Origin of the sequence: Mycoplasma miroungigenitalium, assembly GCF_013008635.1 — a bacterium.
In the GTDB taxonomy this organism is placed as follows: Bacteria; Bacillota_I; Bacilli_A; order Mycoplasmatales; family Metamycoplasmataceae; genus Mycoplasmopsis; species Mycoplasmopsis miroungigenitalium.
In genome coordinates this window covers 403700-461370 of record NZ_CP053096.1, presented here as the reverse complement: position 1 = coordinate 461370, position 57671 = coordinate 403700, and the positions used below count along the sequence as shown (strand labels likewise).

Sequence of the window (57671 nt, the reverse complement as noted above, 5' to 3'; positions counted from 1 at the left end):
AAAAAAAGATAGTACCTCACTACCTTTTTATATTAAATTACATTGAAAGAGGATCTCAGGGTTCAATTTCTATTGGTTTTTTTGATTGTGCATTTAACACATCTTGCGAAACATATTTGGGATTAACTATGATACTGTAAACGTATTCATCAAATCATGATTCAGACATTGAAAAGTATCCTTTAGCCCCCTTGTCATCTCCTCATGAGTTTTCCACTTCTCATTTAATTGGGTTATTGTTTTCGTCTAAATCGACTCCGACAAAAGTCATTGCGTGATTTGGAACAGATAATTTCATACTTAATTTATCAGCTTTAGTTAATTTATCGTTTAAACCAAATGCTTCGTCAATTTGATAAAGTTTTGTATCCATAATACCAACTTTAGAATCAATTTGTGGTCCCATATCACAAGCAAATCAAACTGGTTCGCCAGCTTTAATACTTTTTATTAGAGCAGATTTTATTTCGTTCATATCCACATTGATAAATGATAAGGTTTTAGATTCAATTGGTCCTTTGAAGTATTTAGCAGCCAACATTGTATTTTTAGGATATATATCACGTGGGTCGGCATATAGATTTACCAATTTTTTATAATCTTCCGAAGCATATTTCTTTAGTCATTTTAACGGTGTAATTTTTGATATTTTTTTGAATTTTTTATCTTTATCACGGTACTCAAAGTCAAATTCAACCGGAGGTAAACCAAGTGCTTTGGCACATATTTCAAACACTTTGTCTAGCGCTTGATCTTTGACTGAGTTCGCTTCGTTTTCTGTAGCACCATTTTTCAATAAAGATCTCAATTCAAGTGTAGCGTTATATAAACAAATTTGTAAAACGTTGTTTAATTGCGAAGTATTAGACGAACTGAATGTTTCTGGCATTACACTTTTTGGAACAACTCCATATTTAGTAATTAGTGCTTCTACTCATTCTCAATATCCACCATCTTGGTGACCAAATCCTAAAAACATTTCAAACAATCTATCTTGAAAATCTAATTCAGGATGCTGGATTATTAGCGAAAGATAAGTATTGGCTTTTTCCATTTTTTCTCAGAACATCGTGTAAGCTTGAGAATATTCAAAACTTTCTACATTTAATTTTTTCATCGTTATCGGTTTCAAGACGTTCAACGCAGCAAAAATTCAACATCTTCCTGAAGATTTTTGATTAGTAATTCCACCTTTTTTAGTTTGATCACTAAATTCATTATTGTGGAAAGCTCTCACTTCGTTATTGTATGTAGCGTTTAATACGCCGTTTTTAGTTACGGCATTTTCAATTAATTTATTAGTATTATTTTTTTTATAGTTTTTGTAAAATTTCTTTACATTTTTCATTTCTAATTCCATATTTTCTCCTTATTTATATTCTTTTTCGAATTCTTTTATAGTTTTAGCAAGACCGCCATTTTTGAAGTCAAAACCAATGAAGTTTGCAACATTTTTTAGTTGTGTTTCAGCATTATCCATTGCAATTAAAATTCCTGTCTGTGGCAAGGCTAATAAATCGTTTCTCGAATCACCTATGTGGACACATTTTTTGATATTTATGCCAAGCAGGTTGGCTACATACTCATTTCCTGTTCCTTTAGTCGCAGTATTATGAGTAATTTCAAGTGAATAACCACCCGAAACTGTGTGGGTGCTTAAATGTGGTCACTTAACCTTGATGAAGTCAGCTAGTTTTGTAATTTCTTCAATTTCAGGTCCAAACACTAATATTTGACGAACTTGTTGATTGATATCAAGCAAATTATATTTCACTTTATTAAATCGGACTACTCAATTCCTTTTATCTCAATTAAAGTTTTCTTTGTAATATATATTATCAACGCCGTTTAAAATGAAATTGAATCCGTTATCCATAAAATATTGAATTAATGACGTTTTGGTCGAATTATCAAAGTAAACACTGTGAATTTCCTTGCCGTTTTTATCAATAATAACTGCTCCAGTGGAACAAACAGCATATGAAACACCAAGCAATTTCATTATATCTTCAACCGCACCCTTAGGGGATCTTCCGGTTGAGATTACAACAGGTTTAGTCTTTTGCAGTTCATTTAAAAACTGTAAATTTTCATTAGAAATGTAACCTTGCTCAGGTGTCGAATCGAGCATAGTTCCGTCTAAATCAATAAAATATCCTTCAATAACATTTATATTCATATTAAAAATATAACTTATTTACATATCAATAAAAATAAATTTAACAAAAAGCACACCTTTTGGTGCGCTAAGTGTTATTTTGCTATAGATGTTTTAAATGCTTCTAGCATTTGTTCGGCAGATTTGCTGTCTTCTTTATCTTTATTTGTTTGTTTTAATAATTCTTTGTCGATAATACTCATAATACTACTTGTTTTATCATTTAATGCATTATCCACAGCGACAATATCGTTTTCTTTTTCGAACAGCAACATTGATTCTAGAGAAACTTTTGCTGATTTTAAGTAGTTAATAGCCAATGAATCAGATACTCATTTAGCTTTTTGAGTTTCATCAAAAGTACTCAATTTAGATTCGTTTTCTTTAACGTTTTTAGTCAATTTACTAATTTCTCGCTCGATTCAATGAATACCTTTTTCGGTAATTACTGATTTTAAAGGAATTATATAGCCTGAAGTTTTAGCGAATGTTTTTCAGTTGTCTTCCATTTTTCCTTTTTCTAATAAGTCATTTTCGCCTTTATATAATCAATTCACAAATTTTGCTGTTGCATCATTTAATTCTTTATCGTTTGACTTAATTGGAATTAAACTTGAGCCACCTTCACTAAACACCTTTTTACCTGTTGATAATACTTGACCTTTTAGAAGAACATCATCATCAGTAGAAAATGTTTTGTACTGTTCTTCGGTGGCAGCTTTGGCTAATTCAACAAAGTATTTATGAGCTCAGACAGTTTGTTTTGACATATTAGCGCCGACGCTTGCAGCGAAACTAATTGCCGTCTTATACTGTAAAATGTCTCAGTTTCCTCATTCAGCTAGTTGGTTTTTCATATATTTTATACTGTAAAATGAATGTTTTGATCCACCTACGCTAAATTCCTGTCTTGCAACAGTGTCTTTATAAGAGTTCCATAAATTGGTAAATTTAGATTTTATTTCTTCATCGGCAACAATGTTGTATTTTACCTTGGTTGGTTCATTTTTATCATTAGTTTTTTCTAGTGAAAAAATACTTTTATTTTTGTTATTTTCAGTTAATTCCTTAATAAAGACTTGATCTTGATAATCAATTGATAAAATTTCACCATCAATTGTTCCCTTATTAATTTTTGATGAATCCAATTCAACACCATCGTGGAATTTTTTACTAAATTCTCTGATTGATTCAATTGATTTAAATGTACTATCATCAACTTTTCAACCCTTAAATGCGTTTTGTTTAACTTTCAATGCTTTAAAAATGCTGTTTGCAGGAACATCATTACCTTTTTTAGAAGCTTCAGTTGCTTTTGCATAAATATCAGATGCTTCATCCACATGTCCCCCACCTTGTTTAATTAACTCAAAAATTAAATTCATTAAGTCTAAATTAAATAGCAGTGCATCAGTGTCAGCATTGTCAAAAGGTATGTTATAAATTTTGTCTGTATCATCTTGACCCGCTAGTTTTGCATGCAAGTTTGCAATTTTTGTCGAGAATAATGCTTTATTAATACCGTATGAATTTAGGTCAAGTAAATCTTTTCCTTGGTTAAGAATATATGCACTTGCTTGTGCACCTAAAATAAGGTTTGGCAATTTACTGATTTCACCGGTTTCAATATTTTGCTTAACATCTTTTATTAAATCAAATTCTTTATATATATTAGTAGTTTCTGCGTATAATGGTTCAACTTTTATGAATCCTTTTTCATTTTTATGAGAGTCGTTGTAATAATCAATCAATGGATTTAGGGCTAATGGAAGCGGTCATGTCTTCGAATGTGCCATTGAAAAAATTACTTTTTTATCGGTTTTTTGTTCATTACCAGAACAAGATGCTGCTAATACTGGCATACTTGAAATCACTGGCAATACAGAAAGTAATATCTTATTTCTTGTTTTCATTTTTTTCTCCTAAACGTAATAATTACTTTTTTATTATAACCTCATTAAATTAATTAAAATACACGTTTTATACCTAAATTAGTAAAAACTGGAATTAGTTCCTCAAAAAAGGAACTTTAATTAATATTAATATATATATTATGAAACTAAATTTGTGGAAAAATTTCAGTTCAAAACACGACTCATGGCCGTGTTTAGTTAAATGAATTAATTTTTTTAGCAAAAATGCCGTAAATTGCAACCGGAATTATGATTGATAGAAAGGCTCCAGCTGCCTGTAGATTTGGAAAATTAAATGTTCCTTGGTGACCCACATTCAGATATCATATGGTTATATTTGTCACGTTTGTTCCCCTTAAGAGAAAGACTGGTCATAAATAATCATTTCAGGCGCTTATAAAAGTAAACACAATTAATAATACATACGCAAGTCTAAGTTTAGGAAAATATACATACAAAACTTTTTGATGCCATTTTAAATTATCGTTAATCATCAGCTTATGTTTAATATTTTTAACATCTTTCGCAATATTAAATATGTATGTAAAGGTGAAGAAAGAAAATATTGCATTGGTTATTACTGCGAAGAATGTATGTTTTAAATCCCACTTAATTAATAATTTAGTCAAACTTAAATAAATTGTGAACTCGGGAATTAAACTCATCATTATAAAAAAGTATAAAAAAGTTTTTTGGAATACTTTGTTCATTTTTAACAAACCCGCAATTGCAAATGAATAAGTAAAAATTCTTACAATTATCAATATAAAGCTAAACAATAAAGTGTATAAAAAGGCTCAAACAAAATTATTTTTTAAAACTAAACCAAAATTTGACCAAGTAAATTCAGAAATTAATAAACTATTATTATCAGCTATAACGCCTGAATTGGATTTTAAGGATAACAATAGTAAATAGTAAAGAGGAAATAAAATCAAAACACATAAAAAACCTATAACAATGTATTTAATTATCTCGTTCGTTATTTTTTTAAACATAGCTACCCCTTTTTAAATGAATTGTTTTCAATTTAAAAATAATCTTTTTTATGTTTGACGGTCGAATGACTAACATTAATAACAGTAAGAAAAGTAAATATATAAACCCAAAGAAAGCAGCAGCATATGCTTTTTGTGGATTATAAATTTTTCCGCTAGCTCCCATAAAATCTAAAACAAAAGATGTGATAGTGTGGGCTTTATTTGTTGAAAAATCAAACGTTGTTTGGTCTAAAATTGCTTGTGGATATAACAAACTAGCAAAAATGAAATTAGTGAAAATAATTGCGAAAAACACTTTTGAAACTTCTTTGATATAGATGTGTTTGATTTTTTCAAACAACCGGATATTATCATTTTTCATTAATTTAAAATATTTTGAGTTTGCCTTGTTTATTGCGGAAGCAAACAAAATTAAATTGAATGGTAATGATCTTCAGATCTGAAACAATGAATAATAAACTCAAATTGGTAATTTATGGGTACCAGTAGTAAAACTCGCACCATCAAATCCAAATAAACGAAAGAACACATTTTTGGGCCCAAAAAGGAAAATAAATGATACACCTACCGCGAAACTTGAAATGAAAAATTGTGAATATATTAAAGCCAAAAAAACGTTTCGAGCTGTTTTAAAAATGAATGTTTCAATAATGATTGCAAAAACAAACGCCAATAAAATTGAAATACCCGTTCCTAAAATCATTATCATTGTCGAGTTTAATATTGCAGAGGTAAAATCGGGATCAATAAATACTTTTTCATAATTTTTAAAATTAATGGCAGTAATTGTCTGATTTGATTCATATGGATGATATTGCAACGATTTACTAAATGTATCAACAATAGGCAAAATAGTAAACATCAAGATACAAATCAGTAAAGGAAGCATAAAAAGAATAATTTGAATAACTTTGAAAATACTTTCTTTCTTAAATTTAGTTTTTGCCATAGACTCTATCTCCGTTTTTGTTAAAAACTAACACATCAGAATTCATATATTTAATATTTACCCTTTGATTAATTCTAATATCTTCATTTTTTAAAACAATTTGTCACACCAAATTAGGATTGATTTCAACATAATAAAGAATAGAATCTCCGAAATGTTTTTTACCTGTTATTTTATATTTACCATTTCTAACTGCGTTTAATTCAATTTTGTTTTGTCTTATATAGTATGAGTAATCGCCTTTAGTTTCAATAAAATTAATTTCTGGAGAACCAATAAATTTCGCAACAAAAAGATTTTGCGGGTTTTCGTACATTTTATCACCGGTGCTATATTGTTGAACAACTCCTTTATCTAGTAAAATAATCTTATCGCTTATTTTCAAAGCGTCATGTTGATCGTGAGTAACAATAACAATACTTAAATTGAATTCTTTTTTTATTTTCAATAATCAATCAATGGTTGATTCTTTTATTTTGGCATCTAAGGCGCTAAACGGTTCATCCATTAGCACCAATTTTGTTTTTTTAATTATTCCTTTAGCAAAAGCAACCCGTTGCTTTTGGCCTCCAGAAAGCTCATTAACATTTTTGTCAAGTAGTTCATCAATTTCTAACTTTTTAGCAACAATATTTAATTCTTTTTTGAAAAGATTTTTTATTTTTATATCACGCAAAATTATAAATTTGTTTTTGACTTTTTTATCTCAAAATAGTTTTCAAACAAATTTGAATCATCTTCATTTTTTTACATATTCTTTTTGCAGTGGGGTCACCGTTGAATTAACATAGTTCAAATACAAGGCAAATAACTTGTCATTTTGATTTACGCTAAAGTATTCATCAAAATACTCAATACGAACACTATCAACTCATTTTTGATAGTTTTTTGCACTTAAAAATATGTTGTTAAAAACAGATACATTTTCATAAATAGAATTTTCTTGCATGATATATGCTATTTCGTGAGTCTTAGGATTATCTTGAATTATTATTTCACCTTCCGTTGGTTTTAAATAACCTAAGAGCAAATTCAAAAGAGTTGTTTTCCCTGAACCAGATGGACCTAATAATGAAACGATTTGGTTTCCTTTAATTCGTAATTCATTAATATCCAAATCATAAAAATCTTGATTTTTTTTGTACTTAAATTTAAGATTTTTTATATTAATTAAATGATATTTATCGCTTAATGATTTATTCATAATACATGAATTATAATTGTTATATTAATAGATTATTATTTTTTTATACATTTTCTAAATTAAAAAATAATAACACTTTTTAACTATTTCACACGTTTCTCAATAATATTAGTAAAAAAACACGATTAAAACCAATTCTTCTAAGAAAAATTTCAATTATTTAGTTTTGCAATAAAATTAAAACTATGAATAACAAGATTAATAAATATGAAGCAATTGTTGTTGGCGGTGGGCACGCAGGACTTGAGGCTGCGTTTGCTTTAGCACACAAAAAACATAAAACCCTTTTAATTTCTTTCAATAAAAATAGACTTGGTATGATGCCTTGTAACCCTTCAATTGGTGGGCCGGCAAAAGGAATAATTACTCGCGAAATTGATGCCTTGGGAGGTATGCAAGGATTTTGAGCTGACCAAGCTACAATTCAGTTAAAAATGCTTAATCAGTCAAAAGGGCCAGCAGTTTGAGCACTTAGGGCTCAAATTGACAAAGAAAAATATTCTCAAATCATTAAAAAAGAAGTTGAAAAAGAACCATACCTAGATTTGTTGGAAGCTGGTGTTGAAGAAATATTGACAGATAAAAACCGTTTTGTCGGTGTTAAATTAGATACCGGACAAAGCATATATTCCGAGGTTTGTGTTATAACAACTGGTACTTATATGGATTCTAGAATTTTGCGTGGTGACGAAACAACACAAAGCGGACCTGATAACGAAAGAACAACTAAAACATTATCAAAATCTTTAAAAGACCATGGCTTTACCATTCAAAGATTAAAGACTGGAACACCACCTAGAATTTGATCGGACTCAATAGATTACAGTGAAGTCGAGCAAGAAATACTAGATGACATAAATCTTAGTTTCTCTTCTCGTTCACATGTTAATGTGCCTACACAAATTGCTTGCCATTTAACATATACTAACGCAGAAACACACAGAATTATCAATGAAAATCTACACAGAAGTGCAATGTATTCAGGATTAATTGAAGGAATAGGACCTAGATATTGTCCTTCAATCGAGGATAAGATTGTTAAATTTGCATCAAAAGAAAGACACCAAATATTTTTCGAACCAGAAACAGCTGATGGAACAATAACATATGTTAATGGACTTTCAACATCGTTACCAATTGATGTGCAGGATAAAATTATTCGAACAATTCCAGGTTTAAAAAATGCAAGAGTCCAAAAATGAGCATATGCTATTGAATATGATGCTATCGACCCATTACAACTTAAACCTTCATTAGAAACAAAGATTGTTAAAAACTTATTTACTGCCGGTCAAATTAACGGTACTAGCGGATATGAAGAAGCAGCTGGTCAAGGGTTAGTAGCAGGAATTAACGCCGGTTTAAAACTAGAACATAAAGACCCTATAATTATTTTAAGAAATCACGCTTATTTAGGCGTATTAATTGATGACTTAGTAACCAAAGGTACAAAAGAACCATATAGAATGTTGACATCTCGTGCAGAATATAGACTTTTACTAAGAAATGATAATGCCGACATTCGTTTAGCTGAATACGGTTTATATGCTCAGACTCTTTCCATACAACAATACCAACAAGTAATTGACAAGTACAAAATGATTGATGATGAAATACAAAGACTTCATACAACTTATTTATCAGGAAAATCAGATGTTGCTCAAAAATATCAAATTTTTGATGGGGTTACATTGCTAAAAGTATTATCTAGACCAGATGTTGACCCAAGCGATATAATTCCAGATTTCGAATATCAAAAAGAATTAACAATTATGGTTAGATTGCACGGTTATATTGAAAAACAAAAAACTGATGCTTCGAAAATGGTGCGACTTGAAAACCTAAAAATTCCATCAGATATTGATTACGAGCAAGTCAAAAACATCGCAACCGAAGCTAAACAAAAGTTTATCAAAATTCGCCCTCAGACAATTGGGCAAGCTTCACGAATCAGTGGAATTAATCCAGCCGATATACAAATGTTAATGTTTCACATCGAAAGCAAAAATAATGAAAAAAATTAAAATCATATCCGTCGGTACACTGAATCCTGATTTTAAAAAGTTATTTTTGCATTACCAAAAAAAAATTTCTCACTATTATCAAATAAATACTGTAGAGGTTAAAGAATTCAGTGAAGAAAAAAATATTGAGGTTAAAAAATCAAAAGAAACTAAGTTAATTATAGATTTAATTCCAAAAGATTCGTTTGTTATGATGTGTTCTCTACAAGGGAAGCAGTTTAACTCGGTTGAGTTAAGCGAGATTATTGACTCACATGATGAAATAACATTCATAATTGGTGGATCGGATGGAATGGATGAAAATTTAATAAATACGAACATAAAATTTTCATTTTCTAAACTAACTTTTCCACATCAACTATTCAGAATTATGTTGGGTGAACAAATTTATCGAGCAGCAACAATCTTAAACAACAAAAAATATCATAAATAACGCAACATTTTGCGTTTTTATTTTTAACCTTTTTTATAGGATTTTTAGAAAAAAATAACAATGAATTATGAAAAATATATGAAATAAAATTAATGAAATTCACCAATATTCAGTATTTTCTAAGCAGTTTTTGTTTGTGAAATTGATTCCTCTCAAGTTTTAATAAAGTATAATTTGTATGTGAATTAATCACGGGAGATAGAACAAAATGAATAAAAAAATGAAATTTTTGTTTGTTGGTGCTACAACACTAACAACAGTACCAACATTGGCTGCAGCTTGCAACAACAAGGATAATAAAGACAATAAAGAAATTGAAAAATTAAACAATCAAATTAAAGATTTAGAAAAACAGCTAAAAGAATCTAAACAAAAAGATATTGATTTAAAACAAGAAATTGAAAAATTAAACAAAGAACAACAGTTAGAACTAATTTCTAGATTAGATTTAACCAAAGACGAAAAAGCGACTCTAATCAATAAATTGAATAGTGGAGCTGGAATTGCAGGAGCAATTGTCTGATACATGAGATCAGCAGAAGCAAGAGTTCAAGCAGTACAAGCATATAAATTAGCAACTATTGCTTTTGATAATCTAAAAAAACACGCTGAAACAGACAAAATAGATTACAAAGCCGTCGATAAAACTACTGGATTAGTAAAAAACCCTGAAACTGGAAAATCAGTACCGGTAGTATTTATGGACGTTGATGAAACTGTATTTGTTAATGAATACGTTGAATCATGAATGGTTGTCGATGAACACATGGATTGAGGCGTTGTTGATAAAGAAAACAATATTACTGCCGAAGATTTCAAAGACTCTGTTGATGCCAAAGGTAAAAGACGTGCTGTTCCTGGCGCTATTGAATTTATTAACCACGTTTTTGAAAACGGGGGAATCGTAATGTTTAACTCAGGAATTAGACAATTACAACCTGCTATTGATGGAATTAGCAAAAACTTAATTGCTGCCGGAGTTAAAAAAGAATACGTACACGACTGAATGTTCTGATGTTCAGGTGTTAAACCATTCCAAGAATCTGACAAAACTAAATATGATCCAACTCCTTGAAAAACTGCTGTTGAACTATTTAAAAACGAAAAAACAAATCAATGAGCTACAAGCAAAAACGAAAGAATGAACGCTGTTAGCGACAACACAACTGGTTGAGATTTTTCTAAATCACAACAAGGTGCTGGTGATAAAGTTGTGACAAAAGTAATTATGAGAATCGGTGACGACTTTAATGACTTTTATGATGATGCTTATAAACACTTTAAAGACATGGACAAAACCAGAGAATATTACGAAGCAAATCTAAAAGAATTATTTGAAAATATTAATGGAGCTAAAGGTGTTAAAGTAACTAAAACAAAAACTGGTGAAGGTAAGAATGCAAAAGTAAAAGTTACTACAGAAAAAGTTGACTGACACCAATTTAATGTTCAAGTTCCTGGAAACGCAATGTATGGTGGTTGAACCAGAGGACTTAACTATGGTACTTATGACAAGATTTGAGAACTACTTAATGACATTAAAAACAACTCAAAAGATAATTTTTCAGAAACAAAATAAATAAAATGGGGAAACCCATTTTTTTGTATAAACACATTTTTCAATAGAATTCGTCATTTTTTAAGAATAATACTCATTATTTTATATTTCAGGAGATTACTATATCTAATTATTAACCAATAATAAATGTATAATTTAACCATCCAAAATTGGATATGTTAAGGACACTTAAGGAGAAAAAATGAATAAAAAATTAAAATTGTTACTTGTGGGTACTTCAGCTGTATCTTCTTTACCAATTGTTGCTGCTTCATGTAACAACAATGAAACAACTAAAAAAATAAATTTAAATGAAGAAATAAGTAAACTACCAGTTGAAAAACAAATTGAATTAGTTTCGCAACTTAAACTAGACAAAAACGCTAAAGCAAAAATTATCAATAAATTGAATTCTGGTGTTGGTATTACTGGTGCTATTGTTTGATATATGAGATCTGCAGAGGCTAAATTGCAATCATTACAAGCCTACACCCTGGCTACTCTTGCATTTGACAATCTAAAGAAACGTGCAGAAGAAGATAAAATGGACTACAAAGCGCTAAATGTTCAAACCGGTGTTGTTTCTAACCCTAAAGCCGGCTATGGCGTGCCAGTTGTATTTATGGATGTTGACGAAACAGTTTTTGTAAATGAAAAAACAGAATCATGAATGGTTGCCGAAAATAACGGAAGATTTAGTGAAGATAAAAAAGATTCAGTTGATGCCAAAGGTAACAGAAGAGCTGTTGCTGGTGCAATTGACTTTATTAAACACGTGTATGCTAACGGTGGCATCGTTATGTTTAACTCAGGAATTAGACAATTAAAAGACTCAGTCGAAGGCATCAAAAAGAACTTAATCAAAGAAGGGGTTGATAAAAAATTTCTACATGATTGAATGTTTTGATGTTCAGGAGTAAACCCATACAAAAATGATGGAACATTCGCAACAGCACCATGAGCTAAAGCTATTGAAGATTTTGAAAATAAAAAAGGTAATTCAAAAGTTTCAACAAAAAACCAAAGAATGAATGCTGTTAGTGATAATACAGCTGGTTGAGATTTTTCTAAATCGCAAACAGGTGCTGGTGATAAAGTAGTAACAAAAGTTATCATGAAAATTGGTGATGATGCAAGTGATTTCTACGATGACGCTTACAAACAACAAGCAAAAATGGATGTAACAAATAAATTCTTTTTCGATGAATCGAATAAAGAGATTAAAGCAATTTTTACTGATGTAAATGGAGCTAAAGGTGTTAAAGTAACTGTTGATAAAAATACAAAAAAAGTTAAAAAAGAAGAACTTGCTTGACACCAATTTAACCTACAAGTTCCCGGAAACTCTATGTACGGAAGCTGAACTAAAGGCCTAAGTTATGGATCGTTTGGTAGTCTTTGAGAAGAATTAAATAACATTTATGCTGAAAGTACAGATGATTCTACAAAATAATTAATTTATAAACGGGTTTATCTCGTTTATATTTTATAAAAACAAAAAAACTAGCGCTAATTTAAGAAATTACGCATAAAATATTATTTTTATATTAAAATTAAGATATTAATTTATAAGTTATATTAAGGAGATTAAATATGGTAAAAAAAGACATCGTTATTGATGAAAACAAAGTTGAAATCAAAAAAACAGTTGTTCTTAAAGGTCAAGAATGAACAGATTTACAACAAAAATCAAAAGCTGAATTACTAAAAAACCTAAAAGTTGACGGTTTTAGAAAAGGTAAAGTTCCAGCAAACATTGCAGAAAAATACGTTTCAAAAGCACAAATTTTACAAAATGCTATGAGCACATATTTGTCACAAAAACTTGATTCGATTCTTGAAGAAGTGAAAAAAGAATCAGATAGAGTTATTGCTGTTAGACCTCGTGTAGATCTAGAAAAACTAGATGAAAATGAAGCTGTTGTTGAATTAGCTTACCCATTAGATACTGATTTAAGTAATTTAAAATTAGACTCAGTTAAAGTTAAATTTGACTTACCTAAAGTTACAGATGCCGACATTAATGAATACATTAATGCAAAATTAAAAGAAACTGCGCTTCAATTACCACTTACTTCAAAACAAAAAACTCAAAATGGAGATACCGTTACATTAAACTACAAAGGTTTTGTTGATGGCGAAGAATTTGATGGTGGACAAGCTGAAAACTTTGATTTAAAATTAGGTTCTAAAACATTTATCGATACATTTGAAGAACAATTATTAGACAAGAAAATTGGCTATAAAGGTGATGTTATTGTTACATTCCCTAAAGAATATCCTGTAACTAAACTTGCTGGAAAAGAAGCAACATTTAATGTTGAAATTGTTACAGCTAAAAGACCAGAAGAAACAAAATTAACTGATGAAAACATTTATGTTTTAAGAGCAGGAGCAGCTAAAACTCTTGATGAAGCTAAAAATGTACTTAAATGAGTATTGCTTAACAATAAAATTGAACTTTCTTTAAACACATTTATTGAAAAATATGTTCAAGATGTTGTTGATAAAAACGAAATTAAAATTAACGATATGTTCGTTTGATACCAAGTTGAACAAAAACGTAACCAAATTATTTCTCAATTAAAACAACAAAACATTAAATTTGAAGAATACTTGAAAGTTTTAGACAAAACAGAACAAGAATTTAATGAGTTAGTATTTAAAGAAGAAAAAGCCGGTATTGCTTTCTCACTTGTTTCTCAAAAATTATTAAAAGAAGCAGGTATCAGCAATGAAGTTACAGAAGAAGACTTAACTATCTGAGGAAACAGAACTTCAATGCCTACAGGTTTACCAACAAGCTTTCTAACAGGCTTCTTTATGAGCGACAACCAAAATAAAGAACAAATTAACCAACGTATCTTAGAAAGAAAACACGTGACAGCACTGTTGGCTGCTAAAGATCCAAAAGCTGGTGAAAAATTAGCTAAACTAGAAAAAGAATTAGACGAAAACGCAGCTAAAATTGCTGATGAATGAAACAAAAGAGCTGAAGAATTAAAAGCAGCTAAAATGAGCGAAACTGTAGCAAATGCAGAACAAAAACAAGAAGACCTTGAAAAAAGAATCAGCAAAAAAACTAAAAAATCTAGTAAATAATAAAACTGCTGCCTAATCAAGGCAGTATTTTTATCGAAACAAGGAAGGAATTTATCATGTTAAATATTGTTCTATACCAACCCGAAATTTGCCCTAATACTGGTAACATAATAAGAACCTGCTTTGCATTGGGCGCAAAACTACACATTATTAAACCATTAGGTTTTGACTTATTACCATCAAAGCTTTCCCGCCCAGCAGCTGGAAGACTTTTAAGCGATATTCAACACGAAGTTCATAATTCATACGACGATTTTTTTAAAAAATATGGCAACAAAAAGATTTTCTACATTACTAGATATGGTACTCATTCTTATACTGAACCCAATTACAAAACTGTAGCGAACACTGATGGCGAAATATGAGTAATGTTTGGTAAAGAATCAACGGGAATTGATAAAAAAATTTTGCACGATAATTTAGATAGATGTTTAAGAATTCCAATGGTTACTGCTATGAGAAGTTTAAATTTAGCAAACTGCGTTTGTATAATTGGCTATGAAATTATGAGACATCTAAATTTTGACGGATTGAACTTTTTTGAAACTCAAAAAGGCAAGGATTTTTTGGAGAATATAAATGAAACTAATCAGTAGTGTTGCTAATCAATTAATTAAAGATATTAAAAAAATATTAAAAGGTGACAAGAATTTATTTATCATTGAAGGAAAAAATTTCATTCAAGAAGCCTTAAAAAATGAAGGAACCGTTATTCAGATATTAGAGTTAGAAAATCAAAACAATTTTGATAACTCAACAAAAATAACAATAAACGTTCTTAACTCTATTACACAAACTAAACATCCCGAGGGGTGTGTGGCTATTTGCAAAAAACCGGACCTTAAAAAAATTGGGAGCAATATAGTTTTTTGTGATAATGTGCAAGATCCTGGAAATGTTGGAACCATAATCAGAACAGCAATAGCGTTTGGTTATGATACAATTTTCACAAATATCAATCCATATAATCCTAAAATTTTAAGATCTACTCAGGGTGCTATTTTCAAGATAAATATCATACAATACAGCGAAGCTGAAAACGAATTAATAAATTTATCTAAAACTCATAAAATCTTTATGTCTTCATTAAATGATGATTCTGTTGATTTTAATACAGTTAAATACCCTTCTCAAAACAAAGTGGTTGTCTTAGGAAATGAAGGACATGGAATAACAAATAATTTGTACAAATACGCAAACAAAAAAATATATATTCCTATTAAGTTTGAAAGTTTAAACGTTGCTGTTGCAGCGGGTATAATATTAAATAGGACAAATGGAGGTTTAAATGAATAAAGATAAAATATTAGATAAATTTTCTAAGGCAAAGCGTGAATTAAATGGATATTCTGTTGACCAAATCAATTCAATAATCAGTGATTTCGTTTATTTAATTGACCAATTAGAAACTGAAATTAAAACCTTAAATGATGCATTATCGAAACAAACCAATAAAATTCAGGAATTAGAAACAAAATTAGAAAAAACTGAGTTCGAAACAAAATTAATGAAGTTGGAAAAATAATGAGAATTTCAGACGAACACAAAAATTTAATTAATTGATACCCCGGTCACATGGCCAAAGCCATGAAAGAAATAAAAATTAATTCGACTTTGGCTGATGTATTTATCATAGTTTTAGACGCGCGCTGTCCTATCAGTAGTTATAATGAAGATTTTGACAAAATTGCCTCACATAAACCTCGCTTGTTTGTTATCACCAAAAGCGACTTAATGGATCAAAATAAAAAACAAAAAATTGAAGCTAGATTTTGAGGTTCTCAAATTCTCTGGTTAGATTTGAGAAAACAAAAAAGTCGTGGAATAATCCTTAAAAATATTCAAAAAATCATGTCAGAAAAAATTAAAAGAGACAAGGAAAAAGGTTTACTTGTCTCGAAAATAAAGGCATTTGTTTTGGGCGTTCCCAACGCTGGCAAAAGCACATTAATAAATCTGATTAGTCAAAAAAAATCTCTTAAAGTTGCTAACTATCCTGGAGTTACGAGAGATAAACAATGGGTTGCAGTTGATAATTTCTTTTTTATGGATACTCCCGGTATATTATTACCAAAACAAGATGATCAAAAGTCGGCCACTAAATTAGCAATGATTGGTTCTATAGAAACAAAAATATTTCCAATTATGTTTTTAGCTTACTCGTTTTTATCGATAATTGCAGAGTATTACCCTGATAAATTTTTGACTGAATTCAATATAAATCTAACTGAATTTGAAAATCTAGGAGAAGTGGAAAAACACAACATATTTTCACAAATTGCAAATAATCGTAGTTACAAAATTAATGGAAAGATTGACCTTAATAGAGCTTATAAATATTTCATTAATTGAGTTCGCGAACTTAAAAACGTGACATACGATTAATAAGGAGAACATATGAGTAAATATAAACACAAAGACAAAGTAGAAGCATGAACAAAAGTTCTAATGGGAAATGCTGAACACATGAAATCGAGAGTTAAACTATCAATACAATCTGGGGCGCTAATGACAATTATTATCGGGTTTGTTCTAGGATTATTTATATATGCATCTGTAGCCAAACCAGCTACGACAGCCTCAAATAATAATCCGGCGCATCAAATTTTTGCTCTGGTTTTATTAGTAATTGCATTTTTAGGTTCGATTTGATGATTAGTTGCAAATATTATGCAATTGGTAGCACTTAATATGATTATTAAAGGCTATAGTGCTGAAGAAGTTAGACCAATTATTTCTAAATGAATAATAATTGGTCTTGTTAGATATCCTAACCGATACCTACTTGAATCAGTCGATACTGAAGAAGAACTGTCAATATTGCGTGACAAAATAGAAAATAATAGTACACAAGATGAAGCTCAAATAACAGAGACAAATAAAGATCTTGTCAAGAGTAATAACAATAATGATGATGAAAATGATTCATTTAAATTTGTAAACGAAGAAAACAAAGAATAAATTAGATAATTGAAAAAACAAAAAGCTCCATGTTAAAATGGAACTTTTTTTATTATTCGTTATATAAACCAATTTCGTCGGGGTGAACTGGATTTTTATTTATTTCCACTTCCTTTATAACACCCTTAACAATATGAATAACTTTATGTGCCATTGCTGACATGGTTGGGTTGTGGCTAACCATAACTACCGTAGTACCGTTGTCTTTATTCATTTTATATAATGAATTCAAAACAATTCTTGTGGTTTGTTCATCTAAGGCTCCGGTTGGCTCATCAGCAAAAATTATTTCAGCATTTTTTGCCAAAGCTCTCATAATAGAAACTCTTTGTTGTTGACCGCCTGACATTTGGGGAGGGAATTTAGTCATTTCTTCCTCCATTCCGTATGTTTTGAATAATTCACTTAAATCCAGTTTACGAGATTCATCCTTTTGTAAATATGCCCCAGTCATAACATTATCAAATGCATTTAAATTTTCCAACAGATTATAGTTTTGGAAAATAAAACTAACATGTTTACGTCTAAATTTTGTAATTAATCTATCTGATATATATGGTAGGTTTTGATTACAAATTATCACATCACCTCGCGTAGGTCTATCTAGGCCAGAAATTAGATTTAATAGCGTGGATTTTCCACCACCACTAACGCCTAATATTAAAACAATTTCACCTTTTTTAATTTCAATATTTACATGCTTTAAAACTTTAGTAATTACATTTCCGTTAACATAATATTTTGAAACGTCTTTTACTTCAATAATGTTGTCACCAGAATTAGTCGCGCTTTCGCCGCCGTCTTTTCGTCTTTTTCTTTTGCTAATACGAGAAATAAATCTCGCCATTTTTTTAGGGACAATTATATTTCTCTTATCTCCGACTGAATCAAGAGCTTCAAAAACATTATCTTTAGTAATTTTGGAGTCAAGTACAAACTCATTAGTTTGTGACTGAATATCTAATAATTTTTCTTCTTCGCGAATCCTATTTATACTACGATTTTTTTTATTTTTTTCTTTAGCCATTATTTTCCTTTCAATAAATCGACAGGTTTCATTTTATTAACAGTTATTCATGTAATCAGAGAAGTTACAATGAATATTATAAATATTAGTGCCGTTGTGATTAAAACATGTATTGGGTTTAGTGTTAGTGTTAATGCTATAGATGAAACCGATAGCAAGAACAAGTTAAATGTATACATAACAAACATTACTATTGGTATTGATAACAATATAGCAAAAAGAATAAACGGAACATATACTGAAAAATACATCTTAATTTTTTCTTTTTGATCATAACCCAATATTGATCAAATAGCGATATTTTTTTGGTTTTCGCTAATCATTATTGTTGACATTATTATTAGGATTACTAACGAAATAATGAAACTCAATGAAATTATAACAACAGTTAAAGTTTGTATAGTGTTTCCAATTTGACTGGTAAAACCGGCTTCAATATCTTTGGAATCGATAGCGCTAGATAGCGCAACATATATTTTATTATTATAAGTTTGAGCAAAATTATTGATAGCTTCTTTTGGTTGTTCACGAATATTATTATAGATACTTTGGTCAAATTTATCCTTTGCAGGGTCTAAGAATTTCATAATTTGATCAGGTGTTAGAGTTTTAGCTAAAACTCCGTTTTCTGGATGAAATATTTGATCAAACATTGCTTTCATTGTTTCAGGCGCCATTGTAGACACATCGAAACTATCAATACCCGATCAGTAACCACTGACTGAATAAAGACCAGTCGAATTAGTTACTTGAAGCGGGGTATCATTATTCGTTAACACTCCATTGAATTTAACAAAATTATCTGGTAGTTTTAGATCATCGAAGCCTATTAATTTGTTTGCAACATCATATCTAGTTATGAATTCAGAATTAATATATGTTGGGTTAATTGCAACAACTTTAAATGTTGCGCTTTGATTTGAAATAGTTTTATTTTCTATTTTAGAAAGAATTTTTTCTTTAAATCTTGAAACACTATTTTGGATATCGAGTTTTATTTGGCTGCCAACACGTAAATTATTTTGTCTTGCTACTACCTCATTAATTATTAAAGGATAAACATTTTCTTCATTGAATTTATAGAGAATTTCGTAAAGATTAACACCTTTATCATTAACCAATTTTACGTATTTAGAATTATTTTGGTAGCCATAAATTTTTATGTCTCTCCCATCGTAATTTGATTTAATGTAAGTATAAACTTCATCGTGATCTGGATTGAAATATACACCACCAAAACTAATAAAATAATCATTTACTGTCGGTCCATAAATAGGGCCGGCATCATTTAATCAATAATCATATTTACTGTAATTTTCTTCAAAATTTTTAGGAGGTTGAATTATCAAATCAGGATTTTGGGATTCAAGTTTAATACGTTGTTCAATGACTTTATATCCATTTACTAAAAAGTTTCTATAAGAACTTCTCAATCCGGGTTCAGTTGTTATAGTTTTCATTTGATATTCTTTGCCATCTCACTCAGCATATGTGAAATTACCTTGCTTATCATATGGCGAGTGATAATACTTGAAGAAGCTTACTTTTTCATCATTTTTATTTACCAATGAAACATTTTGAGTTTTTTTGTCAATTACTCATTTTAAGCCACTTTGGGCTTGAGTTTTTTCAAGAGTAATACCAACCCTATCTCTCAATTTATCAATTTTAGCCTTTTGTGAGTCAGGCATAGAATTGTATGCAACTAATCAAGGATCTGCTGAAACACCTGCATCAACTTTTATTGCAGCTGAAAACTGAGTTAATATATGTGAATCATATTGAGAATCATTTATAGATGGTATACCGTTTTTACCGTTTTTATTGATTACCGAAGAATAACCCGGTCTAAAGTAGTCATGTATTTCTCTTTGGGATTCAATACTTTCACCTATAGGTGTATAAATATTTTTATATAAATCATTTGCATTATAAAGTTTATATGGTCCGCCCTCTATTGTAGGAGTTTCCATATCAATTTTAAATTTATAGTTTCTGTTTTGATAAGTATTATCAATAGTTTTGGTAAAAACATTATTTGATGCAATTCCAAATAGTGTTGCAGAACTTGTCAACATTACACTAACTGAAAAGGCAATTAATTTTCAAAAATTACCTAAAGCTAAAACAAATGAGAATCTACCTTTTACATTGGCTTTTTTAGTTGCTTTATAGTACTGTTGAATAACTTTTGTTTTTGGTAAATTAATAACGCCTGTAATTAATTCATTTGGTTTAAAACGCAACGAGATTAATGAAACAATATAAATTAATAAACTCATTCCAATAAATGGAACAAAGACTGTAATTATCATTGTTATTCAGTCAAATTTTACCGTTTCTTTAGGTAAGGTCCAGTAACTTGAAAAGACATTAAGCAATAATAACTGAAGCCTATTACCAACAACATATCCTAGCACTCCACCAATAATTGAAGTTACCAATGCAAAGACAGTTAGCGATAGACCAATCTGTGTGGCGGTGTAACCTTGAGCAACCAAAATACCCAACACTTTATTTTTGTTTGAAATATATCTTTTGATAATAAAGATAATTGATACACCAACCACGACCATTAATGCCGACATGATTGCTAATGTTGAAATTGAAATTAATTTAATTACTGACTCAACAGTATTTAATCTTAATGCACGTTCAGGGTTAATTGGATCAATTTCATTTGTGTAGAATACTCTTTGCAATTTATTTGAGTCACTAATTGACTTGTTAACAACTTCGGTGATATCAGATTTAAGTTCTTCGTTCGACACCTGTCCATTGTTTTTAACTAACAATGCCTGCTTAATAACATTTCCAGCATAAGCTAATTTAATTCTTGAAAATCCTCATTTGTTAACATAAACTAACGCTTGGTTTTTAGTATTAACTTGTAAGTTATTTTCATCAACGATTGGGTACATATAGTCCACAGTTGTTTCTTGACCTACAATGACGAATTTAATACCGTTCACATCTAAAATATATTTTTTGTCTAAATTGTTTATAAATTTATTTATTTCTAACGGATCTGAAGGTATATCACCATCAAAAATCTCTTTATTATTTTTAGATAGATAAGCAAAGTTTGCTTTAGCAACAAAACTGGATGAAGAGTTGAATACTATTTCTTTAATAGCTTTAGGTTCTACAATATCAGAGATGATTTCTGGAATCATTTGGACAATGTTTAAGCCAAATAACGAAGGGGTTGATTGCGACTTAACTTTTAAATCATTAATTCTCGGTCCATCCATTACTAGATTTTTATTTTTATCCAAATTAATCGGTACAAGCGATGTGTCATTATCAACAAATGTTGCATCAAATAGATTTGATAAATCATTATACGCATCACTATTGTTTTCCACCAATAACTCTAAATTATTAATTTTATTAAGAACCAAATATTGCAAGTTTCCATTAATTAAGCCCGGCTGTATTTTTTGTGCTGCTAGATAAGTAATGGAGATTTCAGGGAAAACTGCTCTTAAAACAGGATTAACTAGAGCTTTAGATATACCAAACACTTGAACTGGTACGTTTGGACCTATGGCTGTCGCTAATGCTATTATTGTATCCTTGTAATCAAAAAATTCATGTTTTGATAAATAATTTTCAACAAATTTAGAAATCGTGTAGTGATAAATACCATTTTTTTGTTCATTATCATTGGAACTGAATTTTTTGCTTGCACCTATGAATCCTAACTCTCTTATTAACAATTGTTTATTATTCGCAATCCATTTTTTATATTGAGGATTATGATTAACCAAGTCACGAACATTCTCATTAATAAATTCGCCACTTGAATTTTGATTGAATAAATCAATAGATTCTGGGTTTTGTAAATATTCGGTTATATATCAATTAAGATTTTCTTCAAAAGGAATATTGTCATCAGTTGATTTAGCTTGTGAAAATTTCAACAGTTCAGGATTAATACTGAAATTTAAGAAGTCTTTAACAAATTTGTTTGCTTCTTCAAAATTAGCATCGTTATTTTTAAACATTTGTAAATAAGGTGTAAAAACATCAAAAGTTTGTGCTCCTAATGCATATTCGTTGTCAATTTGTGTGGTTGCGCTAGAATCGATAGCCGATTTAACTAATTGTCAGGTTGTGTTCCCATCTTGGAATTTTAAAAGGTCAAACAATAAATCGGCTCCTGTCTTGGAATTTACTGGAGTAAAAATATTTGTGCCACCTTTAGTTTGATTGATAAATAAAATTAGTTTATTCACTTTATCTAAAGCGTCTTTATTTGTATAGTTTTTGTCAAAAACATTAAATTTATTTACAAATTGAATTTCTTTGATGTTGAAATCACTTAAATTAACTTTTTCATCAGGATGTGCTTCGCTTAAAACTTCTTTAAGTGAATAAAGTTGAACTTCAAAAGTATAATTTCTGAATATTACATTTTCTTTACCTTGCAATAATGAAGTAAAAATACCTAAGAAATCAAAGAAACTAATTTTATCATCGTCAGCATCTGGCAAGAATATTGTTTTATCTAAAATTTTGATTGTTTTAGTTTTCGCAGATAGATTGAACATTTTTATTAAGTTGTCTTTAAATGTTCTATTCGAGCCCTGCAATGAAAACATAGATTTAAGGAAAGACATTATTCCATCTTTTGGGGAAATTGCGTCAAGAACAACATTATATTGTTTGGTTTCGTTTTTGCCTGTTTCTAAATTAAAAACATCTTCGGTATATTTAACGAATTTTGTTTTGATTGATTTTAATAACTCTTGATTCAAAATGTTGAAATCAACGCCTTTAATAATATTAATTAAACCTACCTTAACATTATCAAACGCCTCATTACCTTGACGAGAGTCCATTTTATTGATTATAGGTTTTAGAGGAACTACTAAATCAGGTGCTAAGTTTGATAATAAAACGAATAACAAGGAGTTCGGATTATCAAGATTAAGGGCTTTAGTTAAATCTAAATTATCAATTAAGTCTGTTAAGCCTTCTTTTAAATATTTTTGATTAATTGATGAGAAGACTCATTTTATTATTGTTCCAGATGATAACTTAGTTGTGTAATAGATATTATCAGAGCCTTTAATAACTTGATTATTTTTTGTTTTGAATCATTCACGAGATAACTCACTCATTTTTTTCAAATCAATAGAATTTACAATTTTAATAAATGATTCAGCAACTTTAATTGGGTCTTTAGAAGAATTAACTAAAGCTTCGGCAGTTATATACTGACTCAAATCGAAATTGGTTAATGTCTTAATATTTGCAAATAAATTATTTACTTGGCTAATTAAATATTTTCTTTGTTCAAAAATATTTCCACGACTTTGAATATCTTTAACCACTTGCTGTAATACACCAAATAATAAAGATTTTAATAAATCACCGTCTTCATGATGACTTAATTCATAAATAAAATCGAACCCTAATTCGGCCATAATTCCTTGATTCATTTTGCCGTTGGCAAAAATCGCTGCAAAATTATGCTGATTTAATACTTTTTTAAGAATTTTAGCTATTTCAATTATTTGTTCACTCATTAAAAATTGTTTTTTGACTAAGTCAGAATTTAATAGATATTTTTCAATGGTTTGAGCAAGAATATCAATTTTTCCATTTGATAAAACATCATACATTAATTGTGATTTAGGCGCTAAATAATAAATAGGAATATAATAAACGTTTTCAAATTCCTTGTCGTTTTTAACTCATCCATCGCCTTCGGCGCGTATGAAATTAGTAGCTATTGTTAGTTTATGCTTATCAAGGAATTTGCTTAATAAACCAACATCCATGCCATCGGTTGGCATATTGTTTGTATATTTCACCTCAAAATATCCACTATTGTTAGTTCTTTCAACTAATTTATATTTGTTAGCAATTGACAAGATACCGTAATTGGTACTTTGTTTAGAATAATCTTTATTGTCGTTTTTATAATCCGCTAACATAACAATTTTTGCATTATCGTAGATTCTATCAACACCAGTATTGATATTGTAATCTTTAACCAACGCAAATTGATAAATAGGTTCGATATAATTCGGATCCGGATATAGATTTTTAAATATTGATTGAATCAACATTGAAGAAACATATGGATTTAGCTGCGTTGAGTTGTATATGGTTGATGAATTAATACCTAAATTACTTAAGGCTGTTTTGTTTGCTGATTCATCAAACAAACCACCAACATTTAATTTAATTCCTGTAATTTCATAATTTTGATCACCTGTGTTAATAAAGTGAAAAACGTTTTGTTCGCCTGTTTCATCATTTATACCATTAACAGTAATAGTTTGTCTCAAACCAATGTTTTTAGCACCTACTTTTTCTTTGATACTGTCCACAATTAATTTTTTAGTTGCTTCATAAGCTTTTGAATTAATGATTGTATATTTTTCATTTATTTGATTTTCGTTATTTAAAATATCTAATTTATGTTTATCATCAAGTTCATTAAACTCTCTTTGTGCTTCACCGAATAAATTTCTTTTTTCAATATCGTTAATCGTTTTCGAATTAGCTATCGGTATTGCATATGGTTGATTCAGAGGAGAAATTCTTGAATCATTTGTTCAAAGTTTTACAGTGTTTAAATCTGTATAATTAAAACTAGAACTAAGCGGTAACTCAAAGTTTCTAATTAAAGTTTTATCTTCGTCCAATACTCATTTATGTGTATTATCGTCCAATTTATAGCCAGTAATTTTACTTCGTTTTTGTTTCTTTCAATATGAGAATGTTTCTAACGAATCTCATTCACTATTTCTTTTGTCTTTTCTCGGATTTCCTAGCGAATCAATATAGGTTTTGAATGCTCCTTGTCACTTAGATTTTCCATTTTCGTGTTCGACATACGACGTGTAATAGTGATTTCTTAAAAACACTGTACTAGTTTCATTTTTGTTTATTCAGCCACCAGAAATTTTTAATTCAATATTTGCAGGTCAGGGTTGCAATTGTAGCTGATTTGTTGTCAATTCATTATCTATGAAAGCACTTAATTGAATTTGTGTTTTTAATGATAACGATTCATCAAGTTTATTGGTTGCACCATTTATTAAAATTTGCGAATAGTCAAAATTAGATAATTTCTGCTCAAAAATTATGGAACTAACTTCGCCATCAACTATTGAAGGGGTAAAGTTAAGAGCTTTTGCAATTTGATTTGGTTTAATTCTGAAACCAACATTATCATCAATCCAGTCAATTCCCTTACCATAATCTATGGTCGCCTCTTTTGTAACACTATTAACATAAATATTAGAAATTTGAGTAGCATATAATTTATTATCTATATTCTTTAGTGATAATAATTCTCCGAGTTTTAACTCTTTATCAAATTTTATAGTATCTGAAAGTTTAACAATGTGACTAATTGTTAATTGAGAGTATTTATCGCCATCTTTTTTATAAATTCGTATATTTCTTGATGGGTCTTTAATTGTAAATTTTGCATTATTGGGATCATCTAAATTGAATTCAACGGTGTGGGGTATATTTGAGTTTTTTTCAGCTTTATAAATAGAATAAAGTTTAGATAAATCCTCTTTTGCGAAAAAGTAATTGTAAAGAGAATTTGTATTATCTATACCTAAAACAGAAAAAGGCAAATAATCTTTTTCGGAATTTAAATTTAATTCGTAGCTGATATCATTTAAATATTCATCAGCAATTTTTTCATATTGTAAATAAGGACCATGATCCACATAGTATACAATCGGTTGATATTGTTTTAACCCTTTTGTGGCCAGTGTTTCGCCACTTTCACCGTTAACAAAATATCCTTGATTAAATGCACTCCCTTGGGTAGGAAGGTTTAAATCCACAGATACATCATGCAATTTTGAAACATTTTTATAGTTGTCAAAACCACCAACTATAACATTCCGCACACTTGAAAGCAATGTAAATATAGCAGAAGTTAAAAACACCAAAATACTTAAACCGATAACAACAACTTTGTTCTTGCTTAGCGATTTAAACACTTCTTTAAACAGTCTTCACATAATTCTCCTTTATGTATATGTATATTTTATATTAATATTAAATAATTATATGTGTGGAAAAAAACACTCACTATTTTACCATAGTGGCTTAATTTGAATATTATTGGACAAAAAAACATTGCTTGCGCAATGTTTAAATTTTTATTTTTATTTTTCTTCGATAACGAAAATTTCGTCACCAACAGTGATTTCGCTTCCTGGTTCGATTAGAACTTTAGCGATTACACCTGTAACTGGAGCAGGGATTTCTGAAGTCATTTTATCGGTTTCAACTGAAAATAAGTTGTCTCCTTCTTTAACTGAATCTCCTACTTTAACGAAAACTTCAGCTACTTTTCCTTCGTGTAGACCTTCTCCGATGTCTGTAAATTTCATTGTAAACATAATTATAATTCTCCTAATAATTCTGGTGTTTGTAATAATTGCATGATTCTGTTGTTTAGACGGCCCATGTCTCCGCCATCTACTCAACGGTGATCAGCTGCGATAGTTAAGTATAGTTCTTTAATCAGTGAAAATGCACCGCTCTTATCTGCCTTAACTCCGTCAACAATTGAACCAACGGCTAATATAGCAGTTTGTCCTAGGTTAGGAATTGGTGAACCAAATAGAACACCCATAGAACCTACGTTAGTAACTGTAAAGTTCCCTCCCGACATGTCTTTCATTGTTAGTTTTTTGTCTTGTGCTAATTGCGCTAGACGAACAATTTCCTTTTGGATTTCAACAATGCTTAATTTTTCAACATTTCTAATTACAGGCACGACTAAACCATATGGTGTGTCGACTGCAATGTTAATGTTGATTGTTTCTGGATAAGAAACTTCGCCTTTTTCTCCATCTCATTTTGCTGCAAATGCAGGGAATTCGGTCAATGCGATTGCTGTAGCTTTAATAATTCATGAAAGGAAGGTTAATTTAACTCCTTCTTTTTCTTGAACACTTACTACTACTTGTTTACGAAAATTTCATAATGCGCTAGCATCCGTTTTTTGTGTTAGAGCACAATAAGCAATATTATCCACAACTTGCTTTAAGTTCTTAGCAATTGCTTTACGGATTGGGGTGATAGCTTCTGTTTTAGCTACCAATTCTTTTGCTTGAATCATATCTGACATAATGACTATTTAGCTTGTGCTTTTCTTTCTAGAATCGCTTTTTCACGAGGTGTTAATTCACCTTCTTTTTTGCTTTCGCATTTAGGGCCTTCGCATGATTTCTTAGTTTTTTTGAAAGATGAGAAATCTAGCAATTCGTCTGAAACTTTGATAATTCCAACTACTGCTGGGGCGCTTTCTTGTTCTTTGTCTTTATCTGACATTTTAAGCCTCCTTAAGGTTGTAAATTTATAAATTCGAATTTATTCATTTAGCAAAGTTAATAATTCACTAACCTATGCATCGAGATTTAAATTATTAAATTGCTGTTTTAATTATAATATAAAAAAAATTATAGAAAAAAATAATATGATATTAACAAATTTTACTAATATGACTGTATTTGAATTGTTTTTGTAAAATTTAATGCTGCTAATTACACAATAAAAAGAACAATAAAATCCGAATTTTTTGCTCTGTTTTCATAAAAAAATATCTTGTTTTGTGAAAACATTATCATTTTAAATCACTTCCATAATATTTTCCATATTTCCGAGACGAACTTTTTTCTTTTTTAATTTACGAATAATGCTTTAAATAAATCTTTTTCGGAACACTTTAAAATTTAAAAAAAATTTTTATTAAAAAAGTTGTAAAAAAACAGGCTTAAAAATTTGTCTTTTTTAACCATAAAGACTAAAATATAGTAGAGATTAATAAATTTCAATAAAGGAGAAATCAAAAATGGCAAATTTTAGTGAACACATTCAAACGCTTTTAACAAGAAAAGCACAAGAAAAAGTGTTATCTGTATTATTTATTGATGGAGACGATAAAAGATCAAGAGAAGCAGCACTTTTCTTACAAAATAACGGGTTAGCAAAACCTATTATGCTTTTAGAAGACGAAACACAAATCGTAAATGATGGTTTAAAAAATATAGTTTTATCAAACGAAAAAGAATCAATAGAAAAATACGCTCAAAAAATGGCAGAATTTAGAAAAGGTAAGGAAGATCTAGATACTTGTCGTAAACTGGTTGCATATCGTCCATACTATGGAGCAATGATGATTAGAAATAAAGACATCGATAGCGCTGTAGGAGGTTTAATTTACTCAACACAAGATATCTTAAGAGCTGCATTTAAATGTGTGGGGCCAAAACCAGGCATCAAAACAATGTCGTCAGTAATCGTAATGCATAAAGGAGAAGAAAAAATTATATTCACAGACCCTTCCACAGTGCAAAAACCTGATGTTAATCAATTGGTAGATTTAGCCACAAATGCTATTGATTTTGCAAAATCAATGGATATGAATCCACTAGCAGGATTCTTAACATACTCAACAAACGGTTCTGGTAAAGGCGAAAATCCAGACTTGGTAAGAGAAGCGGTTGCAATAGCAGTTAAAAAAGGCTTAAATGTAATTCCTGGGGAAATGCAATTTGACTCAGCATATGACTTAAATGTTAGAGGTAAGAAATTTCCAACTGCCCCTCAAGAGCCTGCTGGAGTATTCGTATTCCCAAACCTAGAAAGTTGCAATATTGGATGCAAAATTGCTCAACGTATGGGTGGATACGGTGCTGTTGGCGCAATCATGGTTGGAGTTAATGGGGCAATAAATGACTTTAGCCGTGGAGCTACTGTTCAAGATGTTATAGATGTAACATCAATAACAATTTTGAAAGGATATGAATTTTTATAATATGAAAAAAATATTAACAGTTAACGCGGGTAGCTCAAGTCTAAAATGAGCACTATACTCATATACAAAAATGGAATTACTTGCAAAAGGTATTTGTGAAAGAATTAATTTAGATGGAAACATCATCATTAAAATGGGCGGCAAAACCTGAGAACATAAGGTAGATATGCCTAACCACACAGTCGCAGTAAAAGAATTATTAAAATTGTGAGAAATTCATAGCGTTGTACGCGATTTTGATGAAATTGAAGCTGTGGGATTTAGAACTCCTTACGCCGGACATGATTATTTATCACCAGTTATTTACGATGATAAAGTTAAAGAAGGAATAGAAGAAGCGGCAAAATTTATTCCACTGCATGCTCCTGCTACACTAGCGGCAGTTGAAGCATTCAATGTTGCATTACCAAATGTTAAAAAAGTAATTTGTCAAGATACTGCTTTCCACGCATCTATGCCTGTAGTAAATAGAACATTCGCAATAAACGCACAATGAGCAAAGAAATTCCACATTTACAAATTTGGATATCATGGTTTAAGTCATGACTACATAACCAACAAAATGCAAAAAGTGCTAAACAAAAAGAAAGTTAATATCGTAATCGCTCACCTTGGTTCAGGGAGCTCAATATGTGCAGTTAGAGATTCTCTATCTTATGATATTTCAGTTGGTTTCAGTTCATATGATGGTTTAATGATGGGTACTCGTGCCGGAGGAATCGACCCTGGTATTACCGACTACTTAGTAAGAGTTGAAGGTCAAGACGTTCAAGAAGTTCAGGATATGATGGTTAAAAAATCTGGTTTATTAGGAATTTCAGGTATTTCAAATGATATTCGTGATTTACACAAAGTTTACGATAAAGAACCTTCTGCAAAATTGGCAATTGATATGTTTGTCGCGAGAGTTGTAGACTATATAGCTAACTACTTAAACAAAGTTGGTAAAAGAATTGACGCTTTGGTCTTTACTGCCGGTATTGGTGAAAATGACGCAATAATTAGAGATATGGTCGTTAAAGGAATTAATGCTTACAACGTTAAACTTTCAGCACCAAAAAACATTCAAAAATACGAAGATTTCCTTGAAATTTCGACTCCTGGTTCAGAATTTCCTATTTATAAAGTCAGAACAGACGAAGAAGTTGTTATCGCAAGATATGTAAAAAACTTGATGAAAAAAAATAAATAATAAAAATGTGTTTAATGCACGTTTTTTTATTGCTAAAATGTGTTTTTTATAATTTTGGAGTTTGTTTTCTTTATATATAATACAATTATGACTGAAACAAACAAAACCAATAAAACATGATTTAACATTATAAAAGTAATTGCTACTTCTTCAAAGAATTTATCGAACATAGATAACAAATTTCACTGAATTACCAAATTACTGAGAAACGTCTATATGTCCATAATTTTTGTTGTCTATCTAGCTTCAATATTAACACTGACAATTAGATACAGCTCAATTAACGAAAACAATTGAATTAAAGCTTTATTAGGAATAAATCATATACTGGTTATTGTCATAGCTTTCATAGATTTTATTATGTGGGGAATAATCTCGTTTGAAGCCAAAAGACCATGATTAAATTTATTAAAATATCCATTCACTTTTATTGGAATTTTACTTATATTAATTTTAATACCGTCTGTTAATGAACTGATTATTACCTTTTCCGGAAGAGGTACAAAATTATATTTCTTACGTTATTTTGTCTTTGTAAGAATTATAAGAGTCTTCATGTTACTCTCATTATTTAGTCCTTTTGCCGCACTTTTTAGAGTTTTCAAAAAAGAAAAATATGTATTAATTTATACATTCATATTTATGTTATTTGTAATTATTATATTTTCATTGATTTTTTATAGTGAAGAATACAACACAACTACTAAAATTTTTATGCAAAAAGAAGGACAAACAGTTCCTGATGGTAATCAATTTGTAAAAGCAATATATTTTACAACAGTTACTATGACCACAATTGGATATGGCGACTTAACCCCAGCGACAGAAATTGGGCGCGTTATGGTAATTGTTCTTTCAATTATTGGAATCGCAATTTTTGCGATACCAAGTGGTGTGATCGCTGGTGGTTTCATATCCGAATTAAAATCACAAATTTCCGAAAGAACGAAAGAAGACAGCAATGAATAACAAAAAACCAACACCTGTGTTGGTTTTTTCATATGGTGCCGATTACGAGAATCGAACTCGTGGCTACTGATTACGAGTCAGCTGCTTTACCACTAAGCGAAATCGGCATAAAACAATTCTATATTGTTTTTAAAAGAATTGTTTGTTTTTTACCTTTTTTAAAAATAGCATATTTCGAATCATAAAATTTTGGACTAAATAAACTGTTTTCTTCAACTTTTTCACCATCCAATTTCAGTGCAGTTGCTTGAATAAATTCTCTTGCTTCTCTCTTAGATGAAATGAATCCCTTGTTAATTAAACAGTCAATAACATTCTCACCAACAGATATTTCGCAAATTGGCAAAGATGGTTCCATATTTTTTAAATCCTCGGGAGATAATTGGAATAAATCAAAGTTTTTATCAAACAAAAATTTTGTAATATTAACAGCATTTACAGCTTCCTCGTGACCAAATATATCTTCAACTACTGAAAATGCTAATTTTTCCTGCGCAACACGTTTAGCAGTGTTTCGGTTATGTTCGTACATTATTTTTTTAATTTCGTCAAGAGAAATGAATGTTAATCAGTTTAGCAATTTTTCAACTATTGCATCACTTTGGTTGTATAGGTATTGATACATGTTGAAAGGTGAAGACATTTCTTTATCTAATCAAAGTGATCCTCCACCTGTACTCTTGCCAATTTTTTTACCATTTTCATCAGTTAATAAATCAATTGTAATTGCAACAGCTTCGCTTTTTTCACCTAAATCTTTAGTTATCATATCCAAACCGGTAGTTATGTTGCCTCATTGATCGCTACCACCTATTTGAACTCGAACATTTTTCGATTTATATAAATGTAAAAAGTCATAACCTTGCAACATCTGATAAGCAAATTCGGTAAAAGATAAGCCTCTTTCAATACGTGATGACACAGAATCTTTGGCCAACATATATGCCACATTGATTAACTTTCCAGCATCCCTTAGAAATGTAAGAATATTCATATCCTTGTATATTGAATAGTTATCAAAAACTTCTAAACCAACTGACTCTAGTTGCAATTTAATTTTTGTTTTATTAATAACAACTTGTTCATTGTCTAGTAAAACTCTTTCAGAATCTTTAAATGAAGGATCGCCAATCATTCCGGTTGCCCCTCCGATTAAAGCGATAACATTAAAACCGGCATTCTTAAATCTTCTTAATGTTGACATAATTATGTAATTGCCAAGGTGTAAACTTTTTGCTGAAGGGTCAAAACCTCCATATACACTAACTTTTTTCGGGTCTAAATTATTAAATTTATCTTCATTGCTAATTTGTTTTAATATTCCCCGAGCTTTTAATTCTTCTATAATAGTCATAGTTTCTCCATTAATTATTTATAAATTAATTCAGGATAAATATCCTGTATTTTTTTTCCTAAATACTCATTTTTGTGTGATTTAGCAAAACTTAAAACGTCATTCTCAAATAAATCTTTATATTTATCTAAGCCAAGTGAAGAAGCACTACATAACATTCCTTCGCTAGTAACCCCCATTACTTCCCCAATTTTAATTTCTTGTCCTTGCGGTGTTATTGAACCACTCATATATCACGCCAAATATTTACCTTCGGTAGTATAAAGAGTATTAGTAATAATAGATTTCATGAAACTTCCAAAATTAACAGTAAGAACAAATAATTTTTCACTTTTTGGGTGTTGTTTGCGTTCGATTATTTGTCCTACCAAAACATTGGAATTATCATTAAAATTAAGCTTTTCTTCAGTAAGTTGACTGATTTCATTGATTAATGAGCTACAATAACTTTCGCTAGCAAATCCAAAAATTACGCTTGAATTGCTTACTGAATTTTCTTTGCAAAATACAGATCTCACTTTCAAAGACTGATTATTTTCTACTAAAACCGAATAAAACAATCCGTCTTTTTCAAAAGTTTTGGCAGCCGAAGCAATAACTGTTGAGTCAAAAACTACTTCAGTTGTATTTTTAAATTCTTTGTTGTAATTAAATATTATTGCCATAGTAGTTTTTATTATACTTTTAAAATTACAATTTAATAATAAATATTAATTTCACAAATTAAATCAAACATTTTAACATTAATGTTTTTTTTATTGCTTTTGCATTATAATAAACTCATGAAATATGCAATTGTAGTAGATTCTTCTTCTGCTTTAACCAAAAATCAAACTGATAAATTAGGATGATATTATTTACCATTACACATATCAATTAACGGTAAGGAATACAGAGATGGTATCGATATCAATGGTTCAAACTTATTTGAGTTTTACGGGACAAAAGAAGAAGCAAAAACATCAGCAATAAATTTAGGTGTCGCTGAGGAATTATTAACTAAATTGTCAAATGAATTTGACAAGGTTTTAGTGTATCCAATTTCAAAAAACTTATCAGGAACTTGCAATTCATTAACAACTTTAAGTCGTGATTTTGAAAACGTTAGAGTCGTGCAATCAATTCAAGTTTTACAAATGATAACAATAGATTTGGCTTGATTTGAATATCAAATGAGCAAGGATTCGTCGAAATTCGATGAGTACGTAGATATGATGGAAAATGGATGATACACAAAAGCAATCACATTAATACCAAAATACAACCAATATCTTGTTAAGGGCGGGCGTTTACACCCTACTGCCGCTTCGGTCGCAAGGTTATTTAAAATTGTCCCAATGATTTGTTGGGAAGAAGGCTTTCTAAAAAAAGAGGCTGTGGGAAGAAGTTTTTTCAAAACATGCTTAAAAGCAGTGGAAAGAAAACAAACAATGTTACCTATCGAAGCAGGTAAAGAATTATTCACCATGGCCTTACATTCGATGGCAAAGGACCCTGAATTAACTGACTTTGTTAACAATATCACAGAAACGCTTGGAGTTAAACCTGTTGTTGATTTAATTGGTCCGGTTGTTTCAATCCATACAGGCCCCGAAGCATTAGCTGTTTTAGCCTTTGTTTTAGAACCAGAAATCATTAAAATAATTAAAGAAAAATTCGAAATAATTAAAGAAGTGGCGTAATTGCCATTTTTTGTTTCAAAAAAAAGATATAAAAAATGGCAGGAGTGACAGGACTCGAACCCATAACACACGGGGTTGAAGCCCGTTGTTCTACCATTGAACTACACTCCTAGCTCAAATTGCTAAATTATTATACCAAACATTTTTAGAGTTTAACTCATTTTTTGTTTTCAGTTATAATTTTTGCATGCTTAAGAAATCTAAATCAAATTTAGAACCTAAATCAAATGGCAAAATACACACAAGATCCGGTCTAATTTACCATATTGTATGTTTGGCGGTTTACCTAGCATTTTTTCTTATTGCTGGTGTATCTGTCTTTTTAGGTTATATCCCTTTTGGACCAACTCAATTAACTTATTTACCTTTGATTGTTGCGATTGCCACAGTCCACCTAGGTTTTAATGGTTCATTAATCTCTGGATTAGGTTTTGGTTTTTCTTCTTTTATTGCTGCATTTATTTTGGGTGTAATTAAATACCAAAATTTTGATTTGTCAGTAATCCCAAGAGTAATGATGAGTTTAGTTGTATATTTGATTTACATACTTATAAATATGAAAAATAAACCAAAAATGTGAAAATTTTTAATACTGATTTTAGCAGCAACTTTTTTAAATACCACTTTTGTGCTGGGGTCGCAATATTTTCATAATAAATTTATTGGAGAACTTAAAGGGATTTTACCTCCGCTTGAATGAATGGTTGCTCACACGGTGAATTTAATTGCTGAGCCAATATTTAATTTATTAATTGGATTAGCTGCATATTTACCTTTACTTGAGATACGAAAAAAATACTTAGAAAGATTGAATTTATCGTGATAATTCAATCTTTTTATTGCATTTTTACTGAAAAAATGTTAATTTTGTTTAAATTAAACAAATCTAAATAATTCTTTATAATAATAAAAAAGGAGAATAATGCAACAAAAGAAGATTATTATTGATTTACACATGCATTCTCCTGACTCAAATATTTCAGGCAGCAATGTATCAATTTTTGATGAGCAAATTATGATAGAAAAATTAGTTAAAAATTATGTGTCGGCCGCTTGCTTTTCGGACCATGACAAATTATTTTTAGAAAGTTATCAAAGAAGACTTAGTTTAATAAAAGAAATGAAAGCGAATATATTGCTGTTACCTGGTTGTGAAATTAACCTAATTTCATGCAAAGACAATAAAATTGCTCAAGCCGTAATTGTTTTCGATCCTAATGAAGATTTAGAAAAAATCGAAAAAATTATAAACTCTAACTTTTCACACATGAATAGAAAAAATCACAGTTACAAAAGTTTATGCGAACTTCTTGAAGGATTCAAATTTATGATATTCCCACACGTTGGAAAGGGGAAGGACTTTTTAGTGTTAGAAGATTTGATTGGTTATCAAGTTGACGGTTTAGATTCAACTACTTTTAATTCCTCTAATCTAAAAAAAGTTTCAAACTTTCTCGATGATATTCCGATTGTAATGTTTAGTGATGTTCACGATTGAAAAAAATATCCATATGATAATACTAAATATCAAACATATATAACTGTTAATGGCGAAGTTTCTTTCGATACTATTAAAGAAGCTTTAAATAAGAAATTAGTAGATATAAAGGAGTAATAATGATTAAAAAAATAGTTTTTAAAAATACGAAAGACGAAAAAACCAAAAAAGAAGTGAATTTTGGAAAAATAAATGTTATCTTAGGAGAAAAAGGATCAGGAAAGAGTACATTTTTACGTCTTATTGCTGAAGCAATAGCAAAAACAAATATTTTTAAAAGAGGAAGTAAGATAGAAGACTTTGTCGAAAGCAAATATTGTCTAGCAATCGATAAAGTTGTCGACGAAACAGGAGAATATTATTCAAACAATTTTCTTAATCTTAACAAGTCACAAAATAAATATACTGAAGGTTTAAACGAATTACAAGAAAAATTTAGCTGTTATATAACACAAAACGATTCACGGAAATCGTCTATTGATTATTCTTCTAAATTTAAAAAACTTGTTAAAGAGAATCTGCCTATATATGTATCAGAAATACTTAAAGATCCTATAAATACCGAATTTCTGCAACCTTATGATGATTTAGCGAAGGCTTTTTGCGAATACAATGATTTAAGCAAAAAAACAATAAATTATCACATACCATTTATATTGGAACAAACCAAAAACGTTAATCCATCACTATCGAGCTTGCAGACAAACACATTTGACTGAAATGCAGAAAAAATGCATTTAAATAGTCTTGGGAATAATTTATCGAATGGTGAAAGCGGAATAAAAAGACAAATAAATATAATAAGTTCATTAAATTTAGACATAATTAAAAATATAAATAGTTTAGAGCATTATAAAGATTATTATAAAAAAGAGTATGCTGAATTCAATTCAAAATTAGTGATTTTAGACAAAACATTGAATGATTTTTTATTGGCAACCGAAAAATTAAATATTAAAAATACAATGTTGAAAAATGCTTTAGAAAGTTTTGTGTCAAGTTATGAATATGCTTTGAAGACAGCAAAAGAAAAATTAAATAAAAGTGAAAACAATTTAAGTCAATATAATGAATTGTGCGAATATTTCGTTAAATCTGCGGAAAAGCTGTTTAACTGCAATAAGGCTTATAAAAACGTAATTGATAATGAAAATAAAGATACGTATGAAGTAAATTGGAATTTTAAATGGAAAATTCCTAATGAAGACGCAATATTTTTAAAAGTTGAGCCATTTGATTTAGACGAAAGCAACATTCAACATATTATTAAAGAAACTATCGGTCTAAATGACAATAAAAGAAAAAATATTATTGATCTAATAACATCCTCAAACGTATATACATTAATGTCGCAGCGTAAAAAAGAAGAAGTTATAAATTCATTGTTAAATGAACATATCAAACTATGTGTTGGAGATAAAAACTATGACCAGATGTCAAACGGCGAAAAATCGCTTTTCGGTATTGTGCACACTATTTCAAATATTGATTCTGGAGATAATAGCGAATATTTATTACTTGACCAAATTGAAGATGACTTGGATAATTACACAGTTGTAACGAAAATAATAGAATTGCTAAAAGAATTCAAAAACACCAATAAGCAATTGTTTATAGTCACTCATAATGCTAATATCGGTACTTTATTAGAAAGTGATTCAATTACAATAGATTTGGAAAAAGAACTGGATCAAAAAATGGTCGAAAACAAAATAATTAATAAAAAAGAAACTGCCGAATCATATTACTTAGAAGGTGGGTTTGAGGCTCTTAACAAACGAAGCGAAATATTAAATTACAAACTTAAAAAAGGAGAAAACAATGATTAATATCGATTTTAAAACAGATGAAGTAAAAGGGGATGTATTAATAATAAAAGATACAAAGAGTAAGAGTAAATGGGAAATTTATTTAAATAATCCAAAAGACACATGAAATAAAGAAGCAATTGATAAATTTCTCGTCGAATTTGTAGCAAATCATTCATCCGATAATAAAAATGTTGAATTGGTGGTTGCTGAAGAAACACTCGAAGCCTCAAAAGATAATACATCAGTTTCATTAATTATTGAATTATTTAAAAAATTTATTGAAAGATTTAAATCTTTATAAAAGATAACAAAAAAATTCCGAACCAGCGGAATTTTTTAAATGATTTTATTTTATATAAAATTATATTATAATACTTTTGCGCCGTCTTAGCTCAGCCGGTAGAGCACATCCATGGTAAGGATGGGGTCGCAGGTTCAAGTCCTGTAGTCGGCACCATATACCCGCAAAGGGTTTTTTATTTTAAAATTACGCGTTTTTTTCCTTCAAAACTATAATCTGATAGATAAAGCTTTCCATCAACTAAATCGAATGTTGGTGCGTTTTTAAGTTTATCTTTTTGGGCAAAATGCACTTTTACTCTCTTGTTATTAATGAAGCAATAAGCAGACGGATTCGGGTTGAAAGCTTTAATAATCCGCAATGCCCGATCACAAGTCATTGTTTTTTTTATTTCTCCCGCTTCTTTTTCTAATTTTGGGCTAAAAGTAACACAATTTTCATCCTGTACAGTTCTATGGTATTTATCATTATCAATATCGTTAATTCAAGATACGATATTTTCAGTAGCAATTTTTTGCAATTTTTCAAAAACATCTTTTGATGTGTCGTTTTCATCGATCTTTACTGATTTTTGAACAAAAACATCTCCAGCATCCATTTGTTTAACCATTTCCATTATGCTAATGCCTGTTTCGGAATCACCGTTTAATACCGAATATTGTATCGGGGCAGCCCCCCTATAATTAGGCAATAAAGAACCGTGAATATTTAGATTAAGTTTATTTGCAATATCTAATATTTTAGACGGTATAAATTGGCCAAAAGCAGCAGTAATCAAATAGTCATAATTCAATGATTTTAACTCATCATAAATATCACCAATTTTTTCAGGTTGAAAGCATTTAATGTTGTATTTTAAAGCCAATTCCTTTGTTGGGGTTGGGGTTATTTTTCTCCCTCTTACCGAAGGTCTGTCAGGTTGAGAAACAATTGCAACAACATCAAAATTTTTGATTAACTCCTCAAAAATAGGAACGGCGAATTCAGGAGTTCCTGCCAATAATATTTTTTTCATAATAACATTATAATAGTTGAAATCAATTTCGGTTACTATTTTATAGAGTTGAAGGCAATTTTTTTATATATAATTAAACAAAGTGGAGGAATATGAATCCTGTTTTTGAAAAATGACGAGCAAAAGAAACAAAAGACAAATTGTTTGCAAAGAAAATACTGTCTTTTGGTTTAATAAATAAAGAGGCGGAAATCAATTATGCTTTTAGCAAAAGCTTGTTTTTTACTGGTAACAAGATTATTGCAGAAATCGGGGTTGGCACCAATCTAATTAATGAATACACCGTTACCGCGATTGCTGAATCGCTCGGCAATATGCTTGATGACAGAAAATTACACTCAAAGAAAATCTTTTTCGGAAATGACCAATCATTTCACGGTAAACTATACTCAAGCATCATGAGCAGAGTACTAGACAAAAAAGGTTATTCTACAAATATATTAAAGAACGCTGAAAAAGTACCTGGCGTAGTACATAAGGCAATTACTGAGAAATATGAGATTCCTGTCCGTCTTTATATCGGAAAGTACAAAAATGTTAAAAATAGTATTCAAATAGCGTTTTACTGAGGCGATGGTAGTGATTTTAATGCAACTGATATAACTGAAATCTCAATGAAACTAAACGAAGTCAATTATTTGATGGTTTCAATACCCGAAAACGAAATTAATGTTAACTATATTGAAACACCAGAAGATAGTATTAATAGTGCATTTGAATTTATAGCATCTCAAAAAACATTATCAAAAATTAATGACAATAAATTTGCGTTTGATATTTCTTCATATGAACATTATTCATACATTAAAGAAATACATAACAAACTCAACATCAAAGTTAAATACCGTAATAATAAAACAAATAAAAACTGGTACAAATCAAATCTTAATCAATTAAACAGTCTTAATATGAAGTATTGATTTAATAAGAATGATGCCAACTTTGCAATTAATAGGTCAGGCAGCGGTGTCTGTGTATCAATAAAACACAAACACCTTTATAAATACCTCAAACCCGATCAAATATCAGCTATATACCTTCATTTTTTAATCAATGATGATCCTGATTTCGATAAATCTAGATTAAAAAACGCAATTGTGGCGCGGAGTTTAAATTCTTCATCTTTACTTGATACCATTGCAAAAAAATATAATATTCAAACATTGGTTTTTCACAATCGTTCGTCATTATACAAATCACTAGATGGCAAAAATGATTTGTTAATTGCTCATACTAATAATTTTGAATATATGTTAAATTCTTCGAATTACATATTCGATGGATATATATTCTCGTTGGAATTAATGAGAATGATTTCAATTTATAAAGAAAATGGACTCACACTTTTTGATGTCTTAAATAAAATTTATCTTGAATACGGATATTGTCACACTCAAACAAAATCATATGAAATGTCCAAAAAAAGTATCGGTGGGTTCATTAATAGGTTAAAAAACGCATCATATGTCGGAGAACAAAAACTGGTTAATCACAAACTAATTAAGGACCACGCTATTGAATCTAATCTCTATTTAAAGCTTTGTTTTGAACAAGGCGACAATTCAGTAATTACATACAATTCATTAGACGAAAAAATGACAATTCTTACTGACGTTAAACTAAGAAAAGTAGATGATGATCCTAAGCTAGGTGTTATTGTTCGGGAAAACAATATGTTAGATAGTATATTAGAATATAAAGAAATATCGGCGACAGCTAAATTAAATATACTTTCTGTATTTAAATATGCATGTTTTGTATTAATACTATTTGGTATCTTCGCGTTTTTATTCCACTCCGTTTATAACTTTAAGAGTTCAAACTCAGTAGGTTCAGTCAATATTGGTGAAATATTTTCTGCCATGTGATCTCAAATTAATACATCAGTATATTCAAGGATATCATTCATCGCTATAATAGGAGGTTTTTTAATATATTCACTTACGAATGCAATGATTTTTAAAAAACTTTTAAAATGGCAAAACATAAAAGTTAAATTTACCGATTTATTAACAGGTTCGCTTATATCTTTAGTTTCTCAAAACGTAACTCCAAAATCTATCGGAGGAGATATTGCGACATATTGATTTTTAAGAAGAAGAAACGTACCACGTCCCCAGCTTATTTCTTCAATCGTAATAAATACATTTATTTGACAAATGAGTAATATATTTTTAATAGTTGTGTTTTTACCAATCGGAATTTATTTTTATGGTAATTTCTTCTCAAATGTTAAAACTGATAAAACCACATTAATTATGTTAATTTCATTAATATTAGGAATAACTATAGACTCAGTTTTAGCCATTGGTTTTTTAGTGCTGGCACTAAATAAAAAAATACAAAATTGAATCTTGAATAAATTAATTAATTTTCTTGAATGACTACCGTTTGTTCCGATTTATGATGCCGATAATAAACGAGCAAAACTTCAATATGAATTTTACAAGGTACGCCATGGATTAAAAACAGTTATTAAGAAATGATATAGATTCATTGAATTATTATTTTGAAAAATATTGCCTTGAGCGTATGTTCCTTTAGCTTGATTCGCTTTATCAACAGATATGCTACAATCACCAATTATAGGCGGGTCATATTTCAATATGATGGTAGGTAGTGTATTGATTAGAAATATTAACTCAATATCACCAACGCCGGGTGGTACTGGCACAAGTGATATTATCAGTAAAACTATTTATGAATTCATTATCAAACCATCCAATGATTTAGATATTGCTGCTCGCTCATCATTGCTAACCTCTATTAAAGGGGTTGGAGAGGTAATTGTCCCAACATTTCTATCAGCCGTTATTTTACTATTGGTTTTTATAGGCGAAAGAAGAGTTGACATCCATAAAGCCAAGAACAAGAATTTTAAATTGATTAATAATCAAAATTTAAAACATTCTAGTGAAACAAAAACAAAATTTTATAAAATTAGTTTTACTTTATTGTCTATTATATTATTGATAATAGTACTTAGTTTTGTTTTTGTGAATTGATAAGAGCAGCTTAATGAGTTGCTTTTATTTATAAAAAATATTGAATAAACATTCAATATAATTACCTATAAAACCAACAATAATAATCTCGAAAATAGAACATTAGTTAAAAATATCAACTAAAATTGTGTTTTTTACTAAAAATATAGAAAAATAGGGTTATTTGCTGCTAATTCTGAACCTTTTATTTTATTTCCTTTATAATAAAAACGCATTTAAAATAAATTAGATGTTTAATAAATTGAAAGGAGAATTGAATGAATAATTCACAAAATGACAAAACCACTGCAACCAGTTCTCCGAGGAAAAATAAAACACTTTATGGTATTTTTCTTTGAGCTGTAATTTCGTTTGCATATTTATTGTTTGTTATCAATTGAGGCTTTTCAATAGGTTTAAATGGTAGCGGAATTAAAGATGGCATGACTCATGCCGGTGTCTTGGGACACTTCAAAATTATCAATGATACATCATTTGCATTAAACAATAACGCCGCCAACTGGGGAATAACTTTTGGGAGAGGGATAGGTTCTGTAGTGGTTGCTTTATTATTGGTGCGTTACGCACACAAAAAAACAACAATCATTGCCTTAGTACTTACACTATTTGGTATACCAGCTCAATTCATGCCAGCTGCACCATATGGATATGTGCTATATCTTTTACTAAGAACTCTAATGGCTATTGGTGGAACTATGATGATAATTCTAACTCAACCCATTGTTGCTAACTTCTTCACTAAAAAACAAAAATCAATTGCCTCACAATTTGGTATTTGATTTTACCCATTGGGTACTATAATATCAATTGTTCCATTTGTATTTATTTCAAAATTGGACACAATTCAAAATAACTGACAAGTTATATTCACAGTGCTAGCAGCACTTAATGTCATTCCTTTATTAATATTCATTTTTATGGGTTCAAAATTTGATATTTCTAATAAAACACAACAATCAAATAATAAAGAAGAAAATGCTGGAAAAATTCTTTTAGGTTATTTAAAACAAAAACAAACATACGTATGAGTAATGCTTTTTGGTGGTTGATTGGCGGCAGTAGTTTTCCCAACCAGTTTATCAATTAATTTCTTTGCTGACTTAGCCGGAGTTAAAAGAGCATTATTTACTAAAGAAATTCGAATCTGATACATTCTATTTTTAGCGGCGGTGTTTATAGGGCCAATATCGGTTGGTTTATGATCTAGATACAATTTAAAACGTAGATGATTTGTTGCTACGATGATTGGCAGCGGAATACTATTCTATGTGCTTTCAACAATAATATTTATTTTTGGTATTGCTAAGCAACCTAACGGTAGTGCCGTTCGTATCACAAGTTTCATTTTCTTTTATGCTTTTGGATTCTTAGCTGGTCTTTGCTTATGAGGTATCCAAGGTGTTATCCTCAATCTACCTCATGAATATAAAGATACAAACCCAAAAACAGTTGGATGAATGTTTAGTTTAATATGAGGATTCGGATATGTGTTCTTTACACTGTGTTTAATCATAATATCATGCGTACCTCTTATAGGTGGCGCAACAAATACAGGCAACAACTTTACATATGCGTTAATTGGAACCTGTCTAATAGTTGTAATGTCATTAATATCAGTAATAGGGGCTCTATTAATAAAAGAACCTTCGCCCGATGCTAAGACATTTCCAAGTTGATTTAAAAAATAATAAAAATTCAAGGGTCGCCTTGAATTTTTAAATTATTAATTAAATTTGCCTACAATACTCAAAAATGAGTAATTCCGGTAATTATATTTCCATTTTAAAAGTCGTTTTACAGATATCTGCAATAGTTATGTCGCTACGTTTCTCAAATAGCTCTTTTGCGAATTCTTTTACTTTTTGCGAAGCACCAAAAGGAAATTCTACACCATATTTTTGATTCATTTCTTCCATCTTATATAGAAAAGATTCTCTTGCTAATATTGAGGCACAAGCAACTTCTAGTGAAATATCTTCAGCTTTATTCGCTAATATAATATCTTTTTCGATATTTGTAAACTTGACAAAGAAGTTATTATTCATAAATTTGTCATAATATTTTTGAATACTATTGGTTGTTGAATATTTATCAATAAAAATAAAATCGTATTCAATATTTTTAATCAAAATTTTATCAATAGAACTTAAATGAGTAAACATTTTTAATTCATTGCCATTGTGCATTTTGCTCATATTGTTAAAACCTTTAGGTGACAAAACATAAACGCCGTAAACGCATAATTTTCTTATTAGAGGTGCAAGCACCTTTATTTTAGTGTCGCTAATCTTTTTAGAATCAATAGCACCCAATTTAACGAGTTTTTCTTTATTTTCTTGCGGTATTAAAACCGCCGCTGACACTAGCGGACCAAAATAATCGCCGACGCCTACTTCGTCAACTCCGATAACTTTTTTGTCGTTAACATTAACTAATGAACTAAATTCTATAAACTTCATTAATCATCTGCTTCTGTATTAACATAAGAATTCTTCTTCATTTTAGAGCGAACTCTTAAGCTTTTAGCTTTTTCTTCTTCAGGGTTATCAAGGAATTTGTTAATATAGAAACCTACAGCCCCTTCAGTGTTTTTCTTATTAATTCTCACAGTTGCGTGCTTTTTAACTGGTTCTGGAGCATTTTTCATTACTACAGCAGTCTTAGCAACTTTAAACATTGAAATGTCGTTATGACCGTCACCGAAAGCCACGATATTTTCTAGCGGAATATCGTAATAACGACTCAATAATGAAATAGCACGGCCTTTGTTTACTGACACATTCGTGATATCAAAAACAGGCGTTAAACCTTCTCCTTTCGATCAATATGAAAATTCACCTAAATCTCCATATTTTGCTCTTAAATAATCTCTTAAATCGTCTGGATCTGTTGTTTCTTTAACATCAAATATAATTCCGGTAGGTCTCAATGGAATTTTATTAAAATCCAATCCAACTTTAAATTTAGGATTTTCTTTAAAACCAAAAACTCTCTCAAGCGCTTCATCTCTTCTTTGTAACTGAACTCATCCAGGCCCTTCAATAGCAACGTTGCTAATTTCTTGTTTAACTTTTGGATCGCCTAAAATGTAAAGCATTTCATTCAAGTTTAAATATTTAATTAAAGGAATGAAGTTTTCATCACTAGGGTTATGAATTTGAGCACCATTGTAGTTTGTAACTACGGTATCCAGTCCTAACATGTTGTAAATAGGACGAGTCGATCTTCATGGTCTACCAGTTACTAAGCAAACAATATGTCCCTCAGCTTTTGCTCTTTCGATTGCTTTTATTGCAACTTCGTGAATAGTTCCTTCTGAACTAGAAGAAAGAAGTGTACCATCTAAATCAATTGCAAACAAATATTTTTCTTTTTCTTGCATAATTCTCCTTAAGAATTTAATATATTAATAATTATAAACCAATTACTGCTATTTCAAAATGCCCAAATATAAGTTCATTTTACCGTTGTTATTGAAAAACAGTCTGATATGTGTTTTGCTTACGATATAAACAATAGTGGAACTATATTTCCACAATGTGGTAATGTAACCATATGGAAATATTACGATAATATTTGACGAAAATAACTCATAAATGTATTTTTTCGTAAAAATATCGTCGAAAAACTTGATTAAATCTTTTTTATTCTATATTTTCATATATAGCTTATATATAGAATAATAAGTAATATAAAGTATATAATTTAATCGGTACACAATAACAACTATATTCAAGATGTTATCGTTGCCAATTAATATTTATATTAATATAAAATATTACGAAAGGATAATATGGAAAATTTAGTTAAATTACTAAAATCACAGAACTTATATGGTGCTGTTATAGCAACAATGTTTTTCGTTCTTGTTGGTTTCTTCGTAACTAAAAAAGGTATTTTTACTAAAGAAATTAACGGTAAAATATCAACATTTTTACTACAATGAGCACTACCTTTCTTGTGTATAGTTGCGTTTATGGCGCCAGCCAAAGCAGACGTCGCTAAAGAAGTTGGTATTGTAATCGGACTATCTGCTGCATTCTACATTTTAATTGCGGTATACAATACTTTAATTATTAAGTTTGTGCCTAGATCAAGACTAGTTTCAGCTAAAATTAGAGCTCAAGCTGAAAAAATGTATGAACAATCAGATAAATCACAATCACCTGCTCAATTCAGAGAAGCTCAAATCAATAGTTATACTCAAAAACTATTAACTTCACAAATGATGTTAGCATATGCATCATTACAATTCTTTGCTGTTCCTTTGGTAAAAGCATTAGGGGCACCAGTTTTCAACACTAGTGCAACAGCTCTTTTACAAGTGTGAAACTTACCATACATGATTGGTGCCTTCACATATGTTAAAATGGCTTACTCGGGTCAAAAATTCTCTAGAAATCAAATTAAACCTATTTTAAACGCAATTTTCAACCCAATGATGATTTGTTTATATGTCTCAGCTATTTTATGAGCATTACAATTCATTCCAGCAATTCCTAAATTCAACGCTGCCGGAGAATGATATTCAGATACCACAAACGGTACACTACAATTCTGACACGCATTCGGTTCACAAATCCCAATGATTATCGAACCAATTAAAAAAATGGTAGATGTTATTTCACCATTAGCATGAATCGTAATCGGTGGTTCATTGGCAACATCAAACCTAAAAGAAGCTGCTAAAGATAAAGAAGTTTGAATTACAACAATTAGAAAAGCATTAACAATTCCTGTTGTTATGTTACTAGTTTGTTTACCATTCGTTAAATTCGGATTACTATCAGTATCTACTGGTACATTGTTAGTTATCTTAGGTGCTTGTCCTCCTGCTGCAGTTACAATTATTTTCTCTGTAGCTTTCAAACACGAACACACACCATATACTGCACAAGTTTCATCACTATCAACATTGGTAAGTTTAATCGCTCTACCTGTTTGAACTGTTGCTAGCTATGGAATCTTCAATGCATTAGTTGCTTAATATTTAGAAATTAAAATAGTCGCTCGCGCGACTATTTTTTTAACTTTTTATTTTTGATCTGAATTATTATCAGGTGTATTTGTTTCATTTAATAGTTCATCTAATGAAATATTTGCAACAGTTTCATTATGGGTTGCTTCCGATTTTGGAGGAAGTTTCATATGTTCTGCTATATATTCAATTTCTTCGGCAACTATTGTTTCTTTATCTAGTAATGCGGTTTTAATTAATTCTAAAAGTTCCCTATTATTATTAATAACTTCATGAGCTCTTTTTTGAGCCTCTAATACTATTTTTCTAACTTCTAAATCTATCTCATGACCAACTTCAGGTGAGAAAGCAGCGGATTTCAAATAATCTCTACCCAAGAAAGGAGAACCTTCGTCCGCCTCGTACTGAATTGGCCCAAGGCCAGACATTCCTCATTCGGTAACCATTTTTCTAGCTATTTTTGTTGCTTTTTGAATATCATCACTAGCTCCAGTAGAAATATTTTCTGCCCCATATATTATTTCTTCGGCAGCTCTACCACCCATAAACGAAGTAATCATTGAGATTAATTCTTGTTTTGACATATTGTATTTCTCTTCTTCCGGAGTCATTAAATTGTAACCGCCAGCTTGTCCTCTAGGAATGATAGTAATTTTTTGAACTTTATTACCACCAGGCACTTTTATACCCACAACCGCGTGACCGGCTTCGTGGTAAGCAACCATAGTCAATTCCTTCTCCGATATAACTCTATTCTTTTTGGCAGGACCCGACATAACTCTGTCAATCGCCTCGTCAATATCCTCCAACGTAATAACATCATGGTTGAAACGCACGGCTAATAAACTTGCTTCATTAATAACGTTTTCTAATTGAGCTCCCGAATATCCCGGAGTTCTTTTGGCAACTTTTGCTAAATTTACATTTGGTGCGATTCTTTTTCCTTTTGCGTGTAATTCTAGAATTTCTTCTCTTTCTTTAACATCGGGTAAACCAACAGTAATTTGACGGTCAAAACGTCCTGGTCTAATTAGAGCTGGGTCTAATACGTCAGTACGGTTTGTCGCTGCAAAGAATAACAAACCAGTATTTTCTGTCATACCATCCATTTCAACAAGTAGTTGGTTTAATGTTTGTTCACGTTCATCGTGTCCACCACCCAGACCAGCACCTCTTGTACGCCCAATTGCGTCAAGTTCATCTATGAATATGATTGCTGGTGCGTTTTTGCGTGCTTCCGCAACAACGTTTCTGACACGTTTAGCACCTAGCCCAACATACATTTCAACAAAATTCGAAGCAGATATAAAGTAGAATGGAACATTTGCCTCACCAGCCGTTGCTTTAGCAAGCAATGTTTTACCCGTTCCCGGAGGACCGCCCAATAAAATACCATGTGGCATTCTTGCGCCAGCTTTAACGTATTTTTTAGGATCTTTTAAATAATCTACAATCTCAGAAATTTCTTCGATTGCTTCTCTGTTTCCAGCAATATCTTTAAATCTTTTATCGCTTTTAACTTTTTGGGCTACGCTTTTATCTTCACCGGCCATTCCGACCATACCACCCTTAAATAAAGATCTGGTAAATAGTCAACCAATAAGAATGAAAATAATTAATGGTAACGCCGAACGAATAACAACTTCTAAAATAGATGTTTTATTTGACGGCAGTCCAGAATAAATAAGCGCTTTTCCATTTACTACATAGTCCGAACCTTGTGTAGCATCATTTAATAATGAAGCAAATGTTTTTGTTTCGGGACCAAACCCTGGATGGGTTTGCGCCAAGGCGCCTATTCTTTCATTTTGACTAAATCACTGAGCAATGTTCTCACGACCTATCTTAGCAGTGTATAATGAACTTTTTCCATTGTCAACAAATTCATAGTTTACAAGTCCATTATAAGTATCTCAATTGGCATATCTTATGTATGTGTTATCGCTTGTATTGGCTATAGCTTTAGATATATGAGCATGCCAAGCATTAATATCAACCTCTGCAGGTGTTGGTTTAAATTTTTCTCACAACATCCATATCAGTACGGCCGCAACAATAACGCCTAATATAGTTAATAGTGTTACGGTTAATTTCGATTTTTTAGGTTGATTGGTTTTATCGTCTCTCATAAAACTCCTTTCATTTAATAATTCAATTATATATTAATTACAATTATGAAATATTCGTTAATTTACCTCTTTTTTTGATTAATTTGATTTTGTCTTTTAAAATATATTCAGAAGTACGGTTTTTTGATAAATATCATTGAATAATTGAATCAATCTTATTTTTTGAAAGTTTAATTTCGAAAAAGTTTTCATGAATAAATTTATAGATAATTTGTGCTTTATACTCGCACAATTCAAAAAAATCTTGGCTATATTCACTATCTTTCCAGCATTCAAATTCTTTAAGTATTTTTTCTTCGGTTTTCATTAATAAAGAATTTTTTTTATAAAAACTACTTATTAATTCGTTTTTTTCCGCCAATGAGTGTTTTTGCAACTCAAGACGAATTTTATTTCTTTCGCAAATCGGCAACGAATTCGTTGAATCGATACTATAAGGAATATCTAAATCCTTAATTTTGAAAAGTATTTCATCCTTAAAGTATAGTTTGATAAAAGGTCTATAGATATTCATTCCAAAATTGATATTTTTATCTTTTATACCAAAAAACAACACCTCTCTATTAGAGTTTTTTTGCATTAAGGCCGTTTCTAAAAAATCATCTTTATGATGACCCATAATTAGTAAATCGCAGTTCTCCTTGTCATAGACAGATTTAAAAAATTCATACCTTTTTGTTCTTGCTCAATTTTCAAAATTACCTTTGCATTGTGTGTAATCGAAAATTTTAAAGAAAAATAAAACATTGTTTGACTCGCAAAAATTCTTAACTAACTCTGTTTCATAATCACTTTCAGGACGAGTTTTGTAATTTATGTGAGCTACAACCAAATTTTCAGAACCGTAAGTATCTATACTTTTTCTTAATAGAAACATGGAATCTGGGCCGCCGCTTACAGCTATTAATTTTTTATTTTTTATTTTCACTATTAAACTTTTCAATAACAATCTTTATGTCGTTGTAAACAAATGATAATGCTGCCTCTGCCGCTACATCAGCAACTTGTTCAACAATAGCAATTTCCTCGGGTTTAAAATTGCTTAAAACTCAGTCTTTTAGTTCATAATTTTTGTCGCGACCAATACCAATCCTTAATCTTTTAAAATCATTAGAAATTAAATTATCGATTACATTTTGCACACCATTATGTCCTGCACTTGAACCACCAATTTTTATTGAAGCCTGCCCTAAATTAAAATCTTTTTCATCATAAATAACCATAACATCGGATGGTGAAATTTTATAAAAGTGGCAAATTGCTTGAATAAATTCACCAGAACGATTCATATAGGTTGAAGGTTTTGCAATAATAAAATCATCTCCAATTCCAAATTTGCCATTGAATTTGTCTTTATTAAGCTTAATCCCGGTTTTTTCAGATATTTTGTCAATAACCAAAAAACCTGCATTATGGCGTGTAAATTTATATTCTTGACCAATGTTTCCTAGCCCCACTATAAGTTTCATTATTCTCCTTTTTCAATAAAAGCACCGAATGAAGTATAAGCTTTTATATCTCGATTATTATTTTTTATTTTTCAAATATAAAAATTTAAATTTCCAATAATTATTAATTCTTCTTTTGCTCTTGATGTCCCAGTATACATTAGTTTGGTTGTCATCATTCAATCATACGCATCAAAAACAGGCAAAATCACACACATAGATTCTGAGCCTTGAAATTTATGTACCGATAGGGCATAACCTAAAGAAACATATGAACCGAATTCTTCTCTCGTATATGTGATTGATTTATAACCAAAGTCAACTGTAACTTCTGTATTTGCATTAATTTTTGTTATAGTTCCGATTTCTCCATTATAAACATCTAATTCATAATCATTTTCTAATTGGACAACTCGATCACCTACATAATATAACCTGCAAGTGTCTCCATGACCATACGATATTGAATCAATGTTTTTCTTTTTCAATTGATTTCTCAATAAATTTCATTGTTGAAGTATATCGTTTACTGCTTTTATACCTACTTCGCTTTTATGAATTGGTATCAACACAGCTACATTTTCGATCCCATACTTTTCAACCGAAAGCTGATATTGCTCAACAATTTTTTCCGTAAATTCAGTCTCGCTTATTTCGTGTCATTTAATTGATTCAGTTTTTAAAGAAGGTGTTTTTTTGTTTTTTATTGATAAGAAATGGTCGCAAATTTCCTTTTTATCAGTTCTGAATATATCCGTAAGAATAGTTGTGGCTATTTTGCCGGACTTGACTATATCTTCAAGCATATTCCCTGGACCAATGCAAGGCAATTGATCTGCATCACCAACAAAAATGATTTTTTCTAGTCTAGGTAGATTATTAAGTATTAAAAATAGCAAATCAACCGTAACCATTGAAAACTCATCAATAATTAAAACTTTGTGATCTAAATCTTTGTAGCTTGCTAATTGTATGTTTTTAAATGGTTCTTGTGCAATTCTAAATAATGAGTGAATTGTTTTCGCCTCAATATCTAGCTTGTTTTTTAAATTTATGGCAGCGCGTCCTGTTGGTGCAACAACGGCGATTTCGGATTTTTTATATATTTTATTATCCACAAAATAATTAATTAAATATTTAATTACATACGATTTGCCCGTTCCGGGAAACCCTGAAATCACCGATACTTTTTTATTAACTCCATTAATGAACGCTTCTTGTTGCAATGGTGATAAAACACTTGAAGTTTGGGTAACAGAATTGTTATTTTTATATTTATTTAATCTTAATAATTCGTCAGCAATATATTTTTCTTTAATTAACATTTTAGCAGTTGAAATCCTATTTTGAGTTGTATCAAAAAACAAAATTGATTCGTTCACTAATTTTTGTATAGCTTCAATAAGCGTTGTTTCTGAATAACTTTTGCGGTCCTTTTTAATAGCATCATATAGCTCAATAAAATCTACTAATGTCGAATTATTATTCATTAATTTTGTTACATTGTTATATATCAAGGCATAAAGCCTTTTATCTGACTCGTCTAAGTCCATACAAATTCCTAGTTTGTCAATAATTTCAAACTTATAATCGTAATCATAGACCAAAGAATAGGGGTTTATCTCTCTAAGTTTTTTTAATAAATCTTCTTCACCAAATTCAATTTTCAGAACGTCATAAAGTCGTTCAAGTCCATTATTTACAAAAAAACTATATGTCTCGTCGTCATAACTAACAAAAAATTCTTTAAGAGATTCGAAAAGTTTTGGCGAAACTGAACTTTCAAATAGCATAGGTTCTTGTTTGAATTTTTTAGCTCAATCAGAGCCAAACTTTTCTTTAAGAATTTCAATTGTCCTTTTTCCAACTCCTTTTACTGTATTGATTAGCACTCTTTCGAATTCTTCATCATTTTTAGGTTCACTAATTGCTAGAGATATTAATTTTTTGGAATTATATTTACTGTTTGTATTGTTTGTATACTCAATATCGTAAAAAGATAATAATTTAATTTTTTTATCGGTAATAAAAATCGAAAAATTTTCACGATTATCAGTTTCAAAAATCGCTAGAGTGTATTTCCAATCTGCTTTCTCGCCACCGCTTAAAACTTTTAAAAATCTTCCGCGAGCACTAAATAATTTATTTTGCGTGTATGTCTTTTTACCGTAATTGTCGTTCATATATTACATTATATTGAATTATCCATTTATTTTTAGGTTTTTCTTTAGTCTGTAATTAGGTGAATAACAGAAGTTTTAAAAACAAGTTATACACATTTTTTAGACATTGTGTAAATAAGTTGTTAATTTTAACTTTTTTGTCTTTAAATCAGCATAATACGTTGTTGATAACATTGTTAATAACTAATGGATAACTTGTTTATTTAACAATTTAACTAGCTTATAATATAAGTTAAATTATGATTTAATTATTGATTAGGAGATTTATGAGGAAACAAGAAATTGAAAAAAACAAATTATTGGCTTTAACCGAAACTTTTTTACACTGCTTAATGTTAGAAGTTACGGATAAAATGTTGTATAAAAATTTTTTTCTGCCTTTAAAAATAGCTAAGGTTGACTCTGATTATCACGTTACTATCGAATCGAACTTAAGTAAAGATAGTATGAATATCATAAGAGCAAGCATGAATGATAAAGTTAGCAAAGCTCTTGAAGAGACTCTCGGGCATTCCTGCACCTACACTTTTATTAGTACTGCCGAAAGTACCAAACAAATTGATTTAAATCAAGACACTAAAGTTAAACAAATTCAAAAAAACATCACAAAAACTCTAAAGAAAAATGTTTCTGTATTTAAAAATGATTTGACATTCGATACTTATGTTGAGGGCGAGTTCAATAAAGAAGCAATCAGAATTGGAAGATATATCGCTGATGGGGGTCAAGAATACAATCCTGTGTTTATTTTTTCGAAATCCGGGTTGGGTAAAACTCACTTATTGCACGCAATTGGCAATGAATTAGTCAAATTGGGTAAGTCCGTGCACTATATTAATCCTGGTGATTTTGTTACAGATATTTCACTGTTGCTTCAAGAAAATAATCAAGCTAAAATTAAAGAAAGAGTCAATTCTTTAATAAACGCTGATGTTGTAATGTTTGATGATTTTCAAAATTATGGGCAAGGCAACAAAAAATCTACATTGCAAGTTATAAATCAAATATTAGATAGTAGAATAAACAATAACAATTTAACAATTTTTACTTCTGATAAATCTATCACAGCATTAAATTCTATGTTTGATCACAGATTAATAACTAGATTAACAATGGGTTTACAATTAGAAATAAAACAGCCTAAACAGGATGACCTTATAAAAGTTCTTAACTATTTCATAAAGATAAAGAATATGCACCCTAATAATTGAGAATTAGAAGCGAAACAGTTTATTGCTCGAAATTTTCAAAATTCGATCAGAAATTTATTAGGAGCAATTACAAGATTAAGTTTTTATGATAAAGAAATCGCAAGCAAAGCCAACGCTAAATATTCACTCGTTGTCGTAAATAGAATACTTTCATCAATGACACTAAATAAAGAATCTGTTACGCCAGAATCTGTTATTGAATATGTTGCAAAATACTATAAAGTCCCTAAAAAAGAGATTTTAGGTAAAGGTAGACAGCGTGACGTTGTTATGGCAAGGCATATAGCAATATTCATTATTAGAGAAGAAATGGGTTTACCTCTTGAAAAAATCGGTCAATTATTCGGAAATAGAGATCATTCAACAATAATAAATGCAATCAAGAAAATCGAACGCGGATGCGAAGAAGCTGACCAATCATACAACAGAGCTATTTCGGCTATTTCTGAAGAAATATACAAGTTAACCTAAAGTTATTAACATAACAAAAACAACCAAAAACTATTAAAACAATTGAAAAACAACTTAAAAATCATGTTTTTCATAGTTATCAACAAAACACCAAAAATATATTACTTATATTTACTTTTTAAGGAGGAATTATGAAATTCCATATAAACAAAAAAATTCTTGATGATTCAATTGAAATTGTTTCAAAATACGTTGACCCAATTAGTACATTTTATAGCTTTAGAGGAATTATGATAATTGTGGACAATGAATTTATTACCATTAAAGCAGCTAACGACGCAACAAGCATCGTTAAGAAATTAACTGTGGATGATGTATTAATTAAGGTAGAACAAACTGGTGAATTTTTAATTCAAGCCAATGTTTTTAAAACAATTATTAAAAAATTGTCTGGGGAAATAACAATACAACAAACCCCTAATGCATTATTAGAAATAATTGAAGGAAATTCAAGATATCAACTTTCAACTCTTCAGTCAAATCAATTCCCAGTAATAGATAATTTAATCAACACAAAACAATTTGAATTAGATACCAACGAATTTAGGAAGGCAATTAAAAATGTTATTCACGCATCAAGTGCTGACAATAACTTAATCTATAGATGCATAAATATGCGTTATAAAAATAATTGCATTAATTTTACAGCAACTGACTCTTATAGATTGGCTCTCTACCAAATGAAAACAAATACTCCTTTAGAAGAAAATATTGATATTTCAGTAAATGCCAAAGATTTAAAGGATCTAATACCGGCAGACGCGCCTAAGAAAATTACCTTTTTTTACAATGATATAAAAGTTGGTGTTAAGTATGACAATACAATTATTATTTCGCGTATTGTTTCAGTACCATTTAGAGATACTGAACCAATTTTGGCAGATATGAATGTTAAATATAATTTACAAATTACAAAATCAGAATTGAATGAATTATTGAATAAGGTGTGATTAAGCAACGGTGATAAACAAAATAGAATCGAAGTAACGGTAACAAGTAATAACTTAACGTTGGTAAATAATATTGCTGAAATTGGAAGTTCAGTTGCTAAAACACAAAATTTTAAATTTGAAGGTAAACCTGTTGAATTTGATTTAAATTATAATTTCTTAAAAGATGCAATTTCCGTTTTTGAAGATGATATTTCCATTTTAATTGATGATCAAGTTAAAAAAATCTTAATCCTTTCTACTTCGAATGTCAGTTCTAAACAATTAATCACCCCCCTAAGAAGATAAAATGAATAATATAGTTTTTATAAATAATGGTTTTATTACAATTGGACAATTGTTGAAAAAAGTTGGGTTAATTGATACTGGTGGTCAAGCTAAATATTATTTAGAGAACAATAAAATAAAAATTAACGATAAAACTCCAATAGGGCGAAACACAAAAGTTTTCGCTGGCGATGTAGTTTGAGTTAATAATTTAATTTATTATGTAAAAGAGGAATAAATTTAATTAAACTTCGAAAATGTTCGAAGTTTTTTAATGCAAAAATAAATAAAATTGAAATGATTGCATTTCTGTTTAAAAATAAATTCTTTGGTACAATAATTCTTATGAAAATAAAAACGATACCTTTAATTTTAACTCTTTCTTCTTTTCCTACTACTGTTTCGTGCGCAACAATAAAAAATAACGATGAAGCAAATATGAACATAAAAATTTCTAACAACACAAAACAAGAAACAAAAAATATTTTGATTGAAGCTGACTTGAAAAAAAGAAATAACAATAATTTTATTAAAGATAAAACTCAAGAGAACACCGATAGTGCTCCTATAACAAACAAAAACACTGATACTATTGAAAACAACTCAAAAGCAGAAAATAATGCGGAAAGTACTGACGAGAAAAACATTGAAAGTGTTGCAGACATAAAAAATAACGATGTGAACGAAAACAATAAATTAAATAAAAACGATAATTTAACAATAAACAAAGGGGATATAACTAAAATTATTCCATCTTTGAGAAATAACGTCGCTGAAACTCTGTGGGTAAATGGTGTTAATGTAAATGTTGAAAATTTCAGAAAACAAAATGATCCTTCCTTAGTGGTTTATGAATACCCATTAAGAAATTCTAAAAACGAAGGTTGGTATGATATTAACAAACGTTTAGTAAACGGTGATTGATCATTATGTTCCGCTGTCGTCGCAGCAAATTGATTGCACTGATGATTAGATAGAAACCGAGAGTATGTAAACAGATATATAAAAGATTTCCCTGATAAAGCAATGATTAAAGCGGGCGATATTACAAAAAAACTAGAAAATATTATGATTAATTTTCCAGATGAAAATAATTATTACGATAGAAGCAGAATTTTCGACTATTTTACTGAGTTATTTCCGAATAAAGCATTATTTCCTAATAAATTAATAGATATGTTTATTAATGGCTATAAATATACTTCTAATAATTATGAATTAAATAACGAAAATAATTATAAACCAGTTGTCTCAAGAGGATTTTTCAAAGATGTATTTAAACACCACACTCTAACTTCATATGTTAGTCCCGGTTCGAGAGAAATGTTATCGATAAACATAAGAAATTGAATCAAAGAAGGACGGGCATTAGCTGTTTCATTTGGTTCGGGCAATAAAGGACACATCGTGACAATTTGGGGCGCTGATTTTGATAAAGACGGCAATATTCTAGCTGTTTACATCAGTGATTCTGATAATAAAGATGATAAGATGAAAATGTCTAAAGAGAGCGAATACGAAAGAGTTGGAATGACTAGATTGAGAATTGATTATTCTGCCGGCAACGCCAGATTAAGCGGTTATGTCGAAGATGGTAAAGGCGTTAATATTTGGCATATATACTCAATTCAAGACGGATGTAACTACTGAAAAGATTTTTTTGAAAAAATAGTTAGTTAGCGTTAATAGCAATAAAAAAACACCTTTGATTAAAAAAGTGTTTTTTTGTTTATGACTAAGCAGTTCTTTTTATTTTTTTGCTTTTTAAATGTGATACAACAACTAATATAAATTGTGAGAAGTAAATCAAGAATGATATTGTTTGTCACATCATTGCCGATAGTATATTTGAATCTAAGTCACCTCTATTAATAGCTAGTGTTACTCAGTATAACAATCAGAAGAAGTTAACGCAAACCATGCAAATTAACATCGGAACAGACATACCATCGAATTTTCTGTTTTCAAATGATCTAATCACGCTTGGTAAAAAGCTAAATGTTGTTAACATTGGAAATATTGTAACTGCGACAACCATTAGTTTTGGATTCATGTGTCTAT

Annotated in this window: 45 protein-coding genes, 3 tRNA genes and 1 pseudogene (1 of these 49 cut by a window edge); 26 read left to right on the top strand and 23 right to left on the bottom strand. The window is 29.9% G+C overall.

Translation table 4 applies throughout. The features are described 5' to 3' along the window. Nucleotides 1-37 precede the first annotated feature (37 nt). The 6 genes from HLA87_RS02140 to HLA87_RS02115 form a co-directional block, all read right to left on the bottom strand. Entirely contained in the window at nt 38-1360 is a 1323-nt protein-coding gene (locus tag HLA87_RS02140; RefSeq protein WP_171111477.1) for a C1 family peptidase, read from the bottom strand. Between the two features lie 9 nt (nt 1361-1369). Beyond that, on the bottom strand, nt 1370-2179 hold the full coding sequence (locus tag HLA87_RS02135; protein WP_171111474.1) for a Cof-type HAD-IIB family hydrolase: 810 nt from the start codon (nt 2177-2179) through the stop codon (nt 1370-1372). Nucleotides 2180-2253: 74 nt separating this feature from the next. Further along, nucleotides 2254-4071, bottom strand: a complete 1818-nt coding sequence (locus HLA87_RS02130) for a P68 family surface lipoprotein (protein WP_171111472.1) — start codon at nt 4069-4071, stop codon at nt 2254-2256. Between the two features lie 194 nt (nt 4072-4265). Beyond that, nucleotides 4266-4739, bottom strand: coding sequence for an ABC transporter permease family protein (locus tag HLA87_RS03645; protein WP_308700570.1), 474 nt, complete (start codon nt 4737-4739; stop codon nt 4266-4268). Between the two features lie 322 nt (nt 4740-5061). Further along, nucleotides 5062-6021: a carbohydrate ABC transporter permease gene (locus HLA87_RS02120; protein WP_171111468.1), complete on the bottom strand. Its 960-nt coding sequence runs from the start codon at nt 6019-6021 to the stop codon at nt 5062-5064. Then, nucleotides 6008-7225: an ATP-binding cassette domain-containing protein gene (locus HLA87_RS02115; protein ID WP_171111466.1), complete on the bottom strand. Its 1218-nt coding sequence runs from the start codon at nt 7223-7225 to the stop codon at nt 6008-6010. Before HLA87_RS02115 ends, HLA87_RS02120 begins: the two co-directional genes overlap by 14 nt. A gap of 185 nt (nt 7226-7410) precedes the next feature. On the opposite strand from HLA87_RS02115, the gene mnmG reads away from it, so the two are divergent. The 10 genes from mnmG (at nt 7411) to HLA87_RS02065 (ending at nt 17303) form a co-directional block, all read left to right on the top strand. Further along, on the top strand, nt 7411-9249 hold the full coding sequence (gene mnmG, locus HLA87_RS02110) for a tRNA uridine-5-carboxymethylaminomethyl(34) synthesis enzyme MnmG (protein ID WP_171111464.1): 1839 nt from the start codon (nt 7411-7413) through the stop codon (nt 9247-9249). Then, the gene (locus HLA87_RS02105) at nt 9236-9682 is read left to right on the top strand and encodes a 23S rRNA (pseudouridine(1915)-N(3))-methyltransferase RlmH (RefSeq protein ID WP_171111462.1); all 447 of its coding nucleotides are present in this window, start codon (nt 9236-9238) and stop codon (nt 9680-9682) included. Before mnmG ends, HLA87_RS02105 begins: the two co-directional genes overlap by 14 nt. A gap of 208 nt (nt 9683-9890) precedes the next feature. After that, nucleotides 9891-11261: an HAD family acid phosphatase gene (locus tag HLA87_RS02100; protein WP_171111460.1), complete on the top strand. Its 1371-nt coding sequence runs from the start codon at nt 9891-9893 to the stop codon at nt 11259-11261. A 181-nt stretch (nt 11262-11442) separates the two neighbouring features. Further along, nucleotides 11443-12693, top strand: coding sequence for an HAD family acid phosphatase (locus HLA87_RS02095; RefSeq protein WP_171111458.1), 1251 nt, complete (start codon nt 11443-11445; stop codon nt 12691-12693). A 140-nt stretch (nt 12694-12833) separates the two neighbouring features. Then, nucleotides 12834-14342 (top strand): trigger factor, encoded by a 1509-nt coding sequence (gene tig, locus HLA87_RS02090; protein ID WP_171111456.1) that lies wholly within the window; start codon nt 12834-12836, stop codon nt 14340-14342. Between the two features lie 56 nt (nt 14343-14398). Continuing rightward, a complete protein-coding gene (locus tag HLA87_RS02085) occupies nt 14399-14938 on the top strand; it encodes a tRNA (cytidine(34)-2'-O)-methyltransferase (protein ID WP_171111454.1) in 540 nt (179 codons plus the stop codon). Then, entirely contained in the window at nt 14922-15638 is a 717-nt protein-coding gene (locus HLA87_RS02080; protein ID WP_171111452.1) for a TrmH family RNA methyltransferase, read from the top strand. The genes HLA87_RS02085 and HLA87_RS02080 overlap by 17 nt, the downstream gene beginning before the upstream one ends. After that, nucleotides 15631-15867, top strand: a complete 237-nt coding sequence (locus HLA87_RS02075; protein ID WP_171111450.1) for an MAG0865 family DivIVA-related protein — start codon at nt 15631-15633, stop codon at nt 15865-15867. Before HLA87_RS02080 ends, HLA87_RS02075 begins: the two co-directional genes overlap by 8 nt. Further along, complete coding sequence (ylqF, locus tag HLA87_RS02070) at nt 15867-16727, top strand: ribosome biogenesis GTPase YlqF (RefSeq protein WP_171111448.1); 861 nt, start codon at nt 15867-15869, stop codon at nt 16725-16727. The genes HLA87_RS02075 and ylqF overlap by 1 nt, the downstream gene beginning before the upstream one ends. 12 nt (nt 16728-16739) lie before the next feature. Further along, a complete protein-coding gene (locus HLA87_RS02065; protein ID WP_171111446.1) occupies nt 16740-17303 on the top strand; it encodes a hypothetical protein in 564 nt (187 codons plus the stop codon). A 52-nt stretch (nt 17304-17355) separates the two neighbouring features. Here the strand turns inward: HLA87_RS02065 and HLA87_RS02060 are convergent, their stop codons facing one another. The 5 genes and pseudogenes from HLA87_RS02060 to HLA87_RS02040 all read right to left on the bottom strand — a co-directional run bounded on the left by HLA87_RS02060 (nt 17356) and on the right by HLA87_RS02040 (nt 27660). Beyond that, nucleotides 17356-18330 carry an ABC transporter ATP-binding protein gene (locus HLA87_RS02060; RefSeq protein WP_171111444.1) on the bottom strand — a complete coding sequence of 325 codons (975 nt, stop codon included), beginning with the start codon at nt 18328-18330 and terminating at the stop codon, nt 17356-17358. Next, nucleotides 18330-26339 (bottom strand): ABC transporter permease, encoded by an 8010-nt coding sequence (locus tag HLA87_RS02055; RefSeq protein WP_171111441.1) that lies wholly within the window; start codon nt 26337-26339, stop codon nt 18330-18332. The genes HLA87_RS02060 and HLA87_RS02055 overlap by 1 nt, the downstream gene beginning before the upstream one ends. Before the next feature lie 153 nt (nt 26340-26492). Then, nucleotides 26493-26723, bottom strand: a pseudogene (locus HLA87_RS02050) (biotin/lipoyl-containing protein); the annotation flags it as partial. Nucleotides 26724-26725: 2 nt separating this feature from the next. Further along, complete coding sequence (locus tag HLA87_RS02045; protein ID WP_171111437.1) at nt 26726-27457, bottom strand: 2-oxo acid dehydrogenase subunit E2; 732 nt, start codon at nt 27455-27457, stop codon at nt 26726-26728. A 5-nt stretch (nt 27458-27462) separates the two neighbouring features. Further along, entirely contained in the window at nt 27463-27660 is a 198-nt protein-coding gene (locus HLA87_RS02040) for a hypothetical protein (protein ID WP_171111435.1), read from the bottom strand. A gap of 520 nt (nt 27661-28180) precedes the next feature. Here HLA87_RS02040 and HLA87_RS02035 point away from each other — a divergent pair. The 3 genes from HLA87_RS02035 (at nt 28181) to HLA87_RS02025 (ending at nt 31307) form a co-directional block, all read left to right on the top strand. Then, nucleotides 28181-29146, top strand: coding sequence for a phosphate acyltransferase (locus HLA87_RS02035; protein ID WP_171111433.1), 966 nt, complete (start codon nt 28181-28183; stop codon nt 29144-29146). Between the two features lies 1 nt (nt 29147). After that, nucleotides 29148-30338, top strand: coding sequence for an acetate/propionate family kinase (locus HLA87_RS02030; RefSeq protein ID WP_171111431.1), 1191 nt, complete (start codon nt 29148-29150; stop codon nt 30336-30338). 87 nt (nt 30339-30425) lie between these two features. Continuing rightward, a complete protein-coding gene (locus HLA87_RS02025) occupies nt 30426-31307 on the top strand; it encodes an ion channel (RefSeq protein WP_171111429.1) in 882 nt (293 codons plus the stop codon). Between the two features lie 33 nt (nt 31308-31340). Here HLA87_RS02025 and HLA87_RS02020 read toward each other — a convergent pair. The 3 genes from HLA87_RS02020 to tapR all read right to left on the bottom strand — a co-directional run bounded on the left by HLA87_RS02020 (nt 31341) and on the right by tapR (nt 33326). Beyond that, a tRNA-Thr gene (locus tag HLA87_RS02020) sits at nt 31341-31414 on the bottom strand. An 11-nt stretch (nt 31415-31425) separates the two neighbouring features. Beyond that, nucleotides 31426-32661: a tyrosine--tRNA ligase gene (gene tyrS / locus HLA87_RS02015; protein WP_171111427.1), complete on the bottom strand. Its 1236-nt coding sequence runs from the start codon at nt 32659-32661 to the stop codon at nt 31426-31428. Nucleotides 32662-32675: 14 nt separating this feature from the next. After that, a complete protein-coding gene (gene tapR, locus HLA87_RS02010; protein WP_171111425.1) occupies nt 32676-33326 on the bottom strand; it encodes a TyrS-associated PheT N-terminal domain-related protein TapR in 651 nt (216 codons plus the stop codon). A 117-nt stretch (nt 33327-33443) separates the two neighbouring features. Here tapR and HLA87_RS02005 point away from each other — a divergent pair, with 117 nt between their 5' ends. Further along, a complete protein-coding gene (locus HLA87_RS02005) occupies nt 33444-34343 on the top strand; it encodes a DegV family protein (protein WP_171111423.1) in 900 nt (299 codons plus the stop codon). A gap of 36 nt (nt 34344-34379) precedes the next feature. On the opposite strand, the gene HLA87_RS02000 is transcribed toward HLA87_RS02005, so the two are convergent. Then, nucleotides 34380-34454 (bottom strand) — tRNA-Trp (locus tag HLA87_RS02000). 76 nt (nt 34455-34530) lie between these two features. On the opposite strand from HLA87_RS02000, the gene HLA87_RS01995 reads away from it, so the two are divergent. The 5 genes from HLA87_RS01995 to HLA87_RS01975 all read left to right on the top strand — a co-directional run bounded on the left by HLA87_RS01995 (nt 34531) and on the right by HLA87_RS01975 (nt 38109). Beyond that, the gene (locus tag HLA87_RS01995) at nt 34531-35169 is read left to right on the top strand and encodes a hypothetical protein (protein ID WP_171111421.1); all 639 of its coding nucleotides are present in this window, start codon (nt 34531-34533) and stop codon (nt 35167-35169) included. 96 nt (nt 35170-35265) lie between these two features. Continuing rightward, entirely contained in the window at nt 35266-35958 is a 693-nt protein-coding gene (locus tag HLA87_RS01990; protein ID WP_171111419.1) for a PHP domain-containing protein, read from the top strand. A 2-nt stretch (nt 35959-35960) separates the two neighbouring features. After that, complete coding sequence (locus HLA87_RS01985) at nt 35961-37670, top strand: AAA family ATPase (RefSeq protein ID WP_171111417.1); 1710 nt, start codon at nt 35961-35963, stop codon at nt 37668-37670. Further along, the gene (locus tag HLA87_RS01980) at nt 37663-37953 is read left to right on the top strand and encodes a hypothetical protein (protein WP_171111415.1); all 291 of its coding nucleotides are present in this window, start codon (nt 37663-37665) and stop codon (nt 37951-37953) included. Before HLA87_RS01985 ends, HLA87_RS01980 begins: the two co-directional genes overlap by 8 nt. An 80-nt stretch (nt 37954-38033) precedes the next feature. Beyond that, nucleotides 38034-38109 (top strand) — tRNA-Thr (locus tag HLA87_RS01975). A gap of 19 nt (nt 38110-38128) precedes the next feature. On the opposite strand, the gene fmt is transcribed toward HLA87_RS01975, so the two are convergent. After that, entirely contained in the window at nt 38129-38968 is an 840-nt protein-coding gene (fmt, locus tag HLA87_RS01970) for a methionyl-tRNA formyltransferase (RefSeq protein ID WP_171111414.1), read from the bottom strand. A 92-nt stretch (nt 38969-39060) separates the two neighbouring features. On the opposite strand from fmt, the gene HLA87_RS01965 reads away from it, so the two are divergent. Both HLA87_RS01965 and HLA87_RS01960 read left to right on the top strand, forming a co-directional pair. Further along, nucleotides 39061-41976, top strand: a complete 2916-nt coding sequence (locus HLA87_RS01965; protein ID WP_171111412.1) for a lysylphosphatidylglycerol synthase transmembrane domain-containing protein — start codon at nt 39061-39063, stop codon at nt 41974-41976. Between the two features lie 254 nt (nt 41977-42230). Continuing rightward, nucleotides 42231-43661, top strand: coding sequence for a hexose phosphate transporter (locus HLA87_RS01960; protein WP_171111409.1), 1431 nt, complete (start codon nt 42231-42233; stop codon nt 43659-43661). An 81-nt stretch (nt 43662-43742) separates the two neighbouring features. Here HLA87_RS01960 and rnhC read toward each other — a convergent pair whose 3' ends face one another. Both rnhC and HLA87_RS01950 read right to left on the bottom strand, forming a co-directional pair. Beyond that, nucleotides 43743-44432, bottom strand: coding sequence for a ribonuclease HIII (gene rnhC / locus HLA87_RS01955; protein WP_171111407.1), 690 nt, complete (start codon nt 44430-44432; stop codon nt 43743-43745). Further along, entirely contained in the window at nt 44432-45355 is a 924-nt protein-coding gene (locus tag HLA87_RS01950) for a Cof-type HAD-IIB family hydrolase (protein ID WP_171111405.1), read from the bottom strand. The genes rnhC and HLA87_RS01950 overlap by 1 nt, the downstream gene beginning before the upstream one ends. Before the next feature lie 411 nt (nt 45356-45766). Here HLA87_RS01950 and HLA87_RS01945 point away from each other — a divergent pair, with 411 nt between their 5' ends. Beyond that, nucleotides 45767-46960 (top strand): AEC family transporter, encoded by a 1194-nt coding sequence (locus HLA87_RS01945; protein ID WP_171111403.1) that lies wholly within the window; start codon nt 45767-45769, stop codon nt 46958-46960. 47 nt (nt 46961-47007) lie between these two features. Here the strand turns inward: HLA87_RS01945 and ftsH are convergent, their stop codons facing one another. From ftsH to HLA87_RS01925, 4 genes are read right to left on the bottom strand one after another with little or no spacing between them, the layout of a single operon-like run. Beyond that, nucleotides 47008-49080, bottom strand: a complete 2073-nt coding sequence (gene ftsH / locus HLA87_RS01940; protein WP_171111401.1) for an ATP-dependent zinc metalloprotease FtsH — start codon at nt 49078-49080, stop codon at nt 47008-47010. Between the two features lie 43 nt (nt 49081-49123). Beyond that, the gene (tilS, locus tag HLA87_RS01935) at nt 49124-50008 is read right to left on the bottom strand and encodes a tRNA lysidine(34) synthetase TilS (RefSeq protein ID WP_171111398.1); all 885 of its coding nucleotides are present in this window, start codon (nt 50006-50008) and stop codon (nt 49124-49126) included. Beyond that, nucleotides 49992-50549, bottom strand: a complete 558-nt coding sequence (pth, locus tag HLA87_RS01930) for an aminoacyl-tRNA hydrolase (protein ID WP_171111396.1) — start codon at nt 50547-50549, stop codon at nt 49992-49994. The genes tilS and pth overlap by 17 nt, the downstream gene beginning before the upstream one ends. Further along, entirely contained in the window at nt 50549-52711 is a 2163-nt protein-coding gene (locus HLA87_RS01925) for an ATP-dependent DNA helicase (RefSeq protein WP_171111394.1), read from the bottom strand. Before HLA87_RS01925 ends, pth begins: the two co-directional genes overlap by 1 nt. A gap of 266 nt (nt 52712-52977) precedes the next feature. On the opposite strand from HLA87_RS01925, the gene dnaA reads away from it, so the two are divergent. From dnaA to HLA87_RS01905, 4 genes are all read left to right on the top strand, one after another. Next, the gene (dnaA, locus tag HLA87_RS01920; protein WP_171111392.1) at nt 52978-54393 is read left to right on the top strand and encodes a chromosomal replication initiator protein DnaA; all 1416 of its coding nucleotides are present in this window, start codon (nt 52978-52980) and stop codon (nt 54391-54393) included. 131 nt (nt 54394-54524) lie between these two features. Continuing rightward, complete coding sequence (locus HLA87_RS01915) at nt 54525-55631, top strand: DNA polymerase III subunit beta (RefSeq protein WP_171111390.1); 1107 nt, start codon at nt 54525-54527, stop codon at nt 55629-55631. A gap of 1 nt (nt 55632) precedes the next feature. Next, complete coding sequence (locus tag HLA87_RS01910) at nt 55633-55848, top strand: RNA-binding S4 domain-containing protein (protein WP_171111388.1); 216 nt, start codon at nt 55633-55635, stop codon at nt 55846-55848. Between the two features lie 107 nt (nt 55849-55955). Further along, entirely contained in the window at nt 55956-57290 is a 1335-nt protein-coding gene (locus HLA87_RS01905) for an IdeS/Mac family cysteine endopeptidase (protein ID WP_171111386.1), read from the top strand. Between the two features lie 55 nt (nt 57291-57345). On the opposite strand, the gene HLA87_RS01900 is transcribed toward HLA87_RS01905, so the two are convergent. Next, nucleotides 57346-57671, bottom strand: partial view of a PQ-loop repeat-containing protein gene (locus HLA87_RS01900; protein ID WP_171111384.1) — the end only. It continues 424 nt past the right edge of the window; the window shows 326 of its 750 coding nt (coding positions 425-750); its start codon lies beyond the right edge, outside the window; the stop codon is at nt 57346-57348.